The organism is Candidatus Paracaedibacteraceae bacterium (genome assembly GCA_019636055.1).
GTDB lineage: Bacteria > Pseudomonadota > Alphaproteobacteria > Paracaedibacterales > Paracaedibacteraceae > Paracaedibacter.
Genome location: JAHBYH010000003.1, coordinates 135,172 through 192,842, shown reverse-complemented (window position 1 = coordinate 192,842; position 57,671 = coordinate 135,172). Strand labels below are relative to the sequence as shown.

The window sequence follows — 57,671 nt, the reverse complement described above, 5'->3', positions numbered from 1 at the left end:
CCAATCTCTCAGCAATCGTATGTTGCATAAAATTGCAGCAGATATTCACACAGCAACATTATCCGGCATTCAAGTCTGCGTCGTTATCGGTGGTGGCAACATTTTCCGTGGTGATAAAGGTTCGCAAGTCCTTGGCATCGATCGCTCAACCTGTGATTACATGGGGATGCTTGCAACCGTTATCAACGCATTAGCACTACAAAATGCCCTAGAACAAAACGATATGGTTTGCCGTGTGATGACAGCCATTCCAATGAAGGCAATCGGCGAAGATTACGTTCGTCGCCGTGCACTGTCTCATATGGAAAAAGGTCGCGTTGTTATATTTGCAGCCGGTTCAGGCAACCCGTTCTTTACAACAGATACAGCAGCCGCTTTGCGTGCGCTTGAAATGGACTGTGAACTCCTTCTTAAGGCGACAAAAGTTGATGGCGTCTATGATAAAGATCCTGTTAAACACACAGATGCAAAACATTACGATCGCTTATCCTATAACGACATCTTAAGTGATCGCCTTGGGGTTATGGATGCAACAGCTGTGGCCCTACTCCGCGAACATAAGCTTCCTCTTGCTGTCTTTTCCATTTTCGAAGAAAACGGCTTTGCCAATGTATTGGCTGGTAAAGGCAAGCATACATTAATTACTCAGCCCGAATAGAATTGAGGTAAACAATGACAAATCAATTAATCACCGAATCTGGTCGTCGCATGGATGGCGCCGTTGACGTTCTAAACCGCGAATTGTCCGGTCTTCGCACAGGTCGCGCATCCGTTAATTTACTGGATGCCGTAAAAGTAGACGCTTATGGCTCTCCTACCCCGATCAATCAAGTTGGTAACGTGAACGTCCCAGAACCCCGCATGTTGACCGTGCAAGTTTGGGATAACGGTATGATTAAGGCTGTTGAAAAGGCAATCCGTGAAGCTGGTCTTGGCCTAAACCCATCTGTTGACGGACAATTGGTTCGTGTCCCACTGCCACCGTTGACTGAAGAACGCCGTCAAGAGCTGACCAAAATTGCAGCAAAGTATGCCGAAGAAGCCCGTATCAGCGTTCGTAACGTTCGTCGCGATGCCATGGAAGCTTTGAAAAAATCAGAAAAAGACGGAGACATCTCAGAAGATGAGCATCGCCGTCTATCAGATGAAGTTCAAAAAGTTACAGATACGCACATCAAAAAAATTGATGAGAACTTAGCCTCTAAGCAAAAAGATATTATGCAGGTGTAAATTCCCTGTGTTCTCAAGCAAACAAAAACCTCCCAAAATAGGAGGTTTTTTTATGGTTGATCTGAGAGTTGGCGATCAAATAAAAACCAATAACTAGTCGCCACAACCGCACCAACAACAGCGCCTAAGCATCCACTTATTAAGTAAGCCGGAATAACATCCCGCCCACTCATTTGTGCAGCTCTTTTGTATAATCCAAGTTCAGATTGAGATATATTCCTGGTTAAGAGAGCATTGCGATATTGTTCTGCGCTCTTAGTAGCATCACTAGCAAACAATCCTCCTCCAACTAAAGATAAAACAATTCCAGAGATTAATGAGTACCGCGCAATTTTATCAGCTAGCTCAACAGGCAACTTATTCCACAAACTACAACCAGTATATGCTACAACAGTTACGCCTGCCAAAACACCCATAACCTCTGCTGTTTTATAGACATACGGAGCCGCTCTTACACTTAATGGAATATCTCTTTTAGATGGCGGATTATCAGAGGAAGGGATTTCGCTTGCTGTTAATATAGAGGCAACTAAAACAGTAGATAAAATTGTTAAAACTATTTTGCGTATATATTTCATTCATCATTTCCTATATTGATAATTTATTCAACCTACCAAGATTCTAGTTAATTGGTTATAATTTGATCTAATGCTTCCCTCTCCCCCACTCTTCGAGCAATTAATCGCACCTAAGCCTTGGCGCATGGGGAGAGGCGCCTTGCCCTTTATTCCCCTAAATTAAACACATGCATTGTAAACGCAAGGAAATCTGCTCTTTCACGCAATGCGTCATCCCGACGTGATGCGCCTGCATGTCCAGCATTAATATTCATATGCATAACAGACGGCAAATTCCCAGTATTTAGCTCGCGCAACTTTGCCATCCACTTAGTTGGCTCCCAATAGGTAACACGCGGATCAGTTAACCCGCCTGTTACATACATGGCAGGATAGTTTTGCGCAGGCATGTTATCATACGGCGAATACCCCAGCATATATCGGAAATACTCTTCACTTTCGATTGGATTGCCCCATTCCTTGAACTCACCCGGCGTTAACGGCAAGGTGTCGTCTAGCATTGTATTCATAACATCAACAAAAGGAACAGCTGCAATAACAACCTTAAACAAATCCGAATAACGATTCGCCATTGCGCCCATTAACATACCACCAGCGCTTCCACCCATGGTTGCGATATTTCCATGCTGAACATATCCTAGACTCACAAGAGCCTTAGCACAATCTGCAAAATCGTTGAATGTATTTTCTTTTTTCAGGTATTTACCATCCAAATACCATTGATACCCTAAATCATCACCCCCTCGAGGATGAGCAATCGCATAGGCAAAACCATTATCCATCCACAACAAAGCTTGACTACTAAAGTACGCAGGAATCGCATACCCATAAGATCCATAACCATACAGCATCAATGGCGAATCAGTCCCTTTTTGATACTTATCTTTACGATACGCCAACGAAATAGGAACTTTGACTCCATCCCGGGCATCAATCCACAAGCGTTCCACAGTATAAAGATCAGGATCAAAACCACTGCCTATTTCTTGGGTTTTCAGTATCGTTGATTTTAGATCTGCAAATTTAACTTCAACAGTTGAGTTTGGGCGTGCCATAGATGAATAACTGTATCTAAGCCCATCATCCTCAAAATAAGTAGGAATCAACCCTGCCTCATAAGCAGGATCCATGAACTCAATCGCACGCATCTTAAAGGTCACCGGATCCATAACAGAAAATGTTTCAAGTCCCAAACGTTTAAAAGACAGAACAAATTGTTCTTTATACGGTAAGAATCCGGTAATATAAGTCTGCGGATCATGAGCAAGGAGTTCTTCCAATGCATCAGGATTACCACCGACCGGCAATCGGCCAAGGCGCATATTATCGCCTTGATCATTGGTTAGAACATAGAAATAGCCGTTATGATGTTCAACCTCATAGCGACGATTTTCCTTGAGGTCAAATAAAGAATGAACTGTCCGTGTCGGATCTTGTAGATCAATGTATGAAATTGAATTTTCGTCCTTTGATCCGGACTCTATAAAGATATAACGCTCATCAAAGGATTGACCAAGACCAATACTACGAACATCATCGGTTTCTTCTGCAATTAGAATATCCTCTGATTTTTCTGTTCCCAGCTTATGCAAGAATATTTTCTTAGTCCGCCATTCAGGGGTAAATTCGGAATAGTAAAAACCAGTGCCGTCCGGCAACCAAACTGTACCAGCAATTGAGTCAATAGTGTCTGTCAGCTCTTCACCGGTTAAGAGATTTCGAATTCTAAGGGTAAAAAACTCATTGCCACTGGTATCAACTTTATAGATGAGAAGCTCTCCATTTGGACTAACATTGAGGCCACCTGCCTGATAAAAACTATGGCCTTTGGATTCCTTATTCGCATCAAAATAGATTTCTGCTTGTCCATCAATTCCTTTTTTGCGGTAACGCACAGGATAATTCTGATTTTTTGTTTGACGTGACCAGTAATAATAAGCCCCGTCTTTGACTGGGACTGATTCATCAACTTCAGCCACATACCCTTTTATTTGATTGAAAAGGCGATCTCTTTCAGACTGCAAAGGAGTCATAATAGCATCATGATATCCGTTTTCCGCTAAAATATAGCTCATAATAGCAGGGTCTTTCACACCGTCCTCCGGCCCCTTCCATGCTGAATCCCTCAACCAAGCATAATCATCTTTTAACTCAACACCGTGATGAGTTGAAATATAAGGTCGTTTTTCAGCAACTGGTGGGACAGGCAATGAATCCGTAGAGTTATTAAGTGAATTATAAGGTGGATTCGGCATATCTTGAGCAACTCCGACATGAAATGAAGACATTAACAATATTGTACAGAAATAAGGTAAAGAGCGCATCTGAAAACATCCATAAATTTTATCTATAATTTTATATTATAAAGCTATTATACTTGATGCAAGTTCATTATCTATACTCGTGCGACGGAATACCTCATTCCTAATAATTATATTTGAAAGTATATTTTTTATAACTTAAGGAGGATAAAGTGTATAAGTTAATTAGCATCTTACTAATCGCAACCACGTGCTATTCAGAAGAACTCCCTTTTGATAAAACACGCGATACACCCTATACTTACGAAGAAGTACAACAAACTTTCATCCCGATTCTGTCAGCGGATGTTAGGGATATTTTTCTCCAGTTAACACCAGTATTTTTTCACGAAGCCTTTGGAAAATCCCCACACGGGGCCAAAGGATTAATCGATTGCTGGAATTGTTATTATAATACCTTAAGAAACTTTTCTAACCAAGAAAATGTAGCAAATCTTCAACTCCGTGAGATTTTCCACAGAATGGGAGATCATGCAAAACGAATTTATGCCGTTGCTCCGGAACTATATCCAGTTCTAAAAGAATTAGAAAGCAAGATGCAACGTCTTTTTCCCGAAGACAAAGATATTTTATGGCACGAATTACCTGAGTTCACAACTGAAGCCCACCCCGTTACAGAAACCGCACCTCCCCAACCAACATACCTAGAAACTGCAGCTGGAATGCTCAAAGGAGCCATGCTCTGGTTTTTTAAGTAAAATGTTAAGCCACTTGACTTGCAGAAGTGATGTCTCCTGATTTTTTCCAGCGCAACTTAGGAGATCGGGCTGCTAATGTTTCATCTAAACGACGTCTTGGCGTTAATTTCGGAGACTCTTTGAAAGATTGAGCATCACCAGACTTTGCTCGCTTTACAAGATCCAACATCATATCACAAAAATCATCTAGGGATTGTTTAGTTTCAGATTCAGTCGGCTCAATCAACATAGCTCCGTGAACAACCAACGGAAAATACATGGTCATCGGATGATACCCTTCGTCGATCATTGCTTTTGAAAAATCAAGGGTTGTCACCTCTGTGCCTTTTAAGAAGCTATCACTAAACAAAGCTTCATGCATACAGAAACCAGAAAATGCAGGAGAAAACGCTTCCTTAAGACGCGACAAAATATAATTCGCATTCATCACAGCATCTTCAGAAATCTGTCGCAGTCCGTCCTTACCATGACTAATGATAAAAGCTAACGCACGCGTAAACATTCCCATTTGCCCATGAAACCCCTTAATACGCCCCAAAGATAATCCTGAATCATCATCCTCAATAAGACAATACTCATCACCTTTTTTCATAACATACGGAAGTGGAGCATAAGGTGCCAACCGGTCAGAGAGAACAACAGGACCACTACCGGGACCGCCTCCACCATGTGGGGTGGAAAATGTCTTATGCAGATTAATGTGCATACAGTCCACCCCCAAATCAGCGGGTTTAACCTTACCGACAATTGCATTAAAGTTTGCGCCATCACAATAGAAATACCCGTCAACAGCATGGATTGCATCAGCAATTTGTATAATATCAACTTCAAACAAGCCACATGTATTCGGATTGGTTAGCATAATACCGGCAACACTAGAATCCATAGCCTCAAGCAATGCCTTTATATCCACACGCCCCCCTTCATTTGCAGGGATCGTTTTAACCTCGAAACCACAAGCAGCCGCAGTTGCCGGATTGGTGCCATGTGCAGATTCAGGGACTAGAATGGTCTTACGATTATCATTACGAACTTCAAGAGCTTTTTTGATTGCCATGATCCCACATAATTCACCATGCGCCCCAGCAGCAGGCGACATAGCAACAGCAGACATTCCGGTTAGTTCCATCAACCAAAAGGCAAGCTCATAAATAATCGCATACGCACCCTGTAGAGTAGAGTGTGGCTGTAATGGATGAAGATCAGAAAAATATCGTGCTACTTTCTCATTGATTCGAGGATTATGCTTCATTGTACAAGATCCCAACGGATACATCCCAGCATCAATGCTATAGTTTTTCTGACTTAACCGCGTATAATGACGAATAGCCCGTGGTTCTGATAGACCAGGCAAACCAATAGAAGAGCGCGTTTTCCCAGCAAGATAAGATTGCGTACACACCTCAACAGGATCAATATCGACACCGGATATATTGGGAAGATTAAGTTCAAAAATCAGCGGTTCCTCTAATTGCAAACCTCGGTTACCACTGAATGTTTGAGTCATGCTTCCCCTCCGTTACTCTTAAGCTTATAAAAATATGCACAAATAACCCATTAATGATTTATGAATATAGCCAAATAGAATGTAAAACGGATTAGGATCCAAGAATTTTGGTAACCGATTCTTTCGACAAATCAATACCACGAATAACTTTACCTTCATCACCAATAGGATTTGACCGCTTGTCTCCAATGGATAGTATGACACCACCGCCATTACCGGTATTGAGCTTAAACTTACCATCTGTTGGCACAGTGTATGTCTCACCCTCTCGCATCAAACGAACAAAAACAGCCTTCCCCGTTTCATCACTAACCTGAACCCACGCACTTTTTGTCGCTACAATACGAACAGGAAAGTCTACATCCAAGGGGGGTTGTAAATTAATAGGAGTATTATTTTCAACCGGGCTTGCTTCTTGAATAGGTGCAACTTCAAGATCTGGCACGGATACTTGAGATATATCCTGAGATGGCAAACTCAGCTCTGTTCCTGGAAGCAAAGTTTGTTCCCCTGTCATGGTTTCTGATTCATGCACAGCAAATTCATCAGATACATATAAAACAACGCCTCCTATAAATAAAAGCGTTGTTGCTGCAAGCGTCAATTTAATACCAGGTCGACGCTGTCTATCGACTGGGACAGAATATGTGAAACTAGAATAATCAGGGACGACTTCCTCAACAAGATTCATATCCGCTAAGATTTGCCTTGCATCAAGCTTTAAATAGTTAGCATAAGTCCGAACAAACCCAACCTTATAAATATGTCCGGGCAAAGCATCAAGATCACCGCTTTCAATCGACTTGAGATATAATTGTCGAATATGAATTTCCGCCGATGCGTCTGCAATCGAGACGTTCTTTGCCTCACGTGCATCTTTAAACTGAGCACCAATCGTTTTCAAATCCACGACTTTTTGCTCTGCAGTGGCCAATACTTCTGCATTTTGCGACATGCGATAACCCCTGAATAATGGTTCTTATCTAATTAAATACATGATTTTTATACGACGCAAGATTTTTTTTCAATTATTTATCTTACACTTGCTCTCTATTTTATAGGATGACATAATAACAAGATAAGTCACATAAAAAAATGATTGAAACAAACATATGTCAATTGATTGGATTCATGAGTTATTAGTTTCAGGCCGCCTAATGGTTGCATTCTTACTGGGCGCACTCATTGGTTGGGAACGTGAACATCACGGCCAAGAAGCTGGGATTCGGACATTCGGTCTGATTTCTTTGGGGGCTTGCGCATTCAGCCTTGTTTCAATCTTTGTTGAGTACGGCGACCAAGGGCGAATTGCAGCCCAAATCGTATCAGGGATTGGTTTCTTAGGTGCCGGCGTTATCATGCGTGACGCAGGACATCTTAAAGGCATCACCACAGCAGCCACAATTTGGTGCTCAGCATCCGTTGGAACAGCAATTGCCTTTGACATGTACGTTGTTGGGATATTAACAACGATGATTATTCTTTTATTTCATGCTTTACGCAACACAAAATATTGGTCTCTTATTTCAAACAAAAAACTCCCGACACAAAAAAAACAAGGTGATTATTAAGATAAATTAAAAAGCCCCTGTATATCCTTACCTATTTTAGGTATACTAGGAGCATCGTTGTTTAACTAAAAATCGAAAAAATTAATATGTCGAACGAAATTTACGAACGCTCCCTTGTTTATCACCAAAACCCACGTCCGGGAAAAATTGACATCATTCCAATTAAACCCATGGCCTCGCAACAAGACTTAGCACTAGCTTACTCACCTGGTGTGGCCGGTCCTTGCCTTGCTATTGCTGAAAACCCGGCTTGTGCCGCTGACTATACATCTCGAGGAAACTTAATTGCTGTTATCTCAAACGGAACAGCCGTTCTTGGTCTAGGTAATATTGGTGCATTAGCCTCAAAACCTGTTATGGAAGGTAAAGCTGTTCTGTTTAAAAAATTTGCAGGCATTAATGCCATGGATATTGAAGTTAATGAAACAGATCCGGATAAACTTATCGATATTATTGCGGCATTAGAACCAACATTCGGCGGTATTAACCTCGAAGATATCAAAGCACCTGAATGTTTCTATATCGAAAAGAAACTAACAGAACGCATGAATATCCCGGTGTTCCATGACGACCAGCACGGAACGGCAATTATTGTTAGTTCTGCCATTTTAAATGGCTTAAAACTTATTGACAAAAAAATTGAAGACGTTCGCCTTGTAACATCCGGTGCTGGTGCTGCTGCTATTGCATGTCTTGACCTATTGGTTAGCCTTGGTCTTCGCAAAGAAAACATCATTGCAACAGACAGTAAAGGCGTCGTTTTTAACGGTCGCACTGAGTCTATGGACGAAAGTAAAATACGTTATGCAACACAAAAACCTGCGCGCACATTAGCCGAAGCAATCGTTGATGCAGATATTTTCCTTGGCCTGTCAGCTGCGGGTGTTATGACCAAAGAAATGGTAGCAACCATGGCTTCTAACCCTATTATTCTGGCACTATCCAATCCGGAGCCAGAGATTAGACCAGAACTTGTCAAAGAAGTTCGCGATGATGCAATCATTGCAACAGGTCGTTCAGATTACCCGAACCAAGTTAATAACGTTTTATGTTTTCCCTATATCTTCCGTGGCGCCTTAGATGTTGGGGCAACACGAATTAATGAAGCTATGAAAATTGCTTGTGTAAAAGCACTCGCTGACTTAACACATGCCGAAAGCTCTGATATTGTGTCCAACGCTTATGGCGGAGAAATCCACCGTTTTGGTGCAGATTATATTATTCCAAAACCATTTGACCCACGCTTATCCGTTGTTCTGCCCCATGCTGTCGCTCAAGCTGCGATGGAAACCGGCGTTGCCACAAGACCAATCGAGGATCTTGAAGCATACAAGCATAAATTACAATCCTTCATTTACAGATCATCCATGGTTATGCGCCCTGTTATTTCTCAGGCAAAAGCAAACCTCATGCGCGTCACTTTTGGTGAAGGTGAGGATGAGCGTGTTCTACGTGCTGTCCAGACAATCCTTGATGATCAAATCTGTATTCCAATTCTTGTTGGTCGCCCATCCGTCATTGAAAGCAGAATTGAACGTTTAGGCCTGCGAATGAAAGCAGGGATTGATTTTGAAATCATTGACCCCAATAACGACAGTCGTTATCAAACCTATTGGCGCGCATATCACCAACTTATGGAACGCAAAGGGGTATCCCCTGAAGCGGCAAAATTCCACGTTAGAACAAACACAACATTAATTGCGGCATTGACTGTTCATCTTGGTGATGCAGATACAATGATCGTTGGTACATCTCGTTTGTACCATGAACATCTAAAGGATGTTCTCGACGTACTACAATTAAGCCCAGAGCATAATGTGGCGGCAGCTCTTAATGTTATTCTCATGGATAAAGGCGTCTATTTCATCTCGGATGCCTATGTCAACAAGAAGACAACGCCTGAAGAAATGGCTGAGATCACCATTATGGCGGCTGAACAGGTTAAATTATTTGGTATCCAGCCAAAAATTGCTCTCTTATCTCATTCAAATTTTGGGTCTAGCGACAAGTTTAGTGCAATTAAAATGCGCGATACGCTTGAGATTATTCGGAATATTGCCCCTGATCTCGAGATTGACGGCGAAATGCACGCTGACCTCGCGTTATCTCAGGAATTACGGGATCAGATCTTACCAAACTCAACCCTAAAGGGAGAAGCAAACCTCTTGATTATGCCTTCATTGGATGCAGCAAACATCAGCTTCAATATGCTAAAAGTACTGGGGCACGGCTTGCCAATCGGACCTATTTTGATGGGAACGAATAAATCAGGCCACATCGTCAATCAAACAGCCACATCTCGTGGACTTATTAATATGGCAGCAATTGCAGCTGTTGAAGCACAACGTCGCAAAGCACGAATGGAGGGCTAGCAGTGGAAGAAAACCTCGACATCCAACCAGAAGTCATTGAAAAAGAACCTGATCTTGCATCAGTTGTTGAACAAGCTTTTGATGATGAGGACTATGTCGAGGTTTTATCTCTTACTCAAGAACTTCACCCGGCCGACATGGCAGATATTATTCAACAGTTTCCAGCACACAAACGTCTAAAACTTGTTGAATTTCTCCATGATAAAATCTCGGGTGAAACTCTAACCTTCCTTGAAGATTCTATTCGTGAATCAATTCTCCCGCTCTTTACAACAGAAGAAGTCGCAGCAGCGATTACCGAAGTCGAAAGCGACGATGCAGCCCTCATTCTTGAAGATCTCGAAGAAGATAGAAAACGTGAAGTTCTTGAAGCGATACCGATCGAAGAAAGAATTACACTTGAAAAAACCCTAAGCTATCCGGAATATTCCGCAGGTCGCTTGATGCAACGCGAAGTTGTCTTATGCGGACCAACATGGACTTTGGGACAAATTATTGATTCTCTTGAAGATATTGAGAATATCCCAGAACATTTTTATGATATTTATGTCGTTGACGACGATAATAAACTCGTTGGTGAAATTCCTTTAAGCTGGATCTTACGCCACCCTCGCCGAACATCTGTCTCAAAAGTCATGAACGAGGATGTCAAATCTGTCCCTGTTGATTTGGACCAAGAAGAAGTTGCCTATATCTTTAAACGATATGGCTTGAGCTCTATGCCCGTCCTAGAGGTTAACGGCAGCATTGTCGGAATGATCACAGTTGACGATATTATCGACGTTATCCAAGAAGAAGCTAGCGATGACATTTTGAAACTCGGTGGTGTTACCGAAGAAGCTTCTCTTTACAGCAACATAATTCAGGCGAGTCTCAGCCGATTTCGGTGGCTATTCATCAGTTTGATTAATTGTTTGATCGCCTCAAGCGTTATTGCACACTTTGAAAAGGCTCTCGATCAGTTTGTTGTCCTTGCTTTCTTGATGCCGATTGTCGCCTCGATGGGAGGTAATGCGGGAATGCAGACATTAACCGTCACCGTTCGAATGCTATCCATGTATAACTTGCGCGTTGGACATATCGTGGGGTCAATCAAACGTGAAATCGGCATCGCAGCCTTAAACGGAGCAGCTTTGGCTATTATTTTAGCAAGTATTACCGTTGCTTGGACAGGGAATATAAAGATCGGGCTAATCATTGGGATTGCCTTGATTTTTAACTTTATTTGGTCAGGATTCGCAGGTGCTTTTATCCCCTATATCTTAAACCGGGTTAATCTGGATCCCGCTATTAGCGCAGGACCAATTATGTCAACAACAACGGATGTTGTTGGGTTTTCAGTATTCTTAGGACTCGCAACCGCCATATTATTCTAACAGGATCCCATGACAAAGATCGAAAGTTTACAGAAATTACTCAAAGACCTCAATCTAGATTGTTTTATTGTCCCTCGATCTGACCGCTATCAAGGTGAATATGTAGTTGAAGCTGATGAGCGCCTTGCTTGGCTTACCGGATTCACAGGATCTGCTGGCATAGCCCTTGTTTTGCAAGATCATGTGGCTCTTTTCGTAGATGGACGTTATACCTTACAAGCTGAACAACAAGTAACTGATCCAGCCATCAAGATTATTCCTCTGATGGAACAATCTCCCTATTCTTATGTCTCTAAATACGGCGATATCACAATCGGATATGACCCGTGGCTCATGTCAGTAAAAGATTATGCACGCTGGCAAACGAACACTCAATTAACCCTGACACCGATAAATAACCCTATAGATCTTTTATGGACAGACCGCCCTCTTCGCCCAACAACCCCCGTCGTTTTACATGATGAGAGGTACTCAGGACAAACTCTAGCTGAAAAACTAGGCTTGATTTACGAAGAACTTGAGAAACTCAAGACTGATGCACTATTGGTTATGGCACCAGATAATCTGTGTTGGGCTCTTAATTGTCGCGGATCCGATTTTCCATTCACCCCATTAGTTGACTGGTTTGGCCTTATCGAAAAAGGTAAAGGTATTCATGTTTTCTGCGATCCAACTAAGATCTCCCCGTCCATACTTCTTTACTTTGGTAATCGGGTTCAAATTCACCCCATAGAGCAACTCTCTGATGTAATGTTAAAATTTGAATCGATTATTTTAGATCCTGAAATTACGCCTGTATATATCCATCAGTTGATTAAGGATAAGGGCATTTTAAAACCCGATCCCATCATATTACTTAAAGCATGTAAATCATCAACTGAGCTTGATGGCATCCGTGCTGCTCATTTACGGGACGGTGTGGCATTAACAAAATTCTTATGTTGGCTGGATGCAGAAAACCTAGAAGATCATAATGAAATTACAGTCGCCACTAAACTTGAAGAATTTCGACAAGAAAACGATCTCTACCAAGGCCCCAGTTTTCCGACAATTTCCGGGTATGCCGATCATGGAGCCATTGTCCATTACAGAGCAACTGACGAATCAGCAAAACAATTAGGCCAGAACTTATTGTTAATTGATTCTGGTGGACAGTATCTTGATGGGACAACAGATGTTACAAGAACAATCACTTTAGGCGAGCCGACCATCGAACAAAAGACAAATTACACTCTCGTTCTTAAAGGACACATTACCCTTGCTATGTCACAGTTTCCAGCTGGCACAACAGGATCACAGCTAGATGTTCTAGCGCGTTTTCACTTATGGCAACACGGACTTGACTATGATCATGGAACCGGCCATGGCGTCGGACACTATTTAAATGTCCACGAAGGCCCTCAACGCATTTCAAAAGCAGGGAATGCCACGGCTCTAAAACCGGGAATGATTCTATCTAATGAACCTGGTTATTATAAAAATGGGCACTACGGGATCCGCATTGAAAATCTGGTTGCAGTTCAAAAAACACAAACACATTATGAACGAGATATGTTGTGTTTTGAAACCTTAACCCTAGCTCCCATGGATCGGCGCCTTATTGACGAAACAATCTTGACCTCTGCTGAGTGGCAGTGGCTGAATGCCTATCATATCAAGGTAAGAGAGACATTACTCCCCCACCTTGATCCCGATACCGCAGCTTGGCTTATTGATGCAACAGCTGAACTTTGATTATTCAGACTTTTGTGTCGTTTTATCTTTTGCCTTGCTTCGCCCTCGAGGCGTCTTCGGAGAAGCCGATCCCGAAGATTCTGACGAGGCAACAACACTATCACTAGATGGCTCTCTTGTTATATGATCTTTACCACTTTCTTTGCCATCCAAAAGCTCCCGCTTAGATTTAACGCGCCCCAAAAGAGATAATCCACGACGCCTTGGTGTTGAGGATAAATCTGCCGAGGTTGTCGTCGCTGATGATGATTCAGCGACAGGAGAACTTTCTTTTGCTCGAGACCGACTAAGCAACTTCTCCAATATCTGTTCTCCTTCAATTTTTGCCTGAGGAATCAATACTTTCAAACCATATGCTTCTGCAAGTTGTTCCTTAAATTTACGCTGAATTCGGTCTATTGCAAAATCACACTGAGAAACTCTATAAAAAATACTATCTGTATTCTCTATTTCTGTTTCAGATAATTTTTCTTGACTCGCCAAGAGCAAAAATAACTCTTTTTGTGATCGCATTAAATCACGAATAAACGAACCGTAAATATCTAAATAAGAAATGAAATTCTTTAAGTTTTCTATTGTTCCATTAAGATATCCGCTCGCAGTCATATAACGATCTCTATCATCATCATCACGAGCTTCTTTAATAAACTTTGCACAAGCCTCCAGAGCCTTTGGTATAAAAACTTCTGCCGTAGAATCTATCACACCAAATACCTCGAGTAAATTTTGCATGATATCGCTTTTCTCAGATAATTTTTGGTCAGATTTTAAGCCTTGGGTTCTAATTATCTCAACTATTTTTAAAAATCGATTAACACTCTCACCATTAGGATCCGGGCGGAAAAGAGTACTTGGCAATGAACCATGATTCGTCGCCTCCCTTAATTTGGTTATGAATTCGGAAACGTTGAGTAGCCTATAAAATAATGAGTATTGTTTTTTATGCTCATCTAACGAACGACTTGTCATTGGGGACGAAACATGAGTTGACGGCGCAACGGAAATAGCCAGATTTAGTCTCGGAACAAAGTTTGGTTTTGCATCGCCCACATCATCACTTGCAAAACAAAAACTCATACTTAACGCAAGTATTGTTTTAGTTATTATCATTTTGTTTTACCATATATTACTTTACATAGTAAAAATTACACGATAACTAATGTATTATCAAATAGTTAATTTGATACTAATCGCTTATTGTTCTGCAACAGAAGGATTAAACATAATTATATCTCTTGTCTTACTGCGCTCTCTAGTTGGTCTAGGTGATGATGTACCACCACGAGGAGATGTCGGCGAAGATGATATTTTTATACCGGTACGCGGTGATGTTGAATCATTAGTACGCGGTGATGTTGGAGCACTTGTACGGGGGTAGACCATCAGATTTTGTGGTGCAGAGGATGTTGACCGAGGGCTATCGCTAAAGAAATCATACACAGATCGACTATCAACAACTGAAGCAGAGCGACCTCTTGACCTAGACATTTCATGCCCATCTGAACTCATAGGAGAACCGCCTCTTAACTCAAGAAACAGTTTTTCAGCCTCAACTTGAACCTGCGGAAGTAAATTTCTTAATAAATAGACTTGATTAACTTGATCTTTAAATTCACGAAGGAGACGCTCGACAGAAAAATCACATTGAGAAACCCGATTTGAAATACTCGTTGGTCTATTTATTTCAGAAGGTGTTAGCGTCTTTTTACTCGCAAGTAATAAATATATCTCTTTTTGTGATCGCATTAGGCCGCTAATAAAACCTTTATATCTCTCTAAAAACTCGATAAATGTCAGTAGGTTTTTAATTGCCCCATCAATATAACTACTCGCATGAATATATCTCTCTGTGTTACCAGAACGTGCCTCAGCTATGATTTCAGCGATACTTTTTATTGTTTTTGCTATGAAAACCGTTGATGTGCACTCCATCGTCTCCCAAATATTATGGAGTCTATCAACAATATTTTTCTGCACACTGAACCGGACTTTCGCATTAGATTTTCCTTTGCTAACATCGTCAATAACAGCAAAAAATAAATCTACCCCATTCCCATTTTCATTAGGTCTAAATAAAGTACTCGCCAATGAACCTTGCTTAACAACATCACTCAGTTCCTCAATAAATTGCTCTGAACCTAATAATTGGTAAAATTCAGAATAGACTTTTTCATGCTCTGCTCTTGTACGAGCCGTTACAGGGGGAGTTGGGATTAGCGATGAGTTAACAGCAAGGAGATCAAGATGGGGGACACCCCGCTCTTGATCTTCAGCCGCCAATGAAACTGTATATAATAAAGTAAAAATAAAGGTGGTTACATTAATTTTTTTGAATAACATTAGTCTTAGCCGCTATTAAAGTGATTTCATATTAAGATAATCACATTATAACAAATATTATAGAAAATATTTACTAAATATTACGAATTATCCGTGAGAACTAAAATCCTTCACGCACGTTATAAATAGTAAGACAAAATATTCATCAAAGCAATAAAACCACGGTTGACAAATCCTTGGATACACCCGCCTTGCGTGATCATCCCCTCAATCGATTGATCAACTAAATGGTGAATAAGTGTATACTTTACTTCATCTTTTACAGACGGATCATTAAGTAAGTTTAAGGCTAAAGCGATGGTTACAGCCCAAACCTGAGTTCCCTGCCCTGAAGCATAACTCCCAACCTCACGAGATGATCGTAAAAATTGAGCTGTTATTATTCCCTGTATATCACTCAGGGTTTTTGGTGTTTTTTCATAACAATAACCGTCCAAGACATAATCGTAAAGATTAGTCATGAGGATAAGGCTTTCCGATACTTGAACAAGGTTTTTACCGGACAGGTTATTGATGTCAGAATCACACTTACTAACCAATTTTTTTGCTATCGTTAAAATAGCCGGTATATGCTGGGGAACAAATTGATCACCGGCATGAACATTCCCATGCGAGACAAATACTTTTCGTAATCCTTCAGCAACTAAACTAATTTTTTCAATATCTTGGGGTTCACTAATAAACGGTAATGCTTTTGAAGAAGGCTCTAGATCTCCTCCCTCCTCAAAAGCAAGAGCCAAAGCTAAAGCTTCGTCGTTAGATTCCAAAGGAATTTCAGCAGCATTCAACAAAGAAGCTGACATAATACAAGCAAAAATCCTCATTATAAAACTCAAATAAAATAAAATGATAATTCTATAATGAAGGTATATTCGTTACTTAATGATTAACCCCTTAATTTTTCTTCTCGTGCTGCTTTTAACCGCGCAAAATCATCACCTGCATGGTAGGATGATCGAGTCAATGGTGATGATGATACCATCAAAAACCCCTTCCCTCGCGCCATCGTTGCATAAGTATCGAATTCATCAGGCGTAATATACCCTAATACAGGATGATGCTTGGGGGTAGGCTGAAGATATTGACCAATTGTCATAAAATCAACATTGGCAGCTCTCAGGTCGTCCATAACCTGATAAATTTCAGGTTTTGTCTCACCCAACCCAACCATAATACCAGATTTGGTAAAAATAGACGGATCAATCTCTTTGACTTTTTCAAGCAATCTTAAAGAATGGAAATAACGTGCGCCCGGGCGAACTTCTGAATATAACCTTGGAACAGTCTCAAGGTTATGGTTATAAACGTCAGGCCTGGCTTCGACAATTTTCTCAACAGCACCGTCCTTACGTTGGAAGTCCGGGGTTAAAATCTCAATGGTTGTCCCCGGTGAAAACAGACGAATTTGGCGAATGACTCGGGCAAAATGATCTGCTCCGCCGTCATCCAGATCATCACGATCGACAGAGGTAATAACAACATGGGATAGCCCCATTTTAGCAACAGCTTCTGCGACTCGTTCCGGTTCATGGGGATCCAGTAAATCCGGACGCCCTGTCTTCACATTACAAAACGTGCATGCGCGCGTACAGGTATCCCCTAAAATCATAACCGTGGCGTGCTTTTTTTCCCAGCATTCGCCAATATTAGGACAAGCTGCTTCTTGACACACAGTATTAAGTTTTAAGCCTTTCATTAACTCAGCAGTCTCACGGTATCCCTGAGACACCGGTGCCTTGACCCGAATCCAATCAGGCTTGCGTTGAATGGAAGAAGCAGTCATTTAAACCTCCCTAAAAATGGATTGCACGGCCATAAGCAGACAAGACAGACTCGTGCATCATTTCAGATAATGTTGGATGCGGAAACACTGTGTGCATTAGTTCAGCCTCGGTTGTCTCTAATGTCTTAGCAATACCAAAACCTTGGATTAATTCAGTAACTTCAGCACCAATCATATGTGCCCCTAACAATTCCCCCGTCTTAGCATTAAAGATGGTCTTAACCAACCCTTCAGCATCGCCCAAAGCAATGGCTTTTCCGTTTCCAACATAGGGAAAGCGACCGATTTTGATGTCAAATCCAGCAGCTTTGGCTTTTTCCTCAGTCATGCCAATGCTGGCAACCTGTGGCAAACTATAAGTACATCCCGGAATCTTAGACTTATCAAGAGGATGCACATCTTTCACACCCGCAATTTTTTCAACGCAGATGATAGCTTCATGACTTGCCTTATGGGCTAACCATGGCGCACCGGCCACATCACCAATGGCATAAAGTCCCGACTCAGCCGTTTCACACCATTCATTTGTCCGAATTTGATTTTTTTCAACTTTGGCTTTAGTGTTTTCAAGGCCAAGATTTTCCGTATTACCGATAATACCAATGGCAAGAATCACATTCGACGCTTCTAGAACTTCAGTTCCCTTAGGCGTTTTAACGGTAACCTTAGCACCGTTTTTTGTCTTTTCAAGTTTTTCAACAGTGGATGATAGTTTAAACTTCATTCCTTGCTTTTCAAATGCCTTGAGTGCCAAACCTGAAATTTCGGGATCTTCTTGCGGAAGAATGCGATCAATCATTTCAACCACTGTTACATCAACACCCATTGTTTTATAAAAACTTGCAAACTCAATACCAATGGCGCCAGACCCAACAATTACGAGTGATTTTGGCATTGCTTTTGGAACCATCGCATGACGCGCCGTCCAAACGATCTCCCCATCCGCGTCAAGGTGTGGCAATGTGCGTGCCCTCGCCCCAGTTGCAATAATAGTATGCTTTGCTTTTAGGTCTTCGGTTTTTCCGTCATTTAACTTAACAGATAGAATTCCCTTACCTTTTAATGTCCCATGCCCTTCGAAAACAGTAACTTTATTCTTTTTCATAAGGTGTTTGATTCCACCAGCCAACTGTGACGATACCTTACGTGACCGTTCCACCACTTTATCGAGCATAACTTCCGGTTTAGCTACCTTAATCCCAAATTCTTCGGCATGGTCAATTAAATGCTTTACCTCAGCTGAACGCAGCAAAGCTTTTGTCGGAATACACCCCCAGTTCAAACAAACACCCCCTAGATGTTCACGCTCAACTATTGCTGTTTTCAATCCTAATTGAGCCGCTCGAATAGCAGCAACATATCCACCGGGACCAGCCCCAACAACAATCAAATCAAATTCTTGCATTTTCACAACGCCTATTATCGGTTAAACTTGAAATAAGTATAGCATATATATATAGCTTAAATCGAGGGCTGTTAAGAATGAGTGAATCAAATTCACGGATTTTAGTTGTTGATGATGATCGCCGATTGCGCGAATTAATATCAAAATTTATCACGGAGTCGGGTTATCGTGTTGAAAGTGCTGCATCCGCCCCCGAAGCTCGGTCTCATCTCGCAGCTCAGTCTTTTGACATGATCGTCTTGGATATCATGATGCCGGGAGAAACAGGAATAGAATTAACGCAATCCTTAAGAGAATCAGGAAATCTTATTCCCATCTTATTCCTCACGGCCAAAGATACAGTTGAAGATCGTATCCATGGCCTTGATAGCGGTGGCGATGATTATCTACAGAAACCATTTGACCCTGCCGAACTTTTAGCACGCATGCGTGCCATCCTAAGACGTCAGGCAAAAGTTCCATCACCCTCCCTTACTTCTACACTCCCGTTCGGAACCTTGGAATTCAATCTCGAAACAGGTGTGCTCAAGAGCGGGGAAGACCCAATTTTCCTATCATCAACAGAAATTATTTTACTGCGCACAATGGCACAAGCGCCCAGACAGCCATTTTCAAGAGAAGACCTCGCTCAAAGAATCGGTCATCGCGTGACCGATCGGGCAGTTGATGTTCAGATTACGCGCCTTAGAAAAAAACTTTTGGATGATTCAAAGCATCCTCGATACATTCAAACAATTCGTCATATAGGATATGCCCTATGTCCCGATCAGTAATACGCCATCCCTTTCGGTATCTGAAAAATTTTATGCCAAAGAGCCTTTTTGCACGATCAATCATCATTTTGATGACGCCCCTTATTGTCGTTCAAGTTATCTTAAGCTACATATTTTTTGAACGACACACTGATGCTATTCTTGACTCCCTAGCCAGAGGAATCGCCGGCGACATGCAAATGGTTTGTGATTTAGTTGACAATAATATCCCCATAGAAAAAATCTCAGCCTTGGCTAAAAAAAACTTTGATTTTACGGTGACCCTCAATCCGCAAGGAAAGGTCATGAGGTATGGCGCCTTTAAAGATAAGTGGCTTTATCAATATATGCTGACTCAACTTGATGTTCGCTTGAATCACCTCTATTTCCTCAGAATTTTTGAAGACCACATTCACGTCGAAATCCCTCATTCCAGAGGGGTGATTATGATTGATACACCGCGGAAACGACTATACAGCAGAACAACACATCTTGTTATTATCTGGACAGCCCTGTCTGCCCTCCTCCTTTTTATTGTAGCATCTCTCTTTATGCGCAACCAGATTCGCCCTATTCGACGCTTAGCAAATGCTGCGGAGAATTTTGGTCGCGGCATGGAAGTAAATTTTCGTCCCGAAGGCGCCACCGAAGTTCGCAAAGCCGGCCTTGCTTTTATGATAATGCGTGATCGCCTAAAACGTCACATTCAAGAACGAACAGATATGCTAGCAGGTGTATCTCATGATTTAAGAACCCCCCTTGCTCGGATGAAGCTTCAACTCGCTATGATGCCAAAAACTGACGATACAAAAGACCTTCAACATGATGTCGATGAAATGCAAAACATGGTTCAAGGATTTCTTGATTTTGCCAAAGGTGTCGGTCAAGAAGAGTTATCTGCAATCCATATGAACGAGCTTTTACAATCAGTCCTTAGTAATATTCGTCATCTCCCCTTAAATGTAACTTTGGAAGGAGACTTAGACGTTGACATTCATATTAAACAAGAACTTTTTAAAAGATGCCTGACAAATCTTTTGTTAAACGCCAACCGTTATGCCTCAGCAGTAAACATTAATGTTAATGCTGATTCTAACTATGTTAAGATTATTATTGATGATAATGGGCCAGGTATTCCGGAAAATGAACGAGAAAATGTTTTCAGACCATTTTATCGAATTGATAGTTCTCGCAACTTAGATTCCGGCGGTGTTGGCCTAGGCCTTAGCATCGCAAAGGACATTATAAATGGCCATGGGGGCGATATGATTTTAGATGATTCCCCAAGCCAAGGCTTGAGAATTATAATAAAAATTCCATATTAATTAACGAATCCTTAGTATATTGACGACTATAGTGTGATCATGGGATTATTAGTTAGAGGATTTAAGGGGAGAAGACGACATGTCACAAAATCCATTTCAATCTATGCAAGACATGATGAAAGACATGTCTCAGAAAATGACAGGTAACATGGATAAGGAGAGTATGATGATGAGTCATCGTAAAAATATGGAAGCATTAACAGAGGCAAACCGTATGGCTGTGGAAGTTATGAAATCAATCGCACAACTTCAATCACAGTATGTAAAGCAAACATTCGAAGATTTTTCATCCATTATGAAAGATACTATGGCTCACCCGCCTGCATCTAAAGAAGCAATGACAAACCATGCAGGTCATGTCAAATCTCAAATGGAAAAAGCAATGTCCCACGGCTCAAATGTTGCCCAAACTCTTGCTAATTCACAAAAAGAGATCTTTGACCTAATGCACAAGCGCTATTCCGAAGGCATGGGTGAGATGATTGATCTTCGTGATAAAATCAAAACAAAACACTAAGCTTTTCAATTCAAATAAAATCCCCCGAATATGGGGGATTTTTTAATATATAGTTTTTCAAATTGAGTTTAAAAGCAGCAACAAGAAGCGATGTGTATCATGAGTACACAGGCAACGATGTGACAAACCTCCAAGTTCAAATGGAATAGCTATAACACCAATTTTGCCTAGAGTACACTCCTAAATAAGCATTGAAAAAAAAGCAGTAAAACATATATAAATTTTATTATTAACAAATAGAATACAGAACTATGCATTTAATCAAAACTATATTTGCAATATCTTTCATATTGTCATCTCTACATGCCACCGATAATGCGACATCCACAAGTACATCGAGATTAGATAGCTTACCACAAGATATTTTTAATCAAGTTTATTCCTATGTAAGCCTTAATGATTTACATCAATTACGTCAAACAACACCTAGGGTAAATGTACAAGTCACAACTCATGAAACCTCTAGCTATTTTCACACTCAACCTCTTGTTATTCACTTAGAAAAAGAGGTTAGTCCAGAGGGTGGTTATGAGAATAGTTATGGATTAGGCAGAGAACCACGTCTAGCAGAAATGAATATAGTTGTTTCAAATGATACAAGAGGATTCAAGAAGACCTTTTACAATAAAATAAATGGCCAAAGCTATGACGTTAGTTTCTTAGAGCTACAACCTGTAGCACTTAAATGGTTTCCATTGCCCATAAAAATACAAGTAAACCGAGTTTATAGAAATGACGCGTATTTATATCCAAACGGCCAAATAGTTGGATATACAGCAACATCAAAAAACCATCTCAATGAAGATATTTTATCGAATGTTGGGGCTATTCGCTTATGGGGTTCTGGGAAAATTGAATACCTATTCACCCCAACAGAGTTTACACACCCAATTCGACTCAGTTTTTGTGATGAAGACAAGTATGTGTCAACTGAATTAAATACACGGATAGGGTCCCAAACCCTCCCCCAAAACGTTGTTGTCAGACTTACTATGCCTAATATATTTTGGAGCGCAACATTGCGTTTTGAGTATACTCCAAAAAACAGAATCGTCCCAATAACTCTCAATAATCAGCCTGTCACCCTTGATGAAAATGGTGATTTTCATATGACATTCCCGGTTTCTGACATAATAAACATGCTTATTATAGATGAAAAGAAAGGATATAAGGGAACATATCTTGAACTACAGCAATCCGTCTATAGGGTGGACTTAGACCTTAAGAACATTGAAGCAATTCGTTTTAGCCACGATAAAGGAATCCAAAGTAAACGTATCCAAACAGCATAAAAACAAGCTGACAAAACATTTTTAAGGCGATTCCATTCTTCATGGGGTTGCCTTTTTCATTTCATATTTGTTTTGATTTAATTAAGAACATTATTTTACAATAAGATGTTAATATTAAAAAATGGAGGATTTTAATGTTATTATTAAAACTCATTATTTGCTCTTTACTTAAAATAAACTTATCTTTTGCTCTAGAAATACTACAAACATCACCAGAAAAACTTCCGGATAACCTGCATCTTAGAATGTCAACATCCCCATCTCCTGATCAAACCGAACAATTAATAGAATCCTATAAGAAACAACTCTATCGTTCCGATGAATCGTCTCATCTTGTTCCGGCACAAGCTTTATTTGCCTTATTCGAAAAAACAAAGAGTCCTACAGCCATTGATATCCTTGCTGATTTTTACTACGAACAGATTGGTGACACAGATCTGGGGCTGGCTTTATACAAACATGGCGCCGACTTCAAATCAACACACTGCCTATTCAAACTTGCACGACTTAAACTAGCATCTGGCAATAACGACGATGCTCTACGTCATCTTCAAAAGGGTGTAGAATTATTCGATAACTATTGCCTATGCATGCTTGCCCAAAAAATATTGGATGGCACGTTTAAAGATCGCCACCATTCAGAAGCCAAAAAATACCTTATGATCAGTGCCCAACAGGGATTTACCGTTGCAATCACTGAGCTTGCGAAATACCTGACAGACAAAAAATATGGACAACCCCACTATCTGTTAGCATACAGTTTATTATCTGCAATTCCAGATGACAACCGAGCCAGACAGCAACTTGATAAACTAAAAGATAACGACATCATTATCACCTATTTAAATAAAGACTTTATCACTCTTGCCGAAGTATTCTATATAGGGAAAAATGCCCCCCAGAACAGCGATCTAGCCATAGCTTTTATTAAGGCATCATCATTAACCCCTCAAGCTAAAATACGACTGATCAAACTGATTAAACAAAATAAACCTTGGAAGGCAATCAAGTAATTCCATTAATGATATCAAAAGTTAAGAAAACCACATTTAACTATAATTTAACAAAAATATTTTATTCTGAGCATGTAAGGTGGAGCATTTTATGTCGAAGTATATTGTCTCAGAATTTTTTGAAATAGCCCTTGATCAACCGGTCAAGGAATTCGAGAATGAGTTCGTACGGGCTTATGTAGCACGAGACATACGACAACCGGAACTGCAATTGGTTTGCCTTAAAGCATCAACATTTCCACCACCAAGGGTTAATTTAACTGACAAATATATTGCTGTCTCAAAAAATTCTCCGAGTCTTGGCCTGATGGCTTTAATTCACGCTGAGAATAACTATATCAACAGCAGCCGAGATTCTAAATCAACACTCCTTTTTTTCCAGCGACCAAAAGGGCAAAAAGTTGTAAACTCTATAACTGACCGCTTTTCTCCGTGGCATGAAGATTTTATTGTCGATAAAATCGTAAAGCCTGTTTATGAAGTTATCAATGTTCTCAATCAAAAAGGTCTAACGCATCAGAATATATCCCCCTTAAATATGTTCATGACAGGTCCAGAAAAAAATATCCCCGTGCGTTTAGGTGAATCGTTGTCAGTACCTGCAGGATTTTATCAACATCCATACTTTGAGCCAATAAACTATGCAATGATTGATCCGATTGCAAAAGGCGAAGGCTCAATAACGAATGATCTTTTTGCACTTGGCGCAACTGTTGCATTCTTAGCTTTAGGGGGATTGCATCAAAATCTAAATCCGCATGACATTTTAAGTAGTCGTATTGAGAACGGTTCATATCACTCTTATGTTGGGAAAAACAACCTATCATCACGACTGAATGAACTCTTACGGGGCCTGCTCCATGATGTAGAAGAACATCGCTGGGGTGTTTATGAGGTAGGGCAATGGCTAACTTCTGGGCGACAAGCTTCTCCCATGACTCACCCACCACGACGAGCAAGTCGCCCTATTACATTCAATGATAAATCCGAGATTTATACCGTTAATACCTTATTTGCCGAGATGATAAAGTCCCCCCTTAATGCCCTTGAGATGGTCGACAAAAACGAACTATCCATGTGGTTAAAGAATGGCCTTTCAGACAATCATAGGGTCCACCAAATCGAAGATATGAAAGCTGTCCTTGGTAAAGACGCATCAAGTTCTGAGCGTCTTTTAGGCGTCTTTCAAATCATGATGCCCGAGACACCATTTTTTTGGCAAGGTCGGTTTTATAATCCTCAAGGAATTGGGCTTGCTTTTGCAAATGCCGTCTTGAAAAACGATAATGTCGAAGCGATATCATCACTCTTATTATCTTCGGTTCTGCCATACTATATGTCCGTTGAATTAATGTCAGAAACACCAACAACAGATGAACAAGCTATGAGTAACAAAGTAGAAAGGCATGTTCTTTCTGCCAAAACATTTCTAGGATATCATGGAGTTGGTGGTGGGGTAGAACGTGCTCTGTATCATATGTGCGCAGATCTTGCTTGCCTAAGCCCAATTGTCCGCAGCCACAACGTCTTAAACATAACAGAGTTGTTGTATGCTCTTGATGAAATTGGTCAACGCTCGAATAAACCAGACTTGCCTGTAGACAAACATATTATTGCTTTTATTTTTGCAAAAGAAAGCAATCTGAAACAATCCATGGTTCACAACCTCAGTTCCGGCTCAAAGCAAAAGAAAATCCGTGGCGCGCTCCAACTTCTAGCTGACCTTCAACAAAAACAACGGATCAAAAAACTAACAGGTCTTTGTAAATGGTTTGGTGAATTATCAGGATCCGTGATCGATAGCTTTAAAAATCTAGATTATCAGAACCACCTTAAAACCAAGCTACAAAATATCATTGATAGCGGGAATCTTATGGAGTTAAGCAAACTTATTGATAACCGTAAGGCCACAGAGATTGATGCTCATGGATTAAAGGTTGCAACGAACGAGGTTAATATCATCAATGCTACCGTTAAAAATATTATTACTTCCACAAGTAGTGATGTCCACTATTCAGTAAGTATCGGCCAAAATAATGCTATGGCACTCTCGGCAGCACTATCAATCATTGCAACTGGCATATATATTTTTGTAAAGGCAGCTTTATAATGTCCGAATCAACAGGCAATCCCCCTCAGATTAATACGAAAAAAATTGCTTTACTCATGCTTGCAATTTTAGCAGTCACGCTGTTTTTCCCCGGATTAGCTCTTATATCTTTTATCGGCATGCTTCCGACATTTGGTGCCTTTATATCGGATCCGACAAAGAATAACTCTCAAACATTTTGTGTTGGCATCTGCAACTTAACAGGATTAGGACCACTTGTTAATGATTTATATCAACACAGCTTTAGCTTAGCATATGCCTATGAAATCATTCATACCGACACCAATTTACTCTTAATCTTATGTGCCGCAGCCATTGGCTGGAGCGTTTTCTTTATTGTACCGGCTATAACTATTGCTTTTTATCGCAATCGAGACAAAACAACCTTAATACAAATGGTTCGTCGATATGATCAGCTAAAGAAAACATGGGGTGATAATATTCCAAATTCTCCGGCAATTGACAATCTTAAAAAAATAAACAAGTAACATCGACAATAATAAAACAAAGTACAAATAATTATTTTAGTAATAATTATTAATTGCTTTAATTATTTAAAATATTTTTTATTGAATTTTTTACATTAATGGGCAAAAAAGAGTAATTTAAGGGATTTAAATTCATTGAATAATTCCTAACTCAAGGGCGTTAGTAACAATAGGAGACGCCTATGAAGACCCCTTGGACTCAAGAAAGATTTAGATTATGTTCGTCAAGCTTATAGCAATGGCAAACGAGAAAAAGTTATTGCCATTGAGTTAGGTCGTACAGAAGCAAGTGTAAGCAAAGCCATAACACGTCACGGCTTAAGACATAAACGCAATTACGCCCTTTTAAACGATCGACGCAGCAAGCGCCCATCTCAACCCAAAGTTATCAAAGTTAATCGTATTTTAGAGGATAAAACTTTCAATGGACATCCTTGCAACTGGACAACAACTGACGAAGTTTTAAGATATTTGGGCGAGAATTCGCCCAATTTTTTTATTAAATATGAAAAAGGTTGCCCTGAATTCATATTCAATAATCAACCGGTGTCTTTGGCAAAGGTTCTTTTAGAAGCAAACAGACTCCGCCTTACCAATCATGAGACTATATTTCACCTTGAAGAAATCACGGAATAATATCATGCAAAATGAATGGTTAAAAAACAAACAGGTCAAATTGATTGGTACACGTGACTTCTTTCCTCGTGACTATGGACATCTGCTTTGGTACTGGGGAATAATCAATGATATAGAACGTGATTACCTAAAAGGCTATGGAAAAGCTAGAGGATTAATCCTTACATGTCACAATCAACTTCCTATTTGGAGTCATTGTCACAAATACTATACACGAAAAACACAATATTTTACAGAAGATCAAACCAATCACATTGAATTAAAATGGAAACAGGTAAGTAGAGGCTTAAGCCTAAACAAAATTGGGTTTCTAGACTGGTTAACTCAAGACGCGATTGATTTCAATTATACTAAAGAGCAAATTATTCTACGCTATCGATCTTTAGTTAAAAAGCATGGGTTAATTGACAACTAAGGCCTTATCCATGGTTTGCACAATCCAAGCAGAAGGGTCAGCAAAGAGAGCTCGTAATAAATTATTATTTAAACCATGCCCTGAGTTGACTCCTTCAAAATGAGCCATAACAACACCACCAGCTAAAGCCAAATCACCAATAGCATCAAGTATTTTATGGCGAACCATCTCGTCATCATGGCGCAATCCGCCATCATTCATTACCCCGGTTTCGCCGATAACGACAGTATTCTGCAAAGATGCTCCGCGAGCAAGACCAGCAGCTTGTAGTTTTTTAGCGTCCTCAAAAAAACCAAATGTGCGACTATCTGACAGAGATTCAGCAAAATCATCATTGTCAGGGTAATATGTCAAATAGCTTGTTTCAGACAATCGACCTGAAAAATCAAATTCCATACTAAAACGTCGCTCATCAGCCGGCAGCAAAAACGCAGTCCCATTTTCGTGACTAACTTGAATCGGTTTTAAAACTTTAATAATTTTCAACGGAGCATTTTGTGGCTTAATTCCAACTGACTTAATTAATGAAACAAAATCAGCAGAACTACCATCCATAATGGGAACTTCAGGCGCACTAACTTCGATAATGGCGTTATGAATATGCAACCCTGCCAAAGCAGCAATAATATGTTCAATGGTTGAAACGCTAACACCATGATCATTCGTAATCCGTGTCGACATCATTGTGTCAGTAACATTATCCCACGTTGCTTTAATACGATTATTTTCAGTTAAATCTGTACGAACAAAAACATAACCTGAACCAATTGCCGCAGGTTTTATTGCCATGGATACCATATCACCCGAGTGCACCCCAACACCAATGCAACGCACGGTTTTTGCAAGTGTTTGTTGTTTCGTCACAGGGGCCGTATCGTGATGATCCAGCTCACCCCAAGGTGTCATTGATGAAAGTACTGCCGTTCCTAGCATTTCTTTTCGTCCGTTAAGTTTCCTCAATTATCACTGTACCCAATTATCCCCCACTATGGAAAGGATTGGTTTGTTACAAACTATTACACAAATTTTTAAAGGTTAAATTTAGACTTTATTTACCTCTTATATACTAATATTAGCAGTCAACAACAGGAGGATTTGATGAAATTATTCTATACATTAGCTTTATTGATTAATATAAGTTATGCACAAGAAACAATACAAGTAGATATTGTACCACAACAACGTTTAGCTGGTGATCCCTATCTGGGCGGAGCTCAGGAAGATTTTGTTGAAAAACAAAAAGCACTCATTGAAGACAAACAACTTAGCCTTTGGGGGGTTGGTTTGTTCTCAGGCACAGATCTATTCAGCAAAGCAATTAAAGCTGTTACAATGTCAAAAACGTCTCATGTAGGGCTGATTCTAACAGACCAAGATGGGATCAAATATTCTTATGAATCAACCGGCTCAGCAGGAGACGTTCTTAGAGGAATACCTCCACAGGTTCAAATCCATTTATGGGATGACGTCGTCCTCAATTATAGCGGTGGCATCGACCAACGAGAATTTACATTTACAGAGCCTGAACGAAATGACCCAAGCGTTATCTCCCCTTATGTCTTCAACAGAATTGGTATGCCTTATGAAAAGAATATTTTTGATTTGGTATCGGCAGTTACTCGCGGAAATACAGAAGGAACACCTGACTCCGTATTTTGCTCAGAAGAAACAGCGCGGTTTTTAATGAACTTAAACTATTTAAGCCCCGACCGAATTGCAGACAATTATTTACCTAGAGATTTTACATCTAAAGAATATGTTCCTCTTGTCGGATGCTTACTTGGCAAACAGACAACTGTGAAAAAAGGCAAAAGTAGTTGCTGCGTTATCATGTAGGACGATAAAAACTCTCACCTCTTCATCAAAGAGACGAGATAACTATCGAGCCAAAAACTTTAGCGGATCAATAAGCATAAAGGACGGGATGATTCGACCAAACCCAATAACAGGGCCGGTCGGCTCATCCTCTTCCATAACCTCATTCAAATCAACTTTAATCTCTTTAACTGTATGCTTAATCAACTTCTCAATACGCGCTAGTTTCTTATCTTCGCTTTTCATCACGAACATAATTGCTGTCCCTGTTTTCCCTGCCCGCCCAGTACGACCAATACGGTGGACATAATCTTCCTCATGAATCGGAACATCGAAATTAACAACCAAGGTAATCCCTGAAACATCAATACCACGGGCCGCTACATCTGTCGTAACAAGAATACGGTAATTTCCTTTGCGGAAATTCTCTAAAGTTTCATTTCTAGAGCGTTGATCCATATCGCCATGCAAAGCTTGGGCTGAAAAACGATGTCGCGCTAACGACTTGGTCAGGGTATCAACATCTTTTTTGCGATTACAAAACACAACCGTCGGTTCTGTTGATGGAAAACTCCGCAATACTTTCCGCAATGCTGTCCGTTTCTGCATCTCCTCTAGCCGAACAATAGACTGATCGATTGTATCCGCAGTCTTTGCAGATCGCGAAACTTTGATCTCAACCGGCTGAATCTGATAAGACTGAGAAATCCGTTTAACCTCAGGCGGAAGCGTTGCGCTAAATAGTAACGTTTGGCGCAATTTGGGTAAGTAGGACAAAATCCGATCAACATCAGGCATAAAGCCCATATCCAACATCCGATCAGCCTCATCAATAACGACGACTTTAATATTAGATAACAGTAACTTCCCACGTTCAAACAAATCAATCAAGCGTCCTGGTGTTGCAATCAAAATATCGACACCACGTTTTAATGTGCGTTCTTGAATTGAAATAATTTCTCCACCAACGATAGATATAGCTTTTAATCCTGTCCCCTGACTATATTCCAAAAAATTGTCATAGACTTGAGTTGCAAGTTCACGGGTTGGTGTTAAAATAATAGCAGATGGCATACGATGACGCGAGCGTGAATGTTTTAAAATCTCAATCGTGGGCAATAAAAAAGCCGCCGTTTTACCTGTCCCTGTCTGTGCACACGCAACAATATCCTTACCCTGCAGGGCTAGCGGAATTGCTTGGCTTTGAACGGGTGTTGGGGTTTCATAACCTAGATTTGCAATTGTTTGAGCAAGTTCAGATGTAATGCCGGTATCAAGAAAATTCATATAATAACTCAGTTCGTTTTTTGCCATAAATTGGCTTTACCTTATATTTAAGGATAATCTGAAAAAATTCAAGAAAATTAAGATACTGATGAAGATACTGAAATTAACTATTTATTACCCCTCACAACATATGGTGTCATTCTGGTTAAGTTTGATGCTGCAGAATGCGGAATCACACTCATCCCCCATCTGCATCCTTTTTCATAAAATTTTCGCCAAATTAACGAACCTTTAAGCATAGTGTACCTATACTCATGGTATAGAATGGAATAGGACTATACCCATGATAAGAGCATTACTTATATTACTGAGTCTTGGATCAACACTATACGCAGCACAAATGCCAGGGGGACCAATGCCCGGAGCATTAGGCAAGGACTCGGATATGGATGGGATAGATGATGCGTCTGATGCAACCCCGGATGGTGATGACACCGGAAGCCCCCTAAACGCTCCTGCCCCAACGGATGACTTTAATCCAAACGATGCTTCAGGTATGGATGATGACAACCTTAGCCCACCAACACCCTCAGCACCACGCTTTCCCCCCAATATAAATAGAGCTCCACAACAACCAATGGCAAACCCGGCAATGCATTCAGGGCCGACACAAATTGGTCGAAATGCCTATGACCCCGATGAAACACGGGGAGCACCTGTCGACACATCACCAGGAGCAAGCATTCCCGGCTTTAAAGAACTTCCAGCCGACAAACAACAACACAAACTAAAAGGAATGGAGAGCATCCGATTTTTACAAACAGCCCTGCTTGAAGGAGATAAAGAAGGGCTCTGCGGAGAAAATGGCGTCTGTCGCCGTAATTTTGGCGAAGGTTGTACAACCTCTAAAAACTTTTTATCAGTTTGCGCAACATTCTGTGTTGATAACAATGAATTTCGTGGATCACATTGCATTGCCAATGGGGCAAAACGCTATAAAATGAATGTACAAACTTTTATCTATGAACCACGACCTGAAAAACAAAAACGCGCTGAATCCGTTGTTGATCATATCATTATTCAACTCCGTGAAGGTCGCAAAGCCCTTAGGTCAGACAAAAGATTGTTTTTCAATACGCTCTGCACCCCTCCATCTGTCAATATGATTCCCGGAACAGATAACCGCCGTCGCGTTGCAGAAGCCTGCGCTTACTTCCTTTACAATGGATTTCCACCACCTGGTGTCCTTAATATGATTTTGATTGGCGGGCCTGCAAATCCGCAGGGGTATACCCCGCCTGCCCCACCAATGATAGGCCAACCCCTGATGCCACCACCGCAACCCCCTGCAGCCCCACCTGTGGCGGACGCATCACCCGATGATATCAATGCCCCCATTGGCGGCCTGCCTGAGGACCCCAACGCGGGGGAGGATAAAGGGGCCGTCTATGACGGTCCAGGAACCCCAATCATAGAAGACAAAGAAAGTGCCCCAACCAATAAAAAAGGGAAAAAGGGGAAAAAGGGGAAGAAGTCTAAAAAAGGTAAAACTGCCGCACCAAAAGCCACAATTCCTGCAGCTCCCCCAGCACCGACTGATGATACCTCACCTGCTGATGATCAAGCTGCCGCCACCTCTGACGATGCATCCCAAGCCGCACCAACTGATGACACAAGTGCCGTACCAACCGATGATGGTAGTTCGACTCCACCCGATGACGGAAGTGCTGCGCCTGATGAAAATACAGCGCCGGCTGATGACGCAAATGCAGATCAACAAACGGGACCAACTGCAGCTCCTGCTCCGGCAGCGCCACAACAAGCAGCCCCCGCTCAAAAGAAAAATGCACTCCTTGGAGGTATTCAGGGCATGATGCAAAATTTTGGCAAGAAAAAAGGCGGACAACAAGCTAACGATGAAAATGCTGACCCGAATGCTGATGGTAATGACCAAAATGCAGCACCATCAGGCGCAAAAATGCCGTCTGTTGTTGGTAAATTCATGAAGTTTTAAAGGAAGATTAGTGGCTGGGGTGCTAGGATTCGAACCCAGGAATGGCGGGACCAAAACCCGCTGCCTTACCACTTGGCTACACCCCAATAGATATACTCATTTTATATCAGAATAATTATCTCTTGTGAAGATATTTTTTTTAAAACTCATAATTATTCACACCCCTCTCGATCAAAACCACAAACAATCAATCAATTAAATTTTTTTTCCATAAAATGCAAAAAACATCTTGCAAAGACCAGATGATTTTATGTATAAATGGCTATATCAAGTTTTGAAAAAAACGCGCCCATAGCTCAATTGGATAGAGCGTCAGACTACGGATCTGAAGGTTAGGAGTTCGACTCTTCTTGGGCGCGCCATTCTTTCTCGGTCGGATTAGATGACCATAAAAATCCCAGAATTAAACAACCTTCGCCAAATTTATAAGAATCGTGGACACGATATTCGTTTTGTTGGTGGTTGCGTCCGTGACGATATCCTAGGTCTCTCAATAAACGATTACGACCTTGCAAGCACAATGCCTGCCACAGATGCCGTTGACATCCTAAAAAACGCCGGATTCACAGTTATACCAACGGGTCTTTCCCACGGCACAATCACCCTTATTATTGATCACACACCCTATGAAATCACCACTCTTAGAAAAGATGTGTCAACAGACGGACGTCGCGCTACCGTTGAAACAACGAACAACTGGGAAGACGATGCCCATAGACGGGATTTTACAATCAATGCGCTATACCAAGATTTTGATGGTAACATCTACGATTATAGCAATGGTCTAGATGATTTAAGGCAAGGAATTGTCCGTTTTATAGGTAATGCCGAAGATCGCATCCAAGAAGACTACCTTAGAATCCTTAGATATTTCCGATTTGCACAACGATACGCAAAGCACGACCTATCAACAGAACTAAAATCACTTTTTAGGACGCATGCCCCTAAAATACAGACTCTATCAAAAGAAAGAATAACCCAAGAGTTCCTAAAAATAATCAACCACGCCCGTACCTACTCTACCCTACTAGAAATGCAATCCTGCGGGATTTTGGATCAAATTATCCCTGATTGCGACCTAACTACCTTATTTAATCTTAATAAGCATTCTAGGTCTCTCGAGCTAGGACTTTCCCCTCTCCGAAATCTTGCTGCCGTTTACGCTATACCAAATAACTTACGACTCAGCAATGATCAGCTCTCGTACATCAAACGCATTAATAAGTTACGCTATGATTTAAATAAGGATAATATCTATCATGCTATATTTAATGAAGGCAAAGATCGAACTCTTGATGCTCTTTTAATCAATGGCAATACCGATCTATATAAAATGGGCCAAGGCATTGAATACAAAGCGCTACCGATTACCTCTCAGGACTTAATCACCTTAGGGATACCAGCAGGACCTCAACTCGGCCAAGCTCTTGCCGTTGCAAGCAAACTATGGTGTTCGAACAAATTCACAACCACCCCAGAAGAAATTTTAATGCACATTAAGACTATATTTTTGCAATAAGATTATCTTGACCTAACAAGAATAAAAAAATAAAGTTCTTGAGTAATAAAGAAAATATGGAACTCATCATGAAAAAAATATTTTGGATCACATGCCTGTTTTTGACCATACTTCACGCAGCAGACGAATCTGCAACAACCGAGCCAGGCCGCAGCAATCCCTTAAATATCAACGGCAAATATTTTGAACTGCTTGTATCGGACCAAACGAATTCATTGTCACAAACACATCTATCAACTTTTTCAACTCAAATTGGGGAATGCACCTATTCAACCTATACATCATCTGATTTAGATGATATATTGAGTCGCTGCCCCGCCCTAAGATCTCCGGAAGTATTTACCCATCATAGCGTTTTCCTTAGGGGACTAACTAAAGCAGTCCCAGAAAACACAACCGCATTAGTCTTTGACTGTTTACCACCAGGCACCATGGTAAAATTGTCAGAACAGGGCATAAACACAAAAAAATTTATACAGGTTTCCAGTTGGGTCAAGCTAGACTTTAAAAAGCCAACAACAGTTATCATCACAGCTTTGCCTGAATATGAAGCCCAAGAATTCAGATCTGATATGATAAAAGAACTGTCTGGCACAGATTTTAGAGGGAAGAATTTTATTTTTGCCAACATAGAGCAACCCGTTACTCTTCGAACCAACTCAGACGAAGTATTATCAACAAAACCAAGCAACACTTCTCCAGAAAGACTAACACAATCCCCAGAAAGTTACTCTCAGCACAAAATTACCCCTCCTGAAGGACTCTTTGATATGGATTGGGAATATTGATTACCGCCTATTCACGCATGCCCAAAGTCGATTGCCATGTTATTCGGGTCAATCCCAATCGATAGCATGGCTGTACGCCACAGGCTGTCATGATCTGCATCAAACACAAGTTCTGTTGTTGCATCTAAAACCAACCATCCATTTGAATTAATCTCTTGCTCTAATTGGTCTGCTCCCCAACCAACATATCCTAATGCCACAACATGGTTGTGTGGGCCATAATTATGGGACAAAGCGCGCAAGACGTCTAATGTTGCCGTCAAAGCAAAATCTCCCTCAATAATCACACTGGAATCTGATAAATAATCAAGAGTATGCAAGACAAATCCTCGGCCAATTTCAACAGGACCACCATAGTAAATTGGTAAATCAGGAACGAGTTTACGCGTATGTTCAATCCCCAACTGCTCGAGCAAATCAGCAAATTCAACTGTCAACAATGGCTTATTGACAATTATCCCCATTGCTCCGGTATCATCATGCCCGCAGACATATACAACTGATTGAAAAAAACGTGGATCTTCCTGAAATGGCATAGCTACAAGTAACTTGCCAGTTAAAAATCCCCGCTCGTATTGGCTTTCATCCTGATCCATAATGACATCCTGTCTTCTGTATGTATTATAATAATAAGGGCACAACCATTTCATTTCCGTTAACATAAAAGAAAAAATTGTTCCTCGTTGACGAATTCGGCTAGAAAATTTTATAATTTAGAAAATTACAGTTGTTCATTCATCACCTCTCCCCCACACGGAAGAGGTGAGCACAAGGATTCACGATGCAAATTAAAACGCCCAAAGATTTTGGTCGGCTTATCAAAGCTAAACGTAAAGAGCAAGAACTCACCCAAGTTGAATTGGCAGGTCTATCCGACGTAGGCAACCGCTTTCTTGTTGAACTTGAGCAAGGCAAATCAACAATTGAGATGGGCAAAGCTTTACATGTCCTTAAAATGCTTGGGGTAAGTTTACAACCTGAAATTAAAGGGAATGAACAATGAAAGTCTATATCAACGGAATCCCGGCCGCCGACTTAAAACAAAAGGAAGAAGGTCTAGAATTCAAATACTTAGACAGCTATGTACAGTCCACAAAGGCTGTCCCTTTAAGTATTGCCCTTCCACTAGATTTCGAAACCTACACTGACCGTTCAATCAAACCTATATTAGATACACTCGGCGCTACACTAGACCAAGAGTATATCTCGCCCATTGGCGGTATCTCATTTACCCCTGCTCAGCATACGACCTATTCTGAAGTTAATATCACAGATTGTGAAACACAAATCAAAAGTCAACTTTTGGCAGTGCCGGACAATAAGCTTTTGTCTATCCATAACTATCAACCGACATTAAAAGCGAGCATTGTTAACGGCGAATTTTTTGAAGCAACGCCATCCGAGCATAACACCCACACTTTAAAATGTGATCTGTACGATTTTGAAGACCTTGTTGGCAATGAAATTTTCGTATCCCTTCTTGCTTATAATTTAGGAATTCCGGTTCCAACAATATCTCGCGTCCATCTAGGCGACATCCCAGCCCTGATTATGGATCGCCCTGACCGATTAGCCCCAAGTGACACATCTACAACGCCTCAAAAAGTCCACCACGAAACTTTTGAGGCAGCTCTATCATCCCAATTCGCAGGATCAAAACGTCATTTTTCAACATCCGTTGACGGCATCTTTGACCTAATTCGCACTCATGCTAAGCAACCAGCCTTAGACTGTCGAACCCTTTTACGCAGCATAACCCTATGCCTATTAGCAGGATGTGATGATTTTTCTTTGGAACAACAACTTATTGAATTAAGGCCGAACAACACATGCAAATTGTCAGTTCTCTCGGGATTTGTGTCATCAGATATCTATGAAAATACAACAAAGAACTTGCTGGATTACCTATTTGGCATTCAACATATTTCAGCCTTAAAACAAAATCACATTGCTGATTTAGCAAGACGAATCCAAATAAACGACAAATATCTATCAGGAATGCTCTTAGATTATTGTGTTTCACTTCCAAAAATCACCCGTGAAATTTTTGAAACTTACCCAACGCTAAAATCATCAATTACCGTTAAAATCGCTAAGCTAATCGAGGCAAGATGCCTCCTCTTTAGAAATTTACTCGATACAAAAAAGAAAGATGCACCAAAACGACGTTTAGTGGGATAATCGATCCCCCCTTGAGAGTGGAGCTGATTGCCACGCAATAAAAACATTGTTTTCCGTGGCATCTAGGGGGAAAATATTTTACTCTAGAAAAAGGCTAAAACAATAACCACGAGAGTACTATGCTTACATTCCCAAATATTAATCCCATAGCCTTTGAAATTGGCCCTCTTAAGGTGCATTGGTACGGCATTGCCTATATGGTTGGTATTTATTTGGCATGGCAAGTTGGTATGTATCTTTTGAAAAAGCACCCCACCCAAGTGACACCCAAAATGCTGGATGATAGCATTATTTGGGCGATCTTAGGCATTGTAATTGGTGGACGTTTAGGTCACGTTGTATTCTATGCACCATCATTGATATGGACCAATCCAATCGAGATTCTTAAGACATGGAATGGTGGCATGTCTTTCCATGGGGGTGTTATTGGTGTTTTAGTGGCCATTTTCATATACGCGCGTCGTATTCATGTTCCTACACTCAGTCTCCTTGATATTATTACCTGTGTCGCACCGATTGGCTTATTTTGTGGTCGTATCGCTAATTTCGTAAACGGAGAACTCTGGGGACGTGTGACAGACTCCCCTCTTGGGATGATATTCCCTCGTGCCGGCGACCTACCACGCCACCCGAGCCAACTTTATGAAGCTGCAGCTGAGGGGGTACTCTTATTTTTTATCCTTGTCTTACTCTGGACTAAAACAGACTTACGGAATAAACCCGGCCGACTCACAGGTATTTTCGCCATCGGTTATGCCTGTGCTCGAATGTTCTGTGAACTTTTCCGTGAACCAGATGCAATCGTTGTTGGCAGTCTGACAATTGGCCAAGCCTTGTCTATTCCGTTGATCGGAGCAGGCTGGTTTTTGCTAAGATATCCAACAGAGATATTTAATAATAAAGAAAAATAGTATGCGTTTAGAAGACTATCTAACAAAAGTATTGTATGATCCAACAGACGGATATTATGCGCAATCAACTGTTGTTGGGAAGACAGGGGATTTCATCACAGCCCCCGAAGTATCGCCCCTATTTAGTCTTTGTATAGCTCAATGGATTATTGACCAATGGCACAATGCAGGGTCCCCTACTCCTATTAATCTGGTTGAGTTAGGAGCTGGCAAAGGGACAATGCTCGCAACCATATTAAAAAGCATGGAACAAATTCCACATTTAGCAAATAACTTAAAAACCTATATCCTTGATTCATCTGACCATTTAAAAGCTATTCAGCATAAAACTCTTCAACCCTATGCAGTTACTTGGATCAGCAGTCTTAATGAGGTTTCAAAAGGATATACCATCATCCTTGCAAATGAATTTTTCGATGCTCTACCGATTCAGTACTATAGATCTGATAGCACCACAACATCAGAATTGAACATCGATGATAATCAACTCGTTTGGGATACAATAGATTCCAACACATTCAACGAAGGCATCACGTATAAGTCTCGTCTATACGAACAATTCACTCAAGATATCTCTAACCTACTTAATGCGAACGCCGGAATCGGACTGATTATTGACTATGGGAATATGAATCCAGGTTTCACCTTACAAGCCATTAAAAATCATAAAAAAGTTGGACTGTTTGATTTCATTGGCCAAGCTGATATCACACATCATGTGGATTTTACTTACCTAAAGAGGTTATTTAATCATCACGCCATCAAAACGTTAGGCCCCATTCCACAGGGACAATTCCTGAAAGAACTTGAGATTGAAAATCTAGTTCATTCCTTAAGTTCTCTGCCTAATTATAGAGATCAGCTCTTGGCTGTTCATCGTCTGACCGCTCCCCAAGAAATGGGAGATCTATTCAAAGTACTTGCTATTCAAGGAGGATCCCATGCTTAAAAGTCTCAAATCTGAAAAACTGGAAACCCTGCCCAATATTCGACATGCTTTTATGACACGCCAAGGCGGGGTTAGTACAGGATTATTTACATCCCTAAATGCCGCTATGGAAAAACAAGATCGCCCGGAAGATGTCCGTGAGAATAGAGAAAGAATCGCAAAACACATTGGTGGTGATGTAAAAAATCTAGTAACAGCACGCCAAATTCACAGCAATAAAGTCATCGTCGTTGATGAGCCTTGGGACCATGCAGACCGCCTCGAAGGAGACGCCCTGATCACAACAAAACCGAACATTATCGTTGGTGTTATAACAGCCGATTGTGTGCCAATCTTACTGGCAGATGATAGCGCGGGAATTGTCGCAGCCGTTCATGCAGGCTGGAAAGGTGCAGTCTCAGGAATTATTCAGAACACAGTTGATAAGATGGTCGATTTAGGTGCAACCCGATCCAACATTACAGCAGGAATCGGTCCTTGTATCTGGCAAGATTCATATGAAGTTGATCAGCAATTCTATCAAGACCTGTCTGATTATTCAGATTTATTCAAGCCATCAAAAAAGGCAGATCACCGGATGTTTGATCTGCCTAATTTTGCCCTTAGAAAATTGACCGAAGCAGGAGTTACATCTATAACCCCATCTCCTGCCGATACCTATAGCAATGAACAGGAATTTTTCAGCAACCGCCGCCGCTTTCACCGAGATGAACCTCACTTTGGGTGTATGATGTCTTGTATTATGCGGACTTCCTAGCCCAATCGGGCTAACATGGCCTTAGCAACTTCTTGTTCCGCGATCTTGCGAGATTTACCGCTGGCTGATACGGTGATATCGTTAATCGTTAAAGACATTTCGAACTCCGGGGCATGAGCCGGACCTGATGTTGTAACCAACTCATACCGAGGAATCCCCAATCCGCGGCTTTGCGTCCATTCTTGGAGCAAACTCTTACTATCTTTGGGCGGTGCGTCAGACTTGGTCAATCGTGTCTTCCAGAATGGTAAAATGTAAGTATTGACGGCCGCCATACCACCATCCAGATAGATAGCAGCAATTAACGCTTCCATGGCATCACTCAAAACCGACGATTTTCCATCAAATTCTGTACCAACAAACTTAATCGCTTTGGCTAAGTCTATTTCTCGCGCTACATCTTGACAAACTTCGCGACTAATCAAAACAGCTTGGCGTTTTGCGAGATCCCCTTCTTTTTCTTTTGGGAAGGTATGATACAATAAGTCAGCAACCATATGCCCCAAGATCCGATCCCCCAGAAACTCTAAACGCTCAAAATCATTAACCTTTAATTTCTTTGAACTCGGGTGCGTCAATGCCTTATCCAGTAAGGCTGCATTTTTGAAGGTGTAAGATAGATTCATGATAACACTTTTATAAAAAGCCCTGCCTCATTTGCAAGGTTAATGACAGCCTCTTTCTCAAGAATTTGCGTAACATCAGCCTCAATGACAATACCGGCAAAACCAGCTTTAACACATTGATCAACCGTATCAACACCAATGGTCGGCAAATCGACAAGACGAGACTGTCCGGATTTTGACCATTTTATAAGGATGGGTTTGCGGCCCAATCGTTGATATGATGCACACCTATGAATAAGCTCAGCCGTTCCTTCAACGGCCTCGACCCCCAAAACCAATCCTTGTTGGATAACAATGGACTGACCGACATCCTGATCGCCTAGCATATGAAGAATACTAAGACCACGTTGAATATCTTCTTCAAATTCCGCATCAAATTTGCCTGAAGTTAGCATGCCTGCGCTTGCAGTAATTGGAACAAGATCTGCCGCTGAAAGAATTTCAAAACCTTGTTCCTGAAGGTAGTCTGTAATGGCAGATAAAACCCCATCATCCCCCTTGGAACCTAACCCAACGCGTGCCAATAATTTAGTTCCCGTCCAATCAAGAGATAATTCAGAAATACTGGGGCGTTTTATACCACCCGCCATAACCACATGCGTTACGTGATGTTTCTCAAAATATTCAAGTAATGGTGCGACCGTCCCCAATTTTAGCCATAGATGAGAGGTCCCTTCGACTGTATCATCCGGCGTTTGCCCCTCAAAAGCGACAACGTGCACAGGAATCTTAGCATGATGGCAATGGCTCAGAATCTGTTTTGGCAGACCGCCTGAACCTGCAATAAGCCCTATAACACGTTCTTGAGTCATCATTATCCCTTTGGCATACACAAATTACGATGCGATTCACCTTGGATAAAAGCAATCAAATTCTCGATTTCCGGAATGTCACTTTGCTCATCCTTAAGTTTTAAAAGGCGCTCTTGGAACGTTGACGGTTTTTCTTCGGTATCCGGTGTAAATAATGATCGATACGCTTCACGCAATGCGCTGATGGATTTCTGAGGGAACCCACGGCGCTTTAAACCGACAAGATTAAGACCAGATAATCGAGCTCGTTCACCAATAACGATCCCAAATGGGATTACATCTTGTTCTACGCCTGACATTCCGCCAATCATAGCATGAGCACCAATACGGACAAACTGATGAACTGCCGATATTCCACCAACAATGACGTGATCTTCAACAACTACATGTCCTGCTAACGTCGCTTGGTTCGCCAAAATAACATCATCCCCAACAACACAATCATGGGCAACGTGAACGCCGACCATAAACAGACCACGGCTTCCGATCTTAGTAACCGTATTCCCTGTTGCTGTACCCGGGTGCATTGTGACATATTCACGAATCACATTGTTATCACCAATCTCAAGATAAGTTAGTTCACCCGCATATTTTTTGTCCTGAGGTACGTGACCAATTGTTGCAAAGGGATAAATAATATTACCATTGCCAAGTGTTGTATGCCCTTCGATAACAACATGAGATTTGAGCTCAACATCATCCCCAATGGTGACATTTGGCCCTACATAGCAAAAAGGACCTGCTTTAAAGTTTTTACCAATTTTTGCTGATGGTTCAATCACCGTTGTTGGATGGATCATACTTTTCCTCTTTCACTTTTTATAGTCAATAAATGGTGACCATATAATATGGTTACTTACTTGCAATCATCGCGGTAAATATAGCTTCATCAGTCATAACATCACCAACCCAAGCTTCACCTCTAAACTTCCAAATATTTCCACGTGATTTTAACAATGAAACTTTTAGTTTTAAAGTATCCCCAGGCACAACCGGTTTACGGAACTTAGCTTCTTCAATCGACATAAAATAAACCAACTTGTCTGAAGAGTTATCCCCCATACTTTTCATAACTAAAACCCCGGCTGCCTGAGCCATTGCTTCAACGATCAAAACTCCCGGCATAACAGGGTGCCCCGGAAAATGTCCTTGGAAAAACCATTCATTCATGGTTACATTTTTAATTCCAGTTGCGCTTTCGCCCAACTTCACATCCGTTAGTTTATCAATAAGTAACATCGGAATGCGATGCGGAATCAAGTCCATAATTTCATTAATTAAAATATCTGGGGCGTTTTCTGTCATTTTTATTTTCCCTTTGTTGATGCTAATTTACTTAATACTGCAACTTGCTTAAAATGTTCTCGAATTGGTATAGCTGGATATCCTGCAATTTTAGCGCCAGCTTCGACATCGCGCATAAGGCCCGATTTAGCAGCAATCTGAACTCCATCACCAATCGTCAGATGCCCGGCAATCCCAACTTGGCCTGCTGCAATGACGAATTTACCTAGCTGGGTACTGCCCGCAATGCCAACCTGAGCCACAAGAATGGAATATTCACCAATGATAACATTATGGGCGATCATAACCTGATTATCAATCCGAGCGCCTTTTTTAATGTGGGTATCCGCATTTGAACCACGATCAATTGTCGTATTGGCACCAATGTCAACATAATCCTCAATAATGACCCGACCTAATTGTGGGACAGGAATGTGCCCCTTGGCATCCATATCAAATCCAAACCCCCGTTGACCAATCCGAGCCCCTGTCTTAATACCCACGTGACTACCAATCAAGCTATTAGAAACAGAAACATGTGAATCAATCTTACAACTTGCACCCACAATACAATTGGCGGCAATCACTGTATGGCTAGCAATAACAGTATGATCACCAATCTCTACCCCGTCTTCGATAACAACATAGTGTCCAATCGTACAGCCCTGACCGATTTTTGCAGTCGGGGAAATCACTGCCGTTGAGGCAATTTCAGACATATATTGCAAATCTTGGTAAAACATCCCCAATAATTTTGCGTAATCCCGGTATGGGGTTTTTGATATAAAGACAGGCAGATGGTTGGGGCGATGATCAACCAGATCTTCTGCAATAATACACACCGCGGCCTTAGTCGACCTTAGGGCATCCTGATATTTATAGTTATGATAACAAGCTAAATCGTTTGAAGTTGCCGTTTGTAATGTCGCAACCTCTGAAATCTTTTGATCTAAATTGTCCCCAAAAGATAAAGGTATCCCAAGAAACTCGGATATTTGCTTAAGGGTAAAAGGCCCCTTGTTTTTATAAAATCGTGTATCTGGCATGTCTTATTCCGACGGCAAATGAACAGTTGGTAATTTTAGGTTTAATTCTCTTAGAACTTCATCAGTAATGTCAAGCTCTGATCCGCCATAAAGCACAACTGAGGCGTCTAAAATTGTTGCATTAAAGACAAGATTCAAATTACGGCGCTTAGCCACATCTGTAACAATTTCTCGGATTTTACTTTCAATTTGCTCTTGTATACGGGCAAAAATCTTATTTAACGTATCCTTACGAGCACGCAACGTCTTGTCCAAATCCGTTACTTGACGATCAAGATCATCTTTTTTCGCACTCAAGTTTTTAGCAAGTTCCGGTGATTTCTTTTCAATCTCACGGATTTCTTCGTACTGTTTTTGTAATTGCTTCTCACGCCCCAAGATTTCTTCGTGAAAAGTTTTATACTGACGTTCAATCAACTCTTTAAAGTGACGCACAGCTTGCGCTTCGGTATTGATCCTACTCAAGTTAACAAAGGCAATCTGCGCCGATGGTAACGGCATAATTTCTATTTTGTTATAATATTTATAGCCATAGTATCCACCAATAATGGCGCCAACAAAAAGGACACTATAAATTATTTTCTTTAAAAGATTGATCATAGAAAAAACAATAGGCAGGTTATTTTGTACAATTGTACCAAATAAACCGCCCTATCGAAACAAAAAAAGCCCTATCTCTTTTACCGAAAGAGAATCATCGGATAAAAAGACAGCACAATATGGGGGACAGCGTCTTCAGTTTGTTTCGGGAGGTGGTTGACCCCATCCTGGACATCAGTATATGATGGTTTAAAAAGGATTTACAATGCTTGTTGATAGTCACTGTCATCTCAATTTCCCCGACTTCAAAGACGACCTTGATGATGTTATGCGTCGAGCTGATCTGAATGGTATAAAAACCATGTTGACGATTAACACCCGTTTAAGTGAATCCTTAGATATCCAAAAAATCGCAGACACCTATCCCCATGTTTTTTGCACAGTTGGCGTTCACCCCCATGATGCAAAAGATTATGCAGATGACGCACTTTTAAATAAAATTACACAACTATCTGATCATCCAAAAGTTGTTGGGCTTGGCGAAACAGGACTTGATTATTACTACAACAATAGTGATTCGGCTGATCAGATCCATTGTTTTGATATTCATTTAACCGCAGCAAAACAACTTGATCTGCCCGTTGTTGTCCACACACGCAACGCAGATGCTGACACCCTCAGTTGCCTTGATAAAACACCTGGAACCCAAGGCGTTTTCCATTGCTTTAGCGGAGGCATTGACATGGCCCGTGCGGGCCTTGACCGTGGATACTATATATCATTTTCAGGGATCATTACCTTTAAAAAAGCTGAGGAATTGCGAGAGGTTGTGAAGTTTGTCCCCCTTGATCGCATTCTTGTTGAAACGGATGCTCCTTTCTTGGCCCCCATCCCCCATCGCGGCAAGCGCAATGAACCGGCGTTTACTCTACACACTGCAGAAATGGTTGCTGAACTCAAAGGTATTTCGCTGTCCGAAGTTACAAAACAAACGACAGACAATTTTTTCACGCTCTTTAACCGTGCGACGAGGCCTGAATGATCGTTACTATTCTTGGATCAGGCTCGTCAGGTGGTGTTCCCTTAGCAACGGGCGACTGGGGCCAATGCGATCCAAACAACCCTAAAAATCGTCGCACCCGTGCAAGCATTCATATTGATATTAATGGATTAAGCTTCGTCGTTGACACAGGGACTGATTTCCGCCAGCAACTGCTAGCAAATTCAATCTCTAAAATCGACGCTGTTCTGTATACCCATTCCCATGCCGATCATATCTTTGGCATGGATGATTTACGGCATTTTCACTTTAAACAAGGTAGCCCCATACCAATCTATGCAGATGCTGTAACTCTAGGCTACCTAAAGCAGGCCTTTGGTTATGCTTTCAAAGCACCGAGTGGCCCCTACCAGACATTTATTACGCCCAATATATTCACTAATGAGCCCTTTAAGGTGCTAGGCGTTGATATCCTGCCGATCAAACTTGACCACACGGTTATGACATCTTGGGGGTTTCGCATTAATGATTTTGCTTATTGCACCGATTTTAAGCGGATTGAATCGCAAGAACTCGAAAAACTGCACAATCTTGATACCATTATCATCGATTGTTTAATGTTTGATGATCATAAAACCCACGTGAAATTTGATGAAGCCATGGCTATACTCAAGATCATTAAGCCAAAGCGCGCTGTATTTACCCACATGAATCAACATATGGATTATGATACCGCCCTAAAGAGATGTCCGGAACATATTGCTCCTGGATTTGATGGGATGAAGATTATCATCGGATCTAAATAGAATGTTTATCTGACTTAACTAAAAATTAAGATCTTCCCATCAATATATACCCCATAGAAACGGGGGTAATATGCTTAAATATCTTGGATATAAAAAAAGAGTTTTAATATTGCTGATGCACTTTTCATCAATATGCAGCGCTTCAGACTCTTCTGAAACAACCATCCACTTAACGTTAACACCCAGCGACGCTTTTCTGACAAAGAACTTACCTCCAACGCTAGCATCCGACTCGTCACCAGAAATAATTGCCCAAAATTTTATACAAGGTACAGCGGACGGTCTCAGTCGTTACATGACAGCCTCACGTTCATTATTCAATCAAGCCCTTAGAGGGGAATTCAATACACTGAACCAAGAAAGCATCCTTGCGCTACTCCATACTCAGCTTCCTGATATCATGGCGCATGCTCTGACATCCAATATTGATACAACAACACCGGAACAACGCCAGTTCTTAATTATCCAAAAGATTTTCCCTATTATGAGACAGGCGGTCTACCAGTCCCTGTTAGAAACGGGTAATTTTGGCAAGAAAAGAGAAGTCTATGTTGCTGAACGTCAACAAATTGAAACACACTACAAAGTTTCTGTTGCCTTAGCATCAACATTCATCCATGCCATTTTACCCGATGATTTCACATTAAAGCCAACCCTTTTATCACTCGCTAAACACGAAAAAGTTAGCAAGTATATCTTAGCAAAACTAGACAAATATTTTGCACAACAATCAGCAAAACTAATTCACAAAATAACAGGAGATATCACACCAGAAACGTTTAAAAATGCAGAAACCTTGTGGATTATCGGCCTTTCTGGCACACCGTTAGATCACTACCTATTATTCAGTCGAAATAAACTAAAAACACTATCTAGCAAGAAAAAAGAAAAGGCATTTAAAAATGTTTGGAAATACTTAAAACCACGTGTTAATCACCACATCCGAGTCGCCATCAACAGAACCATTCAAGGGTTTGCCAAGTTAGCTGCGCCCAAGATCAGCACACCGATCTTTGTAGCAGCCGCACATTCGATCAACAATAAGGCAAATGGAATTCGGTTACTAACAACAGGTGCAGGATATTACGCAGGCAATATGATGTGCCCTATTCCCTTTGTCGGTGGCGCTATGATTGCTGGGGGAACCTATTGGCTCACAAGTGGGTTGTTATATTCAGCTATTCCAAATGGGCTATCAAAAGCTAATACTGAGTTAGACAAAATAATAGCCCAACAAATAAAGCTGTTTGCCAATAACTATACCAATAGCATCTTGCCATTAACTGCTGAAGAGTATGCTCTATACCACTTAAATCCAAAGCCATCAGCACTTGAAATTTATCTGTTTTCTGATGATTATGACTTAAAAGACAAGCTTAAATCAGAAAAAGTAATCGGTTCTTTCCTCAAAGATTTAGCGCATTTCTTAAAAAAACCGGTATCGGTTCTCCTGTCCAAAAATTTGCCAAAAGTCCCTCTTGACATGAACAATATCGATGAACTCGATTTCATCAATACACTCACCAAACAAAAATCAACGCTTCCTTCTGAAACACAGATGCGACTTGAGTTTTATCGCTTTGCTGTTGCTTTAGACCAACATCAACAAAATTTGGATCTTTTTCACCAATCAAATTCATATCTATCTCAATTCCTATCCTATATTAGGGGTTACCAAAAGAACCCTCCTAAACTTCCAGACAAATATCAAAGCAAGCTTAATCAACTAACGCAATATCCGTCCTATGCGATTCATCAAGCACAATTAGATTTAGCATCAGAAAACAGGGAAACAACCGAAACAGAAATCGCAACATTATCTCGAGAATATCTCGAAGAAGCCCGCGATGTGCTTTCTAAAATAGATAAAGCTAAACAGGTGATAACCTGCGCAGAGGATCTTGAGAGTTTAGCACAGTCCCTGCCCTACGATCAGTATGTAAAGACTCTGGATCAAATTATATCAACCAATGAAAAACCAACGATTTCCTTAACCGTTCCAAGAAGAAATGAGAGTTTAATAAAAACAGAAGCACAGAACCTTTTTGAACGATATCAGTCTTATCTAAAACGAAATCAAGACAGTCAAGATAAGTTAATTGATACATTTGCTCAATATGGGATGGAAGCCTATATGCTGGCTCATTTTTATCAAGAGATAGTTAGAAAAAATCCCTATGTCTTTGACGGCCGAGACCTTAACCAACTCAATCTATCGGATATGGTTCTTGTAGCAGACCGCTTTAATAACCTGCGCTTAAACATGGTTACAGATTCTGAACAAAAAACCTATATTGATAGAAACAGAAATGAGCTTGCTCAATTTTATAGATCAACCTCATTCAAAGATAACGCCGTATGGACATACAGCTCATTGATTAAAGAATACCAGAAGAAACAATTTAAATTTTAATCCAAGAGCACCTTGTAAAGTAATTTTAACTCTCAACAAATCTTCATAGCTAAGATAATTTAACATAAATCCGACATAAAAAAATCTGCATAGGACTAAAGTCCGTCATTCTCGGCTTTTTATGTCGAACTGAGGTTAATTTAGAATTGTTATTTCACTCAAGCATATTTCCAAAGACAATAATCTCTTCACGATCAAGTAGATCAGAAGCTTGCAAATTAGAGGAAAAAAAGTAGTTGCAAAATTTCTCGCTATTTTCTTTATCAATGGGCCCTGTTTAATAATGAGATGTTTACCATATATTATTTCATTACCTAGACTTAAGAAAATAAAAAACAAGGCCCCCAATTGGGGGCCTTGTCGGTCATTCTATTGAAAGCTTGAGAATTAATAGCCTTCGCGTTCCAAACGTTTACGCATTAATTTACGGAAACGGCGGACAGCTTCAGCTTTCTCACGTGCTTTTTTAATGGATGGCTTTTCAAAGTGACGACGCATCTTCATTTCACGATAGATGCCTTCACGTTGCATTTTCTTTTTAAGAACACGCAAAGCTTGATCCACGTTATTATCACGAACTGTAACTTCCACTAAAATCAACCCCTTTCTATTTTAGATTTTGCAATATACTTGCCTTTTAAATATATAGATCATTTATCTTTTTTTCAAGCCTGACGCTGTATAAGTTCATAAGAAATAAGACTCAAGCAACCGCTGATTTGTATCGAGTCATCCGTAAAAACAACATTCCGCTCGCAATAAGGGTAAAGCAAAGCCCCCCCATAAAACACCCTGTCGATCCAATAATATCCGACAAATGCCCGGCCAAAGAATTTCCAATCAGAACAGCAATACCCGACGAAAAATAATAGATTGCAAAGGCTGTCCCTCGAAGTTCAGCCGGAGTTGACTCAGCAACAAGCGTTGACAAAATACCTTGAGTCATCCCCATGTGCAATCCAGCCAACATCGCCGCAATAGCAACCCCAACAATATCATGCGTCATAAGGAATACAACATTAGTCGCCACTAAAACTAAGATTCCCCGAAATAATAAGTTATTTAGATTGTGTCGATTGGCCATTTTTCCAATTGGATAAACAACACCTGCATGTACTAAATCCATCCCCACAATAAGCAGGGGCAGAAATTCAACTGGCCAGCCCACATCCTTGGCACGGATATTAATAAAAGCCTCACTAAAACGAGCCAGCATCAAAACAAAAGCAACAATCAACAAAGACCAGAAACTGGATGGCAAATATTTGATATCTGAAAACTGCCATCTCATTGACCGCTTGGGTAGTTCATGAGAAATATTTGGTTGCTTTACAAAGATAAGCAATAAAACGAATGCAATTAAGGCAGGAATTGCTGATAATGTAAAGATTAATCGGTAATCATAATCTGTCACAGAAACAAGGACAGCTGCAATAATTGATCCGAATACAGCACCACACGTATAAAGTGCTTGGCGCAAACCATAACTTTGACCACGATGCAGATTTTGAGATATGTCGGCAATTAAAGCATCCGTGGGTGATGATCGGATCCCTTTAGATAATCGGTCAATTGACCGGGCAGCAAAGACCCAAGTAACACTTGACGCCGCAGCAAAGATAAATTTAACCAAGATGGAAAGGCAAGATCCCAAAGCAATTAACGGTTTTCGTGACTTAAAAATATCACTGGTTACGCCAGAAAACACTTTAGAGAAAAAAGCTAAAGAAATCGCAACACCTTCGATCATCCCAAGTTTTGCACGTGATGCGCCTAACACATCTACAATAAAAATTGGCAACAACGAAAATACCATTAGGGATGAAGTACTCCAGAAAAAACTCATCCATGAAACCGCCCATAAACTGTGGCGAGATTCCGACTCGTTCAGTTCCTGACTATCGAATAGTGACTTGAATCCCATAGGATTCCTCCATTGCCCGTTTTCCTTGACTATAGCAGAGATTGACCTATTCAGAAACTGCTTTTATCATTAACGATCAAACTAAAACATAATAGAACCTGATCAGGCAAAACCTCCCATCATAATTTTCAAAAACCAGTTGACGATCTGGGCAATACACGTTATTAATAATGACATGTGGCGGGAATAGCTCAGTTGGTTAGAGCGCAAGATTGTGGCTCTTGAGGTCGCCGGTTCGATCCCGGTTTCTCGCCCCATTCATTTCAAAGATTACATCAATGACTAATCCTAAAATTCTGAATATTATGCTAAGTCGTGGCAGAGGCGGTATTGAACAAGCCTTTATCAACATTGCGACCATGATTGGCAAACATACAGACTATGATCAGATGGCCGTCCTTGATCTGAAATCCCCCCTATCCCTACCAGATACAATTGCACAAAAACGAATAAAGCAGTTTGCTGACTGGGATCCTATTGGGCTTTGTATGCTCAGAAAAACAGTCACGCAATATAAACCTGACATTATTTTATGTCACGGCAATCGCCCCCTTAAGATGATGCTAACCTTACGAAGATTTGGACTTGTATCCGGTCGGATCATTGGTTTTTGTCATAACTATAGCGTTAAACATCTCATCAAGGCTGATGCTATTCTTGCAGTATCTCAGCATATGATCGATGATCATCTGACCCCCGCAGGATTCCCCAAAAATAAGGCGTTTCATTTGCCTAATATGATTGATCTGACAAACGTTAATCCTGTTAAGCTCAAACCAAAAACGGAGACCTTGATTATTGGAGCCATGGGGCGGTTCGTAAAGAAAAAAGGCTTTGAAGATTTTATCCAAGCGATTGGTTTTTTGAAAAACAAAATCAAGCTTAAAGTGATCATTGGGGGCTCAGGCCCCGAAGAAGCGCATCTAAAAGCATTGACTCAAAAACTGGGCCTTGACGACATCATTGAGTTTGTAGGATGGGTACACGACAAACGCGCCTTTTATGATCAACTGAACGTTTTTTGCGTTCCCTCCCGCGAAGAACCTTTTGGCATTATTGCTTTGGATACCCTCGCTTATGGCTGTCCCCTTATCTCTACCCGTGCAAAAGGACTCGCTGAAATTCTAGAGGGGCAAGAAGCTGCCCTATTGTGTGAGGTAAACAATCCAGAAAGTCTAGCCCAAGCTATCGGTCAAATAAGTGATTGTTCAGACGACCAGATCAGGAAAATGCAACACAATGGTCTAAATTTAGTCCAGGGATACAGTATGATGACAATAGGCAATCGTTTCAAAGAATTTTTTTCAGAAAAAAACTATCATTGATTTTTTATTTATTGGAACATAAATATAATTGTTCTCATTGATTTTCCTACAAGGAATAAGGAACGAAATCAGTACTTAACACGTGAGCGACGATGTGATACGACCTGAAAAGACAATAAAGCCACGTGAATACGTGGCTTTATTGTAGGATGGATTCTAAGAGTTACATACGAACCCAACGCGAGCCATTCCATCGCTCTCTTTTAGTATTATTGATACGCACATCCCCAACTTGAGGTTGGCTTAAAGATTCAAGTTCTCTTGATCCCTGTTGCTGAACCTGAGATTGCCCTGATCCTTGCTGTTTACGAAGTTCTTCTTGAGCTTTAGCTTGACGCTCTAGTTCTTGCTGTTTACGAAGTTCTTCTTGAGCTTTAGCTTGACGCTCTGCTTCTTGCTGTTTGCGAAGTTCTTCTTGAGCTTTAGCTTGACGCTCTGCTTCTTGCTGTTTGCGAAGTTCTTCTTGAGCTTTAGCTTGACGCTCTGCTTCTTGCTGTTTGCGAAGTTCTTCTTGTTCATCAACAACAGGAACAAATGCTTGAAAGTGATATGGGTTATAATATAAACGTGCTATTCTCGTTGCCCCATCTGGAATATATTGGTGAGAAAGATGAATATTACCATCTACTAATGGTTTTTTACGGTCAGCCCATGTATAGATTTGCACGCCAATATTATTCAGATACGCAATTGCATCGATTGCTGTGAAGTTTTGGCCTATATCATCGTGATTAACACCACCATCTGGTGCAAACGCCATCATTTCATTATTATCTATATAGGTATTAACATAAGCCAAAAATGCAGCGCTTGACATGCACCGTTGTCTGAAAGCTTCCCATATTGCATTTTCTTTTCTTTGTAATTCCGCCTTTTGTAAATCTGGAGGCAAATCTTCCGTCTTTCCGCCATTCTCTTTTAAGATACGATTTCTCTCTTCTTCGAGATCATCTATCTTTTGTCTAGCTTGTATATACTCATCATAACCAATTGCTTTTCTTACTGTAGCAGATAGTTGTTCCGGGTTATGCGTTGCAGAAAGAATGTCGTTCCCAACCATCCAACGAACAAGAGAACTATTTTTCTTTTCACGCAACAACTTTGCTTGTTCAGCTGCATTCAACCCCATTGAGTTAAAGAAACAAGCCATATTGCTTCCTGAGACATTCTGAACCTTATATTGTTTTCCACCAAGAGAAAAATCACCCCAAGGCGCCCCAGTTTCATTAACAGGGGTAGTATGCTGCTGAGGTAAGTCTCGTGCTTGCTCAACAAAGATAGCATCCCAATCCTGATCACGCAACGGATCATCAGATGAATACACAGAAGAAATAGAAAGCCCTAATAAAAGTGATAGAGTTGAAATACGCATTTTTTTAAATCCTAAAAATTATACACAATAATGATATGGTCCTTTCCCCCTCAAAAATCAAATATAATTCTAGTTTTTTATAAAAAAATTACAAATAAAGCTAATACGTTGATTATATTAAATATCCTCTAGGAATGGATAGTCCGTATACCCTTCTGATCCCGAACCATAAAAAGTCTTAGAATTCGGCTCGTTTAGGATAGCACCACCTTTAATACGGTCGACAAGATCCGGATTAGCAATATAACTTTTACCAAAGGCAATCGCATCTGCTTTACCATCCAATAATAACATCTCGCCCAGATCAGATGTCATCCCTTCATTGGCAATATAAACACCGCCAAATTTTTCTTTCATCATAGGACTTAGACTATTTTCAGCAACATACTCACGAGCACAAATAAAAGCAAGACCACGCTTACCTAATTCCTGAGCCACATAACCAAATGTCCCGGCAAGATCCGAGTCTCCCATACTATGAGAATCTCCACGTGGTGCCAAGTGCATTCCAACACGCCCGGCTCCCCAGACTGAAACAACAGCATCTGTTACTTCCATCATCAGTCTTGCGCGATTTTCAACAGGCCCACCATACTCATCTGTGCGGTGGTTTGAACAATCCTGCAAAAATTGATCCAACAGATAACCATTAGCACCGTGTATTTCAACACCGTCAAAGCCAGCCTTTTGTGCATTGATTGCCCCCAAACGATAGGATTCAACAACAGCTGGAATCTCATCAAGACTTAAAGCTCGTGGCTCAGGGAACGGTGTAATTGGGCGCACTAAACTGACATGTCCTTCTGCTGCGATAGCACTCGCGGATACGGGTTGTTTGCCATCCAGATACATCGAATGGGAAATACGACCCACATGCCAGAGTTGAAGGAATATACGCCCGCCTCTATCATGCACAGCAGCTGTCACCTGTTTCCAGCCGTTGACCTGTTCATCAGACCATATCCCCGGTGTATCCGGATAACCAACGCCCATGGGATCAACCGAAGTTGCTTCTGAAATAATCAATCCAGCACTTGCTCGCTGTGCATAATACTCGGCCATTAATGGGTTAGGCACGCGCTTACCGCCACCTGCACGGCACCGAGTCAACGGCGCCATCACAATACGATTTGGAAGAGTTAATTCACCCACGACAAGTTCCGATAGAAGTTTCATTGATTTTTCCTAAAAACAGTTTTTTTAATCATATATCCTGATCCCACCAAATAACAAGCGTATCCACAAAGCCCCTAAAAATACTGACGCTTTAGGTTCATAACAAATCGGATTACTTCTGCCACAGCTTGGTAATGCTCTGGCGGAATTTCTTGTTCTAGATCAACGCTGGCATACAAAGCACGCGCCAGCGGTGGGTTTTCATAAATGGGAACCTCTTTCTCTTTAGCCAACTCCCTAATTTTTAAGGCAATATTATCGACCCCCTTAGCAACAACAACTGGGGCATTCATGGTTTCGGAATCATATTGAATCGCAACAGCAAAGTGAGTTGGGTTTGTGATAATGGCTGTTGCTTTACCTACAGCTTCCTTCAAATTCTGCTTGATACGTTGCTCTGCTATTTGACGGCGTTTCCCCTTAATTTGAGGATCCCCTTCAAGATTTTTATGTTCACGCTTAACTTCATCTTTGGTCATACGCAAAGACTTCAAGAGTTCAAATTTCTGGAACAAATAGTCCATTATAGAAATAATCGCCATGGCTGAGACCACAATTACGATTGACCGCGTTACATAAGTCCCAATTATTCCTAGGACCTTATCCACCGGCAAATAAATCATCCCGGCAACTTCATCTAACTTTCCCCGAAAAAAGATATATAGCGCCATCCCCACAATCGTGATTTTGAATAGTCCCTTAATAAACTCCACAATAGATTTTTTTGAAAATAGACGCTTAAATCCTTTCATCGGTGATAACTTCCCCAAATCCATTTTCAAGGCTTGAGTTGAAATTGCAAATTTTGTCTGAAAAAACCCTCCGGCCAAGGCTGCTGCCATATAAAATCCAAGCAACGGTAAACTTAGCAAAAAGAAATCAAAGATAATCTGCCACAACAATTCACTGATTGTCGCCGGATCCACAGAAAATTGATCAGGTGATGATATGTATTGCGTGAAATTCTTACGGAATTTTTGCCCAACATACCAAGCAAACATCATGATTGTCAGCCCGGCAGTCCCCAACATCATCCAATGAAGAACCTCACGAGAATAAGCAATCTGCCCCTTTTTGAAGGCTTCGTCTATCCGATGTTGAGTCGGTTCCTCAGTCTTGGAACTCTCGTCTTCTTCACTGCCTTCAGCCATTGCCTATCCCTTGTAAAAAATTGCGAAAATGATCCATAAAAACAATCATGATCGTACTAACAATTGCAGCTAATAACATAAATCCAAGGAACACTTGAACCGGCATGAACATAAAGTAAACCTGCATCTGTGGCATCAATCGACTGACAAGCCCTGTACTCACATTTAATAATGTCCCCACAATCATTACAGGAAAAGCAAGTTTAACCCCTAGCCAGAAACTATCAGCAACCACGTTTACCATAGCCTTGGAAAAATCACCGATCAAAACAGGACCTTGCATGGGAAAAATCTCATATGAATGAACAAGACCTGCAAAGATTAAATAATGCGCATTCGTTGCAAACATCAACGCCGTTGCCCCAAACATCAAAACCGTACCGATTGCTGTATCTGACGTCCCCAGCGATGGGTTCAAAAGGGATGCACCAGATAAAGATGTATGCAACCCGATAATATTTCCTGTCGTCTGAAGTGCATCCAATAGGATTCGCGTCATTATCCCTAAAAATAAGCCAAAAAATATCTCGCGACATATATAGAGAACTGTCAGAGGCGACAAGAATTCTTTGACAGGAACTCCCTTTGAAACAAGGGGAGCTAAAACCAACGTTACAACAAAAGCCGTTATCAACCGAATGCGAGGAGACACAAAACTTTCCCCAATGCCGGGAAAGAATAGAAATAGACCACTCAGCCGCATAAACACAAAAAAATATTCGTAAATTTCTTGGAAATAAAAAGTATACGTCATTGGCGATCAGTAATATGTCCGTAAAGTTCATGAGTCAAACTTGACAAAGTTGCCCCAATAAATGGCATAGAAAAAGCAATAACAACAAATAAAACAATCATTTTGGGAACAAATGTTAATGTAGTTTCTTGGATCTGAGTTAATGCTTGAAACAAAGAAATAATGACACCGACAACCAAGGCTGCTAATAACAGTGGTAACGAGATCTTCACAATTGCGATCATCGCATGATCAAGAATTTCTAAGACTAATTCTGGTGTCATAAAATTTACTCAATATTTTTATGAAATTCACTAGTTTAATCTTGACACAGACAACAAAAAAACGATAGATGTAGTAAGATAATTAACGCAGTCTTCAAGACTGTGTTCTTTTTGTGTTTTCTTTTAAACAGAAAGTTTAAAATATGTTTGCAATAATTAAGACCGGTGGTAAGCAATATAAGGTCGCTGAGGGGGACGTTATTCGTCTCGAAAAACTCGACGCCCAAGCCGGCAGCAAAGTTGAATTTACAGATGTTGTTCTTGTCAATGATGGCAAGAAAGACCATATCGGTGAACCAACTGTCGCTGGCGCCACAGTAACAGCAACTGTCGAAGAACAGATGCGTGATCGTAAAGTGATTGTTTTCAAGAAGACCCGTCGACACAACTATCGTCGCAAAAAGGGTCATCGCCAACACTTGACAGTTGTCAAGATTACAAAAGTGGCACTTGGAAAGTAATCCGGATATAAAGGAGTAAGTCTATGGCACAGAAAAAAGCTGGTGGTAGTTCCCGTAACGGTCGCGATTCAATTGGTCGCCGCCTTGGTGTAAAAAAGTTTGGTAATGAACATGCAATCGCTGGAAACATCATTGTTCGTCAGCGTGGCACAAAGTTCCATCCAGGTCAAAACGTTGGCATGGGTAAGGATCACACACTGTTCGCCCTTATTGATGGCACAGTGACATTCCATTCAGGAGTTAAAAACCGCTCCTACGTTTCGGTTATCCCAACCGTTTAATAGAGATTTTGAAAACACAAAAAGCAACTCTAGCCGCCCAATTGGGCGGTTTTTTTATATACTAATGACATCCTCTTCTAAACCATGTAAGTCAGCATCCCTGATATCAGACTGATAACCATAATAAAAATCTCACTGAAGTATGGGATCGTCATCTCCGACGAGCAAAGCTAGGATTTCGAAGAAAGCCTGAGCTTGGATTGATTGGAGGTTCACGCTTTCTTATGGTTTCCTGAATTGTATCTTTACATTATGCCTTAAAAAGTGTGAAAAACCGACTTGAATAACTATAGTACAAGCAACACCGTTGTGATGCCAAATTGCTAATATGAATGACTATGCTTTACAAAAAACAAATAAAAATTATATAAGAAGCATATTTTATTAATCATAATTAATAATTACTATAAAAAATAATATTTAACCACACTTCTTCATAGTTAAATATTATTTTTTAACACTACTATATTCATAATTAACCCTTTATTAAAGAACATGATAAGAAACTTGACTTATAGTAAATTTTTATTTGTGTTTTAGTATGAAGATATTTCTTATTGTACCAAGCCTATTAACAAGTCAATTATGGGCAGCAACTCAAACATCAAATTTTACAGTAACAGCAACAGTTAATGCAAATTGCACTATTGTTACAAACAATCTGGATTTTGGCAATTATCTGGGCGCTCAAATAGACGCATCAACAACGATGACAATTAACTGTACAAACGGTACCCCTTATACAGTTGCTTTAAATATAGGAACAGGATCTGGAGCAACTTATGCAAATCGGATTTTAACATCCGGCGCATC

At 40.7% G+C, this 57,671-nt stretch carries 56 protein-coding genes and 3 tRNA genes (2 of these 59 only partly in view); 33 read left to right on the top strand and 26 right to left on the bottom strand.

Annotated features, from left to right (window positions below; all coding sequences use genetic code 11):
• Both pyrH and frr read left to right on the top strand, forming a co-directional pair.
• On the top strand, positions 1-658 hold the 3' portion of the coding sequence (gene pyrH / locus KF820_06560; GenBank protein MBX3457997.1) for a UMP kinase. The gene continues 71 nt to the left of window position 1, outside the view; the window shows 658 of its 729 coding nt (coding positions 72-729); the start codon falls outside the window, past its left edge; the stop codon is at positions 656-658.
• A 14-nt stretch (positions 659-672) separates the two neighbouring features.
• On the top strand, positions 673-1,230 hold the full coding sequence (frr, locus tag KF820_06555; protein MBX3457996.1) for a ribosome recycling factor: 558 nt from the start codon (positions 673-675) through the stop codon (positions 1,228-1,230).
• Between the two features lie 50 nt (positions 1,231-1,280).
• Here frr and KF820_06550 read toward each other — a convergent pair whose 3' ends face one another.
• Together KF820_06550 and KF820_06545 are read right to left on the bottom strand one after the other, a co-directional pair.
• A complete protein-coding gene (locus tag KF820_06550; protein MBX3457995.1) occupies positions 1,281-1,808 on the bottom strand; it encodes a hypothetical protein in 528 nt (175 codons plus the stop codon).
• 146 nt (positions 1,809-1,954) lie between these two features.
• The gene (locus tag KF820_06545) at positions 1,955-4,132 is read right to left on the bottom strand and encodes a S9 family peptidase (GenBank protein ID MBX3457994.1); all 2,178 of its coding nucleotides are present in this window, start codon (positions 4,130-4,132) and stop codon (positions 1,955-1,957) included.
• Between the two features lie 149 nt (positions 4,133-4,281).
• Between KF820_06545 and KF820_06540 the strand changes: the two genes are divergently transcribed.
• Entirely contained in the window at positions 4,282-4,827 is a 546-nt protein-coding gene (locus tag KF820_06540; GenBank protein ID MBX3457993.1) for a hypothetical protein, read from the top strand.
• Between the two features lie 4 nt (positions 4,828-4,831).
• On the opposite strand, the gene gcvPB is transcribed toward KF820_06540, so the two are convergent.
• The gene (gcvPB, locus tag KF820_06535) at positions 4,832-6,334 is read right to left on the bottom strand and encodes an aminomethyl-transferring glycine dehydrogenase subunit GcvPB (protein MBX3457992.1); all 1,503 of its coding nucleotides are present in this window, start codon (positions 6,332-6,334) and stop codon (positions 4,832-4,834) included.
• A 91-nt stretch (positions 6,335-6,425) separates the two neighbouring features.
• Positions 6,426-7,289 carry a helix-turn-helix domain-containing protein gene (locus tag KF820_06530; protein ID MBX3457991.1) on the bottom strand — a complete coding sequence of 288 codons (864 nt, stop codon included), beginning with the start codon at positions 7,287-7,289 and terminating at the stop codon, positions 6,426-6,428.
• Between the two features lie 157 nt (positions 7,290-7,446).
• Between KF820_06530 and KF820_06525 the strand changes: the two genes are divergently transcribed.
• From KF820_06525 to KF820_06510, 4 genes are all read left to right on the top strand, one after another.
• Positions 7,447-7,905 carry an MgtC/SapB family protein gene (locus KF820_06525; protein ID MBX3457990.1) on the top strand — a complete coding sequence of 153 codons (459 nt, stop codon included), beginning with the start codon at positions 7,447-7,449 and terminating at the stop codon, positions 7,903-7,905.
• A gap of 86 nt (positions 7,906-7,991) precedes the next feature.
• Complete coding sequence (locus KF820_06520; GenBank protein MBX3457989.1) at positions 7,992-10,277, top strand: NADP-dependent malic enzyme; 2,286 nt, start codon at positions 7,992-7,994, stop codon at positions 10,275-10,277.
• A 2-nt stretch (positions 10,278-10,279) separates the two neighbouring features.
• Positions 10,280-11,653, top strand: a complete 1,374-nt coding sequence (mgtE, locus tag KF820_06515; protein MBX3457988.1) for a magnesium transporter — start codon at positions 10,280-10,282, stop codon at positions 11,651-11,653.
• Positions 11,654-11,662: 9 nt separating this feature from the next.
• Positions 11,663-13,387 (top strand): aminopeptidase P family protein, encoded by a 1,725-nt coding sequence (locus tag KF820_06510; protein MBX3457987.1) that lies wholly within the window; start codon positions 11,663-11,665, stop codon positions 13,385-13,387.
• Here the strand turns inward: KF820_06510 and KF820_06505 are convergent, their stop codons facing one another.
• The 5 genes from KF820_06505 to lpdA form a co-directional block, all read right to left on the bottom strand.
• A complete protein-coding gene (locus KF820_06505; protein ID MBX3457986.1) occupies positions 13,388-14,464 on the bottom strand; it encodes a hypothetical protein in 1,077 nt (358 codons plus the stop codon).
• Positions 14,465-14,581: 117 nt separating this feature from the next.
• Complete coding sequence (locus KF820_06500; protein ID MBX3457985.1) at positions 14,582-15,727, bottom strand: hypothetical protein; 1,146 nt, start codon at positions 15,725-15,727, stop codon at positions 14,582-14,584.
• A gap of 119 nt (positions 15,728-15,846) precedes the next feature.
• On the bottom strand, positions 15,847-16,551 hold the full coding sequence (locus KF820_06495; GenBank protein MBX3457984.1) for a hypothetical protein: 705 nt from the start codon (positions 16,549-16,551) through the stop codon (positions 15,847-15,849).
• Positions 16,552-16,613: 62 nt separating this feature from the next.
• Entirely contained in the window at positions 16,614-17,510 is an 897-nt protein-coding gene (gene lipA / locus KF820_06490) for a lipoyl synthase (GenBank protein MBX3457983.1), read from the bottom strand.
• A 10-nt stretch (positions 17,511-17,520) separates the two neighbouring features.
• The gene (gene lpdA, locus KF820_06485) at positions 17,521-18,915 is read right to left on the bottom strand and encodes a dihydrolipoyl dehydrogenase (GenBank protein ID MBX3457982.1); all 1,395 of its coding nucleotides are present in this window, start codon (positions 18,913-18,915) and stop codon (positions 17,521-17,523) included.
• Positions 18,916-18,992: 77 nt separating this feature from the next.
• On the opposite strand from lpdA, the gene KF820_06480 reads away from it, so the two are divergent.
• The 8 genes from KF820_06480 (at position 18,993) to KF820_06445 (ending at position 27,463) form a co-directional block, all read left to right on the top strand.
• Positions 18,993-19,688 carry a response regulator gene (locus tag KF820_06480; protein ID MBX3457981.1) on the top strand — a complete coding sequence of 232 codons (696 nt, stop codon included), beginning with the start codon at positions 18,993-18,995 and terminating at the stop codon, positions 19,686-19,688.
• A gap of 32 nt (positions 19,689-19,720) precedes the next feature.
• The gene (locus tag KF820_06475) at positions 19,721-20,992 is read left to right on the top strand and encodes a HAMP domain-containing protein (protein MBX3457980.1); all 1,272 of its coding nucleotides are present in this window, start codon (positions 19,721-19,723) and stop codon (positions 20,990-20,992) included.
• A 79-nt stretch (positions 20,993-21,071) separates the two neighbouring features.
• Complete coding sequence (locus KF820_06470) at positions 21,072-21,509, top strand: phasin family protein (protein ID MBX3457979.1); 438 nt, start codon at positions 21,072-21,074, stop codon at positions 21,507-21,509.
• A gap of 251 nt (positions 21,510-21,760) precedes the next feature.
• Positions 21,761-22,801 carry a hypothetical protein gene (locus tag KF820_06465; GenBank protein ID MBX3457978.1) on the top strand — a complete coding sequence of 347 codons (1,041 nt, stop codon included), beginning with the start codon at positions 21,761-21,763 and terminating at the stop codon, positions 22,799-22,801.
• Between the two features lie 134 nt (positions 22,802-22,935).
• Positions 22,936-23,814 (top strand): hypothetical protein, encoded by an 879-nt coding sequence (locus tag KF820_06460; protein ID MBX3457977.1) that lies wholly within the window; start codon positions 22,936-22,938, stop codon positions 23,812-23,814.
• 91 nt (positions 23,815-23,905) lie between these two features.
• The gene (locus KF820_06455; protein MBX3457976.1) at positions 23,906-25,924 is read left to right on the top strand and encodes a hypothetical protein; all 2,019 of its coding nucleotides are present in this window, start codon (positions 23,906-23,908) and stop codon (positions 25,922-25,924) included.
• Positions 25,924-26,412: a hypothetical protein gene (locus KF820_06450; GenBank protein MBX3457975.1), complete on the top strand. Its 489-nt coding sequence runs from the start codon at positions 25,924-25,926 to the stop codon at positions 26,410-26,412. Before KF820_06455 ends, KF820_06450 begins: the two co-directional genes overlap by 1 nt.
• 640 nt (positions 26,413-27,052) lie before the next feature.
• Positions 27,053-27,463 (top strand): hypothetical protein, encoded by a 411-nt coding sequence (locus KF820_06445; GenBank protein ID MBX3457974.1) that lies wholly within the window; start codon positions 27,053-27,055, stop codon positions 27,461-27,463.
• Here the strand turns inward: KF820_06445 and lpxC are convergent.
• Complete coding sequence (gene lpxC / locus KF820_06440; protein ID MBX3457973.1) at positions 27,449-28,396, bottom strand: UDP-3-O-[3-hydroxymyristoyl] N-acetylglucosamine deacetylase; 948 nt, start codon at positions 28,394-28,396, stop codon at positions 27,449-27,451. The two genes, KF820_06445 and lpxC, sit on opposite strands and share 15 nt — an antisense overlap.
• Positions 28,397-28,561: 165 nt before the next feature.
• Between lpxC and KF820_06435 the strand changes: the two genes are divergently transcribed.
• A complete protein-coding gene (locus KF820_06435) occupies positions 28,562-29,299 on the top strand; it encodes a hypothetical protein (protein ID MBX3457972.1) in 738 nt (245 codons plus the stop codon).
• A 42-nt stretch (positions 29,300-29,341) separates the two neighbouring features.
• On the opposite strand, the gene KF820_06430 is transcribed toward KF820_06435, so the two are convergent.
• On the bottom strand, positions 29,342-30,565 hold the full coding sequence (locus KF820_06430; protein ID MBX3457971.1) for a DEAD/DEAH box helicase: 1,224 nt from the start codon (positions 30,563-30,565) through the stop codon (positions 29,342-29,344).
• Between the two features lie 283 nt (positions 30,566-30,848).
• Here KF820_06430 and KF820_06425 point away from each other — a divergent pair, with 283 nt between their 5' ends.
• The gene (locus KF820_06425; GenBank protein MBX3457970.1) at positions 30,849-32,519 is read left to right on the top strand and encodes a hypothetical protein; all 1,671 of its coding nucleotides are present in this window, start codon (positions 30,849-30,851) and stop codon (positions 32,517-32,519) included.
• Positions 32,520-32,530: 11 nt separating this feature from the next.
• On the opposite strand, the gene KF820_06420 is transcribed toward KF820_06425, so the two are convergent.
• Positions 32,531-32,605 (bottom strand) — tRNA-Gln (locus KF820_06420).
• Between the two features lie 199 nt (positions 32,606-32,804).
• On the opposite strand from KF820_06420, the gene KF820_06415 reads away from it, so the two are divergent.
• The 3 genes from KF820_06415 to KF820_06405 all read left to right on the top strand — a co-directional run bounded on the left by KF820_06415 (position 32,805) and on the right by KF820_06405 (position 34,826).
• A tRNA-Arg gene (locus KF820_06415) sits at positions 32,805-32,881 on the top strand.
• 20 nt (positions 32,882-32,901) lie between these two features.
• Positions 32,902-34,038, top strand: a complete 1,137-nt coding sequence (locus KF820_06410; protein ID MBX3457969.1) for a CCA tRNA nucleotidyltransferase — start codon at positions 32,902-32,904, stop codon at positions 34,036-34,038.
• A 68-nt stretch (positions 34,039-34,106) separates the two neighbouring features.
• The gene (locus tag KF820_06405) at positions 34,107-34,826 is read left to right on the top strand and encodes a hypothetical protein (GenBank protein MBX3457968.1); all 720 of its coding nucleotides are present in this window, start codon (positions 34,107-34,109) and stop codon (positions 34,824-34,826) included.
• A gap of 11 nt (positions 34,827-34,837) precedes the next feature.
• Here KF820_06405 and KF820_06400 read toward each other — a convergent pair whose 3' ends face one another.
• Positions 34,838-35,422 carry a YqgE/AlgH family protein gene (locus KF820_06400; protein ID MBX3457967.1) on the bottom strand — a complete coding sequence of 195 codons (585 nt, stop codon included), beginning with the start codon at positions 35,420-35,422 and terminating at the stop codon, positions 34,838-34,840.
• Between the two features lie 185 nt (positions 35,423-35,607).
• On the opposite strand from KF820_06400, the gene KF820_06395 reads away from it, so the two are divergent.
• From KF820_06395 to pgeF, 5 genes are all read left to right on the top strand, one after another.
• Positions 35,608-35,829, top strand: coding sequence for a helix-turn-helix transcriptional regulator (locus KF820_06395; protein MBX3457966.1), 222 nt, complete (start codon positions 35,608-35,610; stop codon positions 35,827-35,829).
• Positions 35,826-37,007, top strand: coding sequence for a HipA domain-containing protein (locus KF820_06390; protein ID MBX3457965.1), 1,182 nt, complete (start codon positions 35,826-35,828; stop codon positions 37,005-37,007). The genes KF820_06395 and KF820_06390 overlap by 4 nt, the downstream gene beginning before the upstream one ends.
• 119 nt (positions 37,008-37,126) lie before the next feature.
• Positions 37,127-37,918, top strand: coding sequence for a prolipoprotein diacylglyceryl transferase (gene lgt / locus KF820_06385; GenBank protein MBX3457964.1), 792 nt, complete (start codon positions 37,127-37,129; stop codon positions 37,916-37,918).
• Position 37,919: 1 nt separating this feature from the next.
• The gene (locus KF820_06380; GenBank protein MBX3457963.1) at positions 37,920-38,867 is read left to right on the top strand and encodes an SAM-dependent methyltransferase; all 948 of its coding nucleotides are present in this window, start codon (positions 37,920-37,922) and stop codon (positions 38,865-38,867) included.
• A complete protein-coding gene (gene pgeF / locus KF820_06375) occupies positions 38,860-39,624 on the top strand; it encodes a peptidoglycan editing factor PgeF (protein MBX3457962.1) in 765 nt (254 codons plus the stop codon). The genes KF820_06380 and pgeF overlap by 8 nt, the downstream gene beginning before the upstream one ends.
• Here pgeF and rnc read toward each other — a convergent pair.
• The 6 genes from rnc to KF820_06345 are packed head-to-tail and all read right to left on the bottom strand — an operon-like array spanning position 39,621 to position 43,992.
• The gene (gene rnc, locus KF820_06370) at positions 39,621-40,250 is read right to left on the bottom strand and encodes a ribonuclease III (protein MBX3457961.1); all 630 of its coding nucleotides are present in this window, start codon (positions 40,248-40,250) and stop codon (positions 39,621-39,623) included. The two genes, pgeF and rnc, sit on opposite strands and share 4 nt — an antisense overlap.
• Positions 40,247-41,062 (bottom strand): UDP-2,3-diacylglucosamine diphosphatase LpxI, encoded by an 816-nt coding sequence (gene lpxI, locus KF820_06365; protein ID MBX3457960.1) that lies wholly within the window; start codon positions 41,060-41,062, stop codon positions 40,247-40,249. Before lpxI ends, rnc begins: the two co-directional genes overlap by 4 nt.
• Before the next feature lie 2 nt (positions 41,063-41,064).
• A complete protein-coding gene (gene lpxA, locus KF820_06360; protein MBX3457959.1) occupies positions 41,065-41,862 on the bottom strand; it encodes an acyl-ACP--UDP-N-acetylglucosamine O-acyltransferase in 798 nt (265 codons plus the stop codon).
• 52 nt (positions 41,863-41,914) lie between these two features.
• Positions 41,915-42,367: a 3-hydroxyacyl-ACP dehydratase FabZ gene (gene fabZ, locus KF820_06355; GenBank protein MBX3457958.1), complete on the bottom strand. Its 453-nt coding sequence runs from the start codon at positions 42,365-42,367 to the stop codon at positions 41,915-41,917.
• A gap of 2 nt (positions 42,368-42,369) precedes the next feature.
• On the bottom strand, positions 42,370-43,392 hold the full coding sequence (gene lpxD / locus KF820_06350; protein ID MBX3457957.1) for a UDP-3-O-(3-hydroxymyristoyl)glucosamine N-acyltransferase: 1,023 nt from the start codon (positions 43,390-43,392) through the stop codon (positions 42,370-42,372).
• A gap of 3 nt (positions 43,393-43,395) precedes the next feature.
• On the bottom strand, positions 43,396-43,992 hold the full coding sequence (locus KF820_06345) for an OmpH family outer membrane protein (GenBank protein MBX3457956.1): 597 nt from the start codon (positions 43,990-43,992) through the stop codon (positions 43,396-43,398).
• A gap of 205 nt (positions 43,993-44,197) precedes the next feature.
• Here KF820_06345 and KF820_06340 point away from each other — a divergent pair, with 205 nt between their 5' ends.
• The 3 genes from KF820_06340 to KF820_06330 all read left to right on the top strand — a co-directional run bounded on the left by KF820_06340 (position 44,198) and on the right by KF820_06330 (position 48,151).
• Entirely contained in the window at positions 44,198-44,974 is a 777-nt protein-coding gene (locus tag KF820_06340; GenBank protein ID MBX3457955.1) for a TatD family hydrolase, read from the top strand.
• Complete coding sequence (locus KF820_06335; GenBank protein MBX3457954.1) at positions 44,971-45,738, top strand: MBL fold metallo-hydrolase; 768 nt, start codon at positions 44,971-44,973, stop codon at positions 45,736-45,738. Before KF820_06340 ends, KF820_06335 begins: the two co-directional genes overlap by 4 nt.
• Positions 45,739-45,808: 70 nt before the next feature.
• Complete coding sequence (locus KF820_06330) at positions 45,809-48,151, top strand: hypothetical protein (protein MBX3457953.1); 2,343 nt, start codon at positions 45,809-45,811, stop codon at positions 48,149-48,151.
• 387 nt (positions 48,152-48,538) lie between these two features.
• Here KF820_06330 and rpsU read toward each other — a convergent pair whose 3' ends face one another.
• A complete protein-coding gene (gene rpsU, locus KF820_06325; protein ID MBX3457952.1) occupies positions 48,539-48,742 on the bottom strand; it encodes a 30S ribosomal protein S21 in 204 nt (67 codons plus the stop codon).
• A 112-nt stretch (positions 48,743-48,854) separates the two neighbouring features.
• Positions 48,855-50,075 carry an MFS transporter gene (locus KF820_06320; protein MBX3457951.1) on the bottom strand — a complete coding sequence of 407 codons (1,221 nt, stop codon included), beginning with the start codon at positions 50,073-50,075 and terminating at the stop codon, positions 48,855-48,857.
• Positions 50,076-50,255: 180 nt separating this feature from the next.
• Between KF820_06320 and KF820_06315 the strand changes: the two genes are divergently transcribed.
• A tRNA-His gene (locus tag KF820_06315) sits at positions 50,256-50,332 on the top strand.
• Positions 50,333-50,353: 21 nt separating this feature from the next.
• Positions 50,354-51,400 carry a glycosyltransferase gene (locus KF820_06310; protein ID MBX3457950.1) on the top strand — a complete coding sequence of 349 codons (1,047 nt, stop codon included), beginning with the start codon at positions 50,354-50,356 and terminating at the stop codon, positions 51,398-51,400.
• Positions 51,401-51,563: 163 nt separating this feature from the next.
• On the opposite strand, the gene KF820_06305 is transcribed toward KF820_06310, so the two are convergent.
• The 5 genes from KF820_06305 to fliQ all read right to left on the bottom strand — a co-directional run bounded on the left by KF820_06305 (position 51,564) and on the right by fliQ (position 56,116).
• Entirely contained in the window at positions 51,564-52,772 is a 1,209-nt protein-coding gene (locus tag KF820_06305) for a cell envelope integrity protein TolA (GenBank protein MBX3457949.1), read from the bottom strand.
• Positions 52,773-52,889: 117 nt separating this feature from the next.
• On the bottom strand, positions 52,890-53,948 hold the full coding sequence (locus KF820_06300) for an alkene reductase (protein MBX3457948.1): 1,059 nt from the start codon (positions 53,946-53,948) through the stop codon (positions 52,890-52,892).
• Positions 53,949-54,022: 74 nt separating this feature from the next.
• Positions 54,023-55,099 (bottom strand): flagellar biosynthesis protein FlhB, encoded by a 1,077-nt coding sequence (flhB, locus tag KF820_06295; protein MBX3457947.1) that lies wholly within the window; start codon positions 55,097-55,099, stop codon positions 54,023-54,025.
• Entirely contained in the window at positions 55,092-55,853 is a 762-nt protein-coding gene (gene fliR / locus KF820_06290) for a flagellar biosynthetic protein FliR (protein MBX3457946.1), read from the bottom strand. Before fliR ends, flhB begins: the two co-directional genes overlap by 8 nt.
• Positions 55,850-56,116, bottom strand: coding sequence for a flagellar biosynthesis protein FliQ (gene fliQ, locus KF820_06285; GenBank protein MBX3457945.1), 267 nt, complete (start codon positions 56,114-56,116; stop codon positions 55,850-55,852). Before fliQ ends, fliR begins: the two co-directional genes overlap by 4 nt.
• A gap of 143 nt (positions 56,117-56,259) precedes the next feature.
• On the opposite strand from fliQ, the gene rplU reads away from it, so the two are divergent.
• The 3 genes from rplU to KF820_06270 all read left to right on the top strand — a co-directional run.
• Positions 56,260-56,577, top strand: coding sequence for a 50S ribosomal protein L21 (rplU, locus tag KF820_06280; GenBank protein MBX3457944.1), 318 nt, complete (start codon positions 56,260-56,262; stop codon positions 56,575-56,577).
• A gap of 23 nt (positions 56,578-56,600) precedes the next feature.
• Entirely contained in the window at positions 56,601-56,858 is a 258-nt protein-coding gene (rpmA, locus tag KF820_06275) for a 50S ribosomal protein L27 (GenBank protein MBX3457943.1), read from the top strand.
• A 541-nt stretch (positions 56,859-57,399) separates the two neighbouring features.
• On the top strand, positions 57,400-57,671 hold the 5' portion of the coding sequence (locus KF820_06270) for a spore coat U domain-containing protein (protein MBX3457942.1). The gene runs 196 nt beyond the window's last position; only the first 272 of its 468 coding nucleotides appear in the window; its start codon is at positions 57,400-57,402; the stop codon falls past the right edge of the window.

Bases quoted from the DNA above. Each gene is read 5' to 3' on its own strand.
- frr (MBX3457996.1), top strand. From the start codon at position 673: ATGACAAATCAATTAATCACCGAATCTGGTCGTCGCATGGATGGCGCC.
- KF820_06550 (MBX3457995.1), bottom strand. From the start codon at position 1,808: ATGAAATATATACGCAAAATAGTTTTAACAATTTTATCTACTGTTTTA.
- KF820_06545 (MBX3457994.1), bottom strand. From the start codon at position 4,132: ATGCGCTCTTTACCTTATTTCTGTACAATATTGTTAATGTCTTCATTT.
- gcvPB (MBX3457992.1), bottom strand. From the start codon at position 6,334: ATGACTCAAACATTCAGTGGTAACCGAGGTTTGCAATTAGAGGAACCG.
- KF820_06530 (MBX3457991.1), bottom strand. From the start codon at position 7,289: ATGTCGCAAAATGCAGAAGTATTGGCCACTGCAGAGCAAAAAGTCGTG.
- KF820_06525 (MBX3457990.1), top strand. From the start codon at position 7,447: ATGTCAATTGATTGGATTCATGAGTTATTAGTTTCAGGCCGCCTAATG.
- KF820_06520 (MBX3457989.1), top strand. From the start codon at position 7,992: ATGTCGAACGAAATTTACGAACGCTCCCTTGTTTATCACCAAAACCCA.
- KF820_06510 (MBX3457987.1), top strand. From the start codon at position 11,663: ATGACAAAGATCGAAAGTTTACAGAAATTACTCAAAGACCTCAATCTA.
- KF820_06505 (MBX3457986.1), bottom strand. From the start codon at position 14,464: ATGAGTTTTTGTTTTGCAAGTGATGATGTGGGCGATGCAAAACCAAAC.
- KF820_06500 (MBX3457985.1), bottom strand. From the start codon at position 15,727: ATGTTATTCAAAAAAATTAATGTAACCACCTTTATTTTTACTTTATTA.
- KF820_06495 (MBX3457984.1), bottom strand. From the start codon at position 16,551: ATGAGGATTTTTGCTTGTATTATGTCAGCTTCTTTGTTGAATGCTGCT.
- lipA (MBX3457983.1), bottom strand. From the start codon at position 17,510: ATGACTGCTTCTTCCATTCAACGCAAGCCTGATTGGATTCGGGTCAAG.
- lpdA (MBX3457982.1), bottom strand. From the start codon at position 18,915: ATGCAAGAATTTGATTTGATTGTTGTTGGGGCTGGTCCCGGTGGATAT.
- KF820_06480 (MBX3457981.1), top strand. From the start codon at position 18,993: ATGAGTGAATCAAATTCACGGATTTTAGTTGTTGATGATGATCGCCGA.
- KF820_06475 (MBX3457980.1), top strand. From the start codon at position 19,721: ATGCCAAAGAGCCTTTTTGCACGATCAATCATCATTTTGATGACGCCC.
- KF820_06470 (MBX3457979.1), top strand. From the start codon at position 21,072: ATGTCACAAAATCCATTTCAATCTATGCAAGACATGATGAAAGACATG.
- KF820_06465 (MBX3457978.1), top strand. From the start codon at position 21,761: ATGCATTTAATCAAAACTATATTTGCAATATCTTTCATATTGTCATCT.
- KF820_06460 (MBX3457977.1), top strand. From the start codon at position 22,936: ATGTTATTATTAAAACTCATTATTTGCTCTTTACTTAAAATAAACTTA.
- KF820_06455 (MBX3457976.1), top strand. From the start codon at position 23,906: ATGTCGAAGTATATTGTCTCAGAATTTTTTGAAATAGCCCTTGATCAA.
- KF820_06450 (MBX3457975.1), top strand. From the start codon at position 25,924: ATGTCCGAATCAACAGGCAATCCCCCTCAGATTAATACGAAAAAAATT.
- KF820_06445 (MBX3457974.1), top strand. From the start codon at position 27,053: ATGCAAAATGAATGGTTAAAAAACAAACAGGTCAAATTGATTGGTACA.
- lpxC (MBX3457973.1), bottom strand. From the start codon at position 28,396: ATGCTAGGAACGGCAGTACTTTCATCAATGACACCTTGGGGTGAGCTG.
- KF820_06435 (MBX3457972.1), top strand. From the start codon at position 28,562: ATGAAATTATTCTATACATTAGCTTTATTGATTAATATAAGTTATGCA.
- KF820_06430 (MBX3457971.1), bottom strand. From the start codon at position 30,565: ATGAATTTTCTTGATACCGGCATTACATCTGAACTTGCTCAAACAATT.
- KF820_06425 (MBX3457970.1), top strand. From the start codon at position 30,849: ATGATAAGAGCATTACTTATATTACTGAGTCTTGGATCAACACTATAC.
- KF820_06410 (MBX3457969.1), top strand. From the start codon at position 32,902: ATGACCATAAAAATCCCAGAATTAAACAACCTTCGCCAAATTTATAAG.
- KF820_06405 (MBX3457968.1), top strand. From the start codon at position 34,107: ATGAAAAAAATATTTTGGATCACATGCCTGTTTTTGACCATACTTCAC.
- KF820_06400 (MBX3457967.1), bottom strand. From the start codon at position 35,422: ATGGATCAGGATGAAAGCCAATACGAGCGGGGATTTTTAACTGGCAAG.
- KF820_06395 (MBX3457966.1), top strand. From the start codon at position 35,608: ATGCAAATTAAAACGCCCAAAGATTTTGGTCGGCTTATCAAAGCTAAA.
- KF820_06390 (MBX3457965.1), top strand. From the start codon at position 35,826: ATGAAAGTCTATATCAACGGAATCCCGGCCGCCGACTTAAAACAAAAG.
- lgt (MBX3457964.1), top strand. From the start codon at position 37,127: ATGCTTACATTCCCAAATATTAATCCCATAGCCTTTGAAATTGGCCCT.
- KF820_06380 (MBX3457963.1), top strand. From the start codon at position 37,920: ATGCGTTTAGAAGACTATCTAACAAAAGTATTGTATGATCCAACAGAC.
- pgeF (MBX3457962.1), top strand. From the start codon at position 38,860: ATGCTTAAAAGTCTCAAATCTGAAAAACTGGAAACCCTGCCCAATATT.
- rnc (MBX3457961.1), bottom strand. From the start codon at position 40,250: ATGAATCTATCTTACACCTTCAAAAATGCAGCCTTACTGGATAAGGCA.
- lpxI (MBX3457960.1), bottom strand. From the start codon at position 41,062: ATGACTCAAGAACGTGTTATAGGGCTTATTGCAGGTTCAGGCGGTCTG.
- lpxA (MBX3457959.1), bottom strand. From the start codon at position 41,862: ATGATCCATCCAACAACGGTGATTGAACCATCAGCAAAAATTGGTAAA.
- fabZ (MBX3457958.1), bottom strand. From the start codon at position 42,367: ATGACAGAAAACGCCCCAGATATTTTAATTAATGAAATTATGGACTTG.
- lpxD (MBX3457957.1), bottom strand. From the start codon at position 43,392: ATGCCAGATACACGATTTTATAAAAACAAGGGGCCTTTTACCCTTAAG.
- KF820_06345 (MBX3457956.1), bottom strand. From the start codon at position 43,992: ATGATCAATCTTTTAAAGAAAATAATTTATAGTGTCCTTTTTGTTGGC.
- KF820_06340 (MBX3457955.1), top strand. From the start codon at position 44,198: ATGCTTGTTGATAGTCACTGTCATCTCAATTTCCCCGACTTCAAAGAC.
- KF820_06335 (MBX3457954.1), top strand. From the start codon at position 44,971: ATGATCGTTACTATTCTTGGATCAGGCTCGTCAGGTGGTGTTCCCTTA.
- KF820_06330 (MBX3457953.1), top strand. From the start codon at position 45,809: ATGCTTAAATATCTTGGATATAAAAAAAGAGTTTTAATATTGCTGATG.
- KF820_06320 (MBX3457951.1), bottom strand. From the start codon at position 50,075: ATGGGATTCAAGTCACTATTCGATAGTCAGGAACTGAACGAGTCGGAA.
- KF820_06310 (MBX3457950.1), top strand. From the start codon at position 50,354: ATGACTAATCCTAAAATTCTGAATATTATGCTAAGTCGTGGCAGAGGC.
- KF820_06305 (MBX3457949.1), bottom strand. From the start codon at position 52,772: ATGCGTATTTCAACTCTATCACTTTTATTAGGGCTTTCTATTTCTTCT.
- KF820_06300 (MBX3457948.1), bottom strand. From the start codon at position 53,948: ATGAAACTTCTATCGGAACTTGTCGTGGGTGAATTAACTCTTCCAAAT.
- flhB (MBX3457947.1), bottom strand. From the start codon at position 55,099: ATGGCTGAAGGCAGTGAAGAAGACGAGAGTTCCAAGACTGAGGAACCG.
- fliR (MBX3457946.1), bottom strand. From the start codon at position 55,853: ATGACGTATACTTTTTATTTCCAAGAAATTTACGAATATTTTTTTGTG.
- fliQ (MBX3457945.1), bottom strand. From the start codon at position 56,116: ATGACACCAGAATTAGTCTTAGAAATTCTTGATCATGCGATGATCGCA.
- rplU (MBX3457944.1), top strand. From the start codon at position 56,260: ATGTTTGCAATAATTAAGACCGGTGGTAAGCAATATAAGGTCGCTGAG.
- rpmA (MBX3457943.1), top strand. From the start codon at position 56,601: ATGGCACAGAAAAAAGCTGGTGGTAGTTCCCGTAACGGTCGCGATTCA.